49 protein-coding genes (1 of these 49 running past the window's edge) are annotated in these 57,671 nt (G+C 58.9%); 20 read left to right on the top strand and 29 right to left on the bottom strand.

Annotation, left to right across the window (positions count from 1 at the left end; translation table 11 throughout):
- The 7 genes from xdhB to AXW11_RS05705 all read left to right on the top strand — a co-directional run.
- A protein-coding gene (gene xdhB / locus AXW11_RS05735) for a xanthine dehydrogenase molybdopterin binding subunit (RefSeq protein ID WP_091643367.1) crosses the window boundary here: on the top strand, positions 1-2,112 show its 3' portion. It extends 255 nt beyond the left edge of the window; only the last 2,112 of its 2,367 coding nucleotides appear in the window; its start codon lies beyond the left edge, outside the window; its stop codon occupies positions 2,110-2,112.
- The gene (gene xdhC, locus AXW11_RS05730) at positions 2,097-2,975 is read left to right on the top strand and encodes a xanthine dehydrogenase accessory protein XdhC (RefSeq protein WP_075195343.1); all 879 of its coding nucleotides are present in this window, start codon (positions 2,097-2,099) and stop codon (positions 2,973-2,975) included. The genes xdhB and xdhC overlap by 16 nt, the downstream gene beginning before the upstream one ends.
- A 171-nt stretch (positions 2,976-3,146) precedes the next feature.
- Entirely contained in the window at positions 3,147-4,502 is a 1,356-nt protein-coding gene (locus AXW11_RS05725) for an 8-oxoguanine deaminase (RefSeq protein WP_091643364.1), read from the top strand.
- A gap of 70 nt (positions 4,503-4,572) precedes the next feature.
- Complete coding sequence (locus AXW11_RS05720) at positions 4,573-5,970, top strand: uracil-xanthine permease family protein (protein ID WP_091643362.1); 1,398 nt, start codon at positions 4,573-4,575, stop codon at positions 5,968-5,970.
- 61 nt (positions 5,971-6,031) lie between these two features.
- Positions 6,032-6,451, top strand: coding sequence for a GlcG/HbpS family heme-binding protein (locus tag AXW11_RS05715; RefSeq protein WP_075195345.1), 420 nt, complete (start codon positions 6,032-6,034; stop codon positions 6,449-6,451).
- Between the two features lie 48 nt (positions 6,452-6,499).
- On the top strand, positions 6,500-8,422 hold the full coding sequence (locus tag AXW11_RS05710; protein WP_091643359.1) for a methyl-accepting chemotaxis protein: 1,923 nt from the start codon (positions 6,500-6,502) through the stop codon (positions 8,420-8,422).
- Between the two features lie 67 nt (positions 8,423-8,489).
- Positions 8,490-9,302 (top strand): substrate-binding periplasmic protein, encoded by an 813-nt coding sequence (locus AXW11_RS05705; RefSeq protein ID WP_091643356.1) that lies wholly within the window; start codon positions 8,490-8,492, stop codon positions 9,300-9,302.
- 41 nt (positions 9,303-9,343) lie between these two features.
- On the opposite strand, the gene AXW11_RS05700 is transcribed toward AXW11_RS05705, so the two are convergent.
- The 3 genes from AXW11_RS05700 to AXW11_RS05690 all read right to left on the bottom strand — a co-directional run bounded on the left by AXW11_RS05700 (position 9,344) and on the right by AXW11_RS05690 (position 12,388).
- Positions 9,344-9,946 carry a hypothetical protein gene (locus AXW11_RS05700; RefSeq protein WP_091643354.1) on the bottom strand — a complete coding sequence of 201 codons (603 nt, stop codon included), beginning with the start codon at positions 9,944-9,946 and terminating at the stop codon, positions 9,344-9,346.
- 80 nt (positions 9,947-10,026) lie between these two features.
- A complete protein-coding gene (locus tag AXW11_RS05695) occupies positions 10,027-11,334 on the bottom strand; it encodes a methyl-accepting chemotaxis protein (RefSeq protein WP_091643352.1) in 1,308 nt (435 codons plus the stop codon).
- Positions 11,335-11,497: 163 nt separating this feature from the next.
- Positions 11,498-12,388 carry a LysR family transcriptional regulator gene (locus AXW11_RS05690; protein WP_075195350.1) on the bottom strand — a complete coding sequence of 297 codons (891 nt, stop codon included), beginning with the start codon at positions 12,386-12,388 and terminating at the stop codon, positions 11,498-11,500.
- Between the two features lie 116 nt (positions 12,389-12,504).
- On the opposite strand from AXW11_RS05690, the gene AXW11_RS05685 reads away from it, so the two are divergent.
- The gene (locus tag AXW11_RS05685) at positions 12,505-12,849 is read left to right on the top strand and encodes a DUF1127 domain-containing protein (protein ID WP_085681784.1); all 345 of its coding nucleotides are present in this window, start codon (positions 12,505-12,507) and stop codon (positions 12,847-12,849) included.
- Here the strand turns inward: AXW11_RS05685 and AXW11_RS05680 are convergent.
- The 6 genes from AXW11_RS05680 to AXW11_RS05655 are packed head-to-tail and all read right to left on the bottom strand — an operon-like array spanning position 12,835 to position 19,458.
- Positions 12,835-14,637: an AMP-dependent synthetase/ligase gene (locus tag AXW11_RS05680; RefSeq protein WP_085681785.1), complete on the bottom strand. Its 1,803-nt coding sequence runs from the start codon at positions 14,635-14,637 to the stop codon at positions 12,835-12,837. The two genes, AXW11_RS05685 and AXW11_RS05680, sit on opposite strands and share 15 nt — an antisense overlap.
- On the bottom strand, positions 14,634-15,443 hold the full coding sequence (locus AXW11_RS05675) for an ABC transporter ATP-binding protein (protein ID WP_036202733.1): 810 nt from the start codon (positions 15,441-15,443) through the stop codon (positions 14,634-14,636). Before AXW11_RS05675 ends, AXW11_RS05680 begins: the two co-directional genes overlap by 4 nt.
- 8 nt (positions 15,444-15,451) lie before the next feature.
- A complete protein-coding gene (locus tag AXW11_RS05670; protein ID WP_085681786.1) occupies positions 15,452-16,660 on the bottom strand; it encodes an ABC transporter substrate-binding protein in 1,209 nt (402 codons plus the stop codon).
- A gap of 59 nt (positions 16,661-16,719) precedes the next feature.
- The gene (locus AXW11_RS05665; RefSeq protein WP_041334440.1) at positions 16,720-17,763 is read right to left on the bottom strand and encodes a branched-chain amino acid ABC transporter permease; all 1,044 of its coding nucleotides are present in this window, start codon (positions 17,761-17,763) and stop codon (positions 16,720-16,722) included.
- Position 17,764: 1 nt separating this feature from the next.
- Positions 17,765-18,643: a branched-chain amino acid ABC transporter permease gene (locus AXW11_RS05660; RefSeq protein ID WP_091643349.1), complete on the bottom strand. Its 879-nt coding sequence runs from the start codon at positions 18,641-18,643 to the stop codon at positions 17,765-17,767.
- Positions 18,643-19,458 (bottom strand): ABC transporter ATP-binding protein, encoded by an 816-nt coding sequence (locus tag AXW11_RS05655; RefSeq protein ID WP_091643347.1) that lies wholly within the window; start codon positions 19,456-19,458, stop codon positions 18,643-18,645. The genes AXW11_RS05660 and AXW11_RS05655 overlap by 1 nt, the downstream gene beginning before the upstream one ends.
- Positions 19,459-19,706: 248 nt before the next feature.
- Here AXW11_RS05655 and AXW11_RS05650 point away from each other — a divergent pair, with 248 nt between their 5' ends.
- Complete coding sequence (locus AXW11_RS05650; protein ID WP_091643344.1) at positions 19,707-20,501, top strand: enoyl-CoA hydratase/isomerase family protein; 795 nt, start codon at positions 19,707-19,709, stop codon at positions 20,499-20,501.
- Between the two features lie 3 nt (positions 20,502-20,504).
- Here the strand turns inward: AXW11_RS05650 and AXW11_RS05645 are convergent, their stop codons facing one another.
- Together AXW11_RS05645 and AXW11_RS05640 are read right to left on the bottom strand one after the other, a co-directional pair.
- Positions 20,505-21,191, bottom strand: a complete 687-nt coding sequence (locus tag AXW11_RS05645) for an NAD-dependent epimerase/dehydratase family protein (protein ID WP_091643341.1) — start codon at positions 21,189-21,191, stop codon at positions 20,505-20,507.
- Positions 21,188-22,030: an Nmad3 family putative nucleotide modification protein gene (locus AXW11_RS05640; protein ID WP_258955215.1), complete on the bottom strand. Its 843-nt coding sequence runs from the start codon at positions 22,028-22,030 to the stop codon at positions 21,188-21,190. The genes AXW11_RS05645 and AXW11_RS05640 overlap by 4 nt, the downstream gene beginning before the upstream one ends.
- A 112-nt stretch (positions 22,031-22,142) precedes the next feature.
- Here AXW11_RS05640 and AXW11_RS05635 point away from each other — a divergent pair, with 112 nt between their 5' ends.
- On the top strand, positions 22,143-23,216 hold the full coding sequence (locus tag AXW11_RS05635; protein WP_091643336.1) for a mechanosensitive ion channel family protein: 1,074 nt from the start codon (positions 22,143-22,145) through the stop codon (positions 23,214-23,216).
- A 3-nt stretch (positions 23,217-23,219) separates the two neighbouring features.
- On the opposite strand, the gene AXW11_RS05630 is transcribed toward AXW11_RS05635, so the two are convergent.
- Positions 23,220-24,107: a chemotaxis protein gene (locus tag AXW11_RS05630; protein ID WP_091643333.1), complete on the bottom strand. Its 888-nt coding sequence runs from the start codon at positions 24,105-24,107 to the stop codon at positions 23,220-23,222.
- A gap of 173 nt (positions 24,108-24,280) precedes the next feature.
- Between AXW11_RS05630 and AXW11_RS05625 the strand changes: the two genes are divergently transcribed.
- Positions 24,281-24,700: a DUF4864 domain-containing protein gene (locus AXW11_RS05625; RefSeq protein ID WP_041334429.1), complete on the top strand. Its 420-nt coding sequence runs from the start codon at positions 24,281-24,283 to the stop codon at positions 24,698-24,700.
- A 103-nt stretch (positions 24,701-24,803) separates the two neighbouring features.
- Entirely contained in the window at positions 24,804-25,808 is a 1,005-nt protein-coding gene (locus AXW11_RS05620) for an AraC family transcriptional regulator (RefSeq protein WP_041334426.1), read from the top strand.
- Between the two features lie 15 nt (positions 25,809-25,823).
- On the opposite strand, the gene AXW11_RS05615 is transcribed toward AXW11_RS05620, so the two are convergent.
- The 17 genes from AXW11_RS05615 to AXW11_RS05535 all read right to left on the bottom strand — a co-directional run bounded on the left by AXW11_RS05615 (position 25,824) and on the right by AXW11_RS05535 (position 48,970).
- Entirely contained in the window at positions 25,824-27,005 is a 1,182-nt protein-coding gene (locus tag AXW11_RS05615) for a thiolase family protein (RefSeq protein ID WP_036202703.1), read from the bottom strand.
- Between the two features lie 16 nt (positions 27,006-27,021).
- Positions 27,022-28,173 carry an acyl-CoA dehydrogenase family protein gene (locus AXW11_RS05610; protein ID WP_036202699.1) on the bottom strand — a complete coding sequence of 384 codons (1,152 nt, stop codon included), beginning with the start codon at positions 28,171-28,173 and terminating at the stop codon, positions 27,022-27,024.
- A gap of 158 nt (positions 28,174-28,331) precedes the next feature.
- Positions 28,332-29,960, bottom strand: a complete 1,629-nt coding sequence (locus AXW11_RS05605) for an acyl-CoA synthetase (protein ID WP_091643330.1) — start codon at positions 29,958-29,960, stop codon at positions 28,332-28,334.
- A gap of 54 nt (positions 29,961-30,014) precedes the next feature.
- A complete protein-coding gene (locus AXW11_RS05600; protein WP_041334423.1) occupies positions 30,015-31,400 on the bottom strand; it encodes a phosphohexomutase domain-containing protein in 1,386 nt (461 codons plus the stop codon).
- An 84-nt stretch (positions 31,401-31,484) separates the two neighbouring features.
- Positions 31,485-32,948: a mannose-1-phosphate guanylyltransferase/mannose-6-phosphate isomerase gene (locus AXW11_RS05595; protein ID WP_091643327.1), complete on the bottom strand. Its 1,464-nt coding sequence runs from the start codon at positions 32,946-32,948 to the stop codon at positions 31,485-31,487.
- 81 nt (positions 32,949-33,029) lie between these two features.
- Complete coding sequence (locus tag AXW11_RS05590; RefSeq protein ID WP_157665625.1) at positions 33,030-34,214, bottom strand: alginate lyase family protein; 1,185 nt, start codon at positions 34,212-34,214, stop codon at positions 33,030-33,032.
- A gap of 33 nt (positions 34,215-34,247) precedes the next feature.
- On the bottom strand, positions 34,248-35,672 hold the full coding sequence (locus AXW11_RS05585; protein WP_075195358.1) for an alginate O-acetyltransferase AlgX-related protein: 1,425 nt from the start codon (positions 35,670-35,672) through the stop codon (positions 34,248-34,250).
- The gene (locus AXW11_RS05580) at positions 35,669-36,322 is read right to left on the bottom strand and encodes an alginate O-acetyltransferase AlgF (RefSeq protein WP_041334419.1); all 654 of its coding nucleotides are present in this window, start codon (positions 36,320-36,322) and stop codon (positions 35,669-35,671) included. Before AXW11_RS05580 ends, AXW11_RS05585 begins: the two co-directional genes overlap by 4 nt.
- A gap of 11 nt (positions 36,323-36,333) precedes the next feature.
- A complete protein-coding gene (locus tag AXW11_RS05575; RefSeq protein ID WP_051946519.1) occupies positions 36,334-37,485 on the bottom strand; it encodes an alginate O-acetyltransferase in 1,152 nt (383 codons plus the stop codon).
- Between the two features lie 11 nt (positions 37,486-37,496).
- Complete coding sequence (locus tag AXW11_RS05570) at positions 37,497-38,915, bottom strand: MBOAT family O-acyltransferase (protein WP_091643325.1); 1,419 nt, start codon at positions 38,913-38,915, stop codon at positions 37,497-37,499.
- Between the two features lies 1 nt (position 38,916).
- Positions 38,917-40,509, bottom strand: coding sequence for a right-handed parallel beta-helix repeat-containing protein (locus tag AXW11_RS05565; RefSeq protein ID WP_091643322.1), 1,593 nt, complete (start codon positions 40,507-40,509; stop codon positions 38,917-38,919).
- Between the two features lie 9 nt (positions 40,510-40,518).
- Entirely contained in the window at positions 40,519-41,958 is a 1,440-nt protein-coding gene (locus AXW11_RS05560; RefSeq protein ID WP_041334413.1) for an alginate export family protein, read from the bottom strand.
- Positions 41,959-41,963: 5 nt separating this feature from the next.
- Complete coding sequence (locus AXW11_RS05555; protein ID WP_091643320.1) at positions 41,964-43,340, bottom strand: tetratricopeptide repeat protein; 1,377 nt, start codon at positions 43,338-43,340, stop codon at positions 41,964-41,966.
- A gap of 14 nt (positions 43,341-43,354) precedes the next feature.
- Positions 43,355-44,536, bottom strand: coding sequence for a PilZ domain-containing protein (locus AXW11_RS05550; RefSeq protein ID WP_051946516.1), 1,182 nt, complete (start codon positions 44,534-44,536; stop codon positions 43,355-43,357).
- A 63-nt stretch (positions 44,537-44,599) separates the two neighbouring features.
- Positions 44,600-46,084, bottom strand: coding sequence for a glycosyltransferase family 2 protein (locus tag AXW11_RS05545; RefSeq protein WP_041334401.1), 1,485 nt, complete (start codon positions 46,082-46,084; stop codon positions 44,600-44,602).
- 93 nt (positions 46,085-46,177) lie between these two features.
- Positions 46,178-47,488, bottom strand: a complete 1,311-nt coding sequence (locus tag AXW11_RS05540; protein WP_036202667.1) for a nucleotide sugar dehydrogenase — start codon at positions 47,486-47,488, stop codon at positions 46,178-46,180.
- A 720-nt stretch (positions 47,489-48,208) separates the two neighbouring features.
- Positions 48,209-48,970, bottom strand: a complete 762-nt coding sequence (locus tag AXW11_RS05535; RefSeq protein WP_007153315.1) for an SDR family NAD(P)-dependent oxidoreductase — start codon at positions 48,968-48,970, stop codon at positions 48,209-48,211.
- A gap of 102 nt (positions 48,971-49,072) precedes the next feature.
- On the opposite strand from AXW11_RS05535, the gene AXW11_RS05530 reads away from it, so the two are divergent.
- The 8 genes from AXW11_RS05530 to AXW11_RS05495 all read left to right on the top strand — a co-directional run.
- Complete coding sequence (locus tag AXW11_RS05530; protein WP_041334396.1) at positions 49,073-49,519, top strand: MerR family transcriptional regulator; 447 nt, start codon at positions 49,073-49,075, stop codon at positions 49,517-49,519.
- A gap of 25 nt (positions 49,520-49,544) precedes the next feature.
- Positions 49,545-50,711, top strand: coding sequence for an isovaleryl-CoA dehydrogenase (locus AXW11_RS05525; protein ID WP_075195364.1), 1,167 nt, complete (start codon positions 49,545-49,547; stop codon positions 50,709-50,711).
- 177 nt (positions 50,712-50,888) lie between these two features.
- A complete protein-coding gene (locus tag AXW11_RS05520; RefSeq protein ID WP_041334394.1) occupies positions 50,889-52,496 on the top strand; it encodes a carboxyl transferase domain-containing protein in 1,608 nt (535 codons plus the stop codon).
- A gap of 14 nt (positions 52,497-52,510) precedes the next feature.
- Positions 52,511-53,317, top strand: a complete 807-nt coding sequence (locus tag AXW11_RS05515; protein ID WP_041334392.1) for an enoyl-CoA hydratase-related protein — start codon at positions 52,511-52,513, stop codon at positions 53,315-53,317.
- Positions 53,318-53,319: 2 nt separating this feature from the next.
- Positions 53,320-55,317 carry an acetyl/propionyl/methylcrotonyl-CoA carboxylase subunit alpha gene (locus AXW11_RS05510; protein WP_091643317.1) on the top strand — a complete coding sequence of 666 codons (1,998 nt, stop codon included), beginning with the start codon at positions 53,320-53,322 and terminating at the stop codon, positions 55,315-55,317.
- Positions 55,317-56,222 (top strand): hydroxymethylglutaryl-CoA lyase, encoded by a 906-nt coding sequence (locus AXW11_RS05505; protein WP_041334390.1) that lies wholly within the window; start codon positions 55,317-55,319, stop codon positions 56,220-56,222. The genes AXW11_RS05510 and AXW11_RS05505 overlap by 1 nt, the downstream gene beginning before the upstream one ends.
- Positions 56,222-56,800, top strand: coding sequence for a peroxidase-related enzyme (locus tag AXW11_RS05500; RefSeq protein ID WP_041334388.1), 579 nt, complete (start codon positions 56,222-56,224; stop codon positions 56,798-56,800). The genes AXW11_RS05505 and AXW11_RS05500 overlap by 1 nt, the downstream gene beginning before the upstream one ends.
- Before the next feature lie 51 nt (positions 56,801-56,851).
- On the top strand, positions 56,852-57,671 hold an 820-nt coding region (locus AXW11_RS05495), incomplete at its 3' end, for an AMP-binding protein (protein ID WP_286791977.1).

The following is a 57,671-nucleotide window of genomic DNA, read 5'->3' as shown; positions in this document are numbered from 1 at the left end:
GTGCCCGGCCATACCGACATCGGGCCGGTCTTTCCCGGCGATCCGGTTCTGGCCGGAGATGTGGTCGAACATGTGGGCCAGCCGCTGTTTGCCGTTGCGGCAACGAGTCATCGCGCGGCCCGCCAGGCGGCCCGACTTGCGAAAGTCAGCTATGAGCCCCTTCCTGCCGCGTTGACCGCGGAGGCAGCGCTTGATCAGCAGTTGTTCGTGCGCCCCAGTCATACCCAGCTGAGGGGCGACCCGGATAAAGCGCTTGCCGAAGCGCCGAATCGCCTACAGGCCCAGATGCATGTTGGCGGACAGGAGCATTTCTACCTGGAAGGACAGGCGTGCCTGGTAGAGCCTACCGAAGACGCGGGCGTGTTTGTTCATACCTCCAGCCAGCACCCCTCCGAGGTGCAAAAGCTGGTGGCCGAAGTCCTTGACCTCCCCATTCATGAAGTCCAGGTGGAAGTACGGCGCATGGGTGGCGGCTTCGGCGGCAAGGAAACCCAGGCCGCACCGCTGGCCTGTATCTCGGCCCTGCTTGCCCGACGCACCGGGCGGCCCGTTAAATACCGGATGGCGCGCTACGACGACATGGTACAAACGGGCAAGCGACACGACTTTTTCAACACCTATGACATTGGGTTCGACAACGAGGGTGTGCTGCGGGGGGCCGACATCATGGTGGCTGGACGCTGTGGCTTTTCGCCCGACCTGTCCGATGCCATCGTCGACCGCGCCATGTTTCATTCCGACAACGCCTATAGCCTGGGGCAGGCGCGTGTTGTTGGCCACCGCTGCAAAACCCATACGGTTTCCAATACCGCCTTCCGAGGCTTCGGTGGCCCCCAGGGCATGATGATCATTGAGCGGGCAATGGACGATATCGCCCGCCATCTCGGCATGGACCCGCTGGATGTGCGCAAGCGCAACCTGTACGGACCTGGCCGCGATGTAACCCACTATGGTCAAATCGTCGAGCAGCACGTTTTACCGGACCTGATCGACACGCTCGAGGCCAGCTCGGACTACCGTCAGCGTCGTACCGAGATTTCCAGGTTCAACAAAGAAAACTCAATCCTGAAACGGGGTTTGGCCCTGACACCGGTGAAGTTCGGCATTTCATTCACGGCCAAACACCTCAACCAGGCCGGTGCACTGGTGCACGTTTACACCGATGGCAGCATTCACCTCAATCACGGCGGCACCGAAATGGGCCAGGGGCTTTACATCAAGGTAGCCCAGGTCGTAGCCGCAGCCTTCCAGGTAGACCTGGACCGGGTAAAAGTGTCCGCGACCCGGACCGACAAGGTACCCAACACCTCACCAACGGCTGCCTCCTCGGGCACTGACCTGAACGGCATGGCTGCCCTGGATGCCTGCGAGAAAATCAAGCAGCGCCTGGTCGAGTTTGCCGCCGAAACCTACGGCGTGAGCGCGGACTCGGTACGGTTTGAAAACAACCAGGTCAATGTCGGTGAGCAGCAGTTCGGCTGGGCGGAGTTCGTGCAGCAGGCTTACATGGCGCGGGTTTCGCTGTCTTCCAACGGGTTCTACAGTACACCCAAGATTCACTATGACCGAGAAACCGGTCAAGGCCGGCCCTTCCTGTATTACGCCAACGGGGCTGCCTGCGCAGAGGTGGTGGTTGATACCCTCACCGGAGAGTACAAGACCATGCGGGTGGACATCCTTCACGACGTGGGGCAGTCGCTGAATCCGGCCGTGGACATTGGCCAGATTGAAGGCGGCTTTGTTCAGGGCATGGGCTGGCTCACCACCGAAGAGTTGGTATACAGCGACGAAGGCCGACTGTTGTCCAACGGCCCGGCGACCTACAAAATCCCGGCTGTGTCAGACGCGCCACCGGATTTCCGGGTGGCCCTGCTGCCTCACAGCCCCAACCGGGAAGCCACCGTATTCCGTTCAAAGGCTGTGGGCGAACCGCCACTCATGCTGGGCATGGCAGTATGGTCTGCCCTGCGTGACGCTGTTTCGAGCGTGTCGGACTATCGCTACAGCCCGCCCCTGGACACGCCTGCGACACCAGAGCGGGTGCTCCAGGCTGTCACAGCAACCGAGCGCTGGGTAGCAGCGCAGGGGGAACCGTCATGCAAGAACGCCTGACCTGGATCCAAGCCGTTGCTGACTGCGAACGTCGCGGTCAGCCCTATGTTTTGGTCACGGTACTGGGCGTAACAGGCTCGGTACCACGGGAGCCGGCCAGTAAGATGGTCGTCACCCGGGAACACAGCTACGACACCATCGGCGGCGGCCACCTGGAATACCGGGTGATCGCCCGCGCCCGCGAGCGCCTGGCAAACCACGAATACAGCTACGAGCTGGCGCACTTCCCTCTGGGTGCCAGCCTTGGACAATGCTGTGGTGGTAGCGTGGCGGTCCTGCTGGAGGCCCAGTCCGGAGGCGATGCCCGCCTTGTGGTCTTTGGTGCGGGTCACGTCAGCCATGCCCTGATGCGTATCGTGGGTGATTTGCCCTGGCAGATCACCTGGGTCGACTCCCGGCAGGAATGTTTTCCGGACAGGACGCCCGACAACACCACGGTTCATTGCACCGACGACCCAGTTGGGGACGTCCCCGAACTGTGCAGCAACGCCCATGTACTGATTCTGACCCACAACCACGCACTGGATTATGACCTCTGCCAGGCGCTGCTGAAACGGGACGATGTGCGCACGATCGGCCTGATCGGTTCGCAAACCAAGGCGGAGCGTTTTCGCCAACGCCTTGCTCACCGCGGGTATACCGAAGCCGATATCGACCGCATCCGGTGCCCCGTCGGGCGCAGTGACATCCCGGGTAAGCGGCCCATGGAAGTCGCGGTGTCCATTTCCGCCGAGCTTCTTAGCCTGGTCGCTTCCGACACGGCCGAGAAACCATCAAAACGAGGCCTCTCCTGGGGGGCTCTCAAAGCGCTTACGAAAGAAGTTAAGCCTAACGAGGTTGAAGTCGCGGGCCAGAAAACGTAACCCAGCAGACAACCTACATCGCTGCCAACCCCGGGCTGGCGCCCGCCTGAGCGCCGGCCCGGCCAAATACCCTGTCATTAAAAGTTCAATTTGATCACAATTTTTCTTGACAAGTAATACATATTTGTACGAAGTTATCGGTCATAATGTATACAACAAAGAGCTGTAGGAATGACCGAAACAGACCACAGATTATGGATTCGCAATCCGCTTGCCTGCTCTGACCCAGGCGCAGCCGGCGGTATTGTCGTCACGGGAACAAGAATTGTGGAAAAAGTGGCCGGGGGGCAGCAACCTCACCAGCCCGTTAACGAGACCTTTGATGCTTCCGGGCATGTCCTGTTACCCGGCTTGGTAAATACCCACCATCACTTCTACCAAACTCTGACCCGAGCCTATTCCCCCGCGCTCAATAAAGAGTTATTTCCCTGGCTGACCACGCTTTACGATGTCTGGGCCAATCTCAACGACAGCCAGATGGCCCTGGCCAGCGAGTTGGCGATGGTCGAGCTGCTGATGTCGGGATGCACCACCGTAGCGGACCATCATTACGTCTTTTCCGGTGCCTTGGTAAACGCGATTGACTGCCAGGTCGAAACCGCCCAGCGCCTCGGCGTTCGAGCGGCACTGACTCGCGGGTCCATGAGCGTCGGGCGCGACGATGGCGGTCTGCCGCCACAGACCGTGGTGCAGGACGAGCAAACCATTGTCGATGACAGCCAGCGTCTTATCGACCGTTACCACCAGCGTGCTGAAGGGGCCATGACCACCATCGCCCTGGCGCCTTGTTCACCGTTTTCAGTCAGCCGGGCATTGATGCGCGAGAGCGCGCGGCTTGCAGAGAACAACGACGTTCGCCTCCACACCCATCTTGCCGAAACCGAAGATGAGACCGCTTACTGCCAGAAGCTGTTTGGCATGCGCCCGCTGGATTATCTCGAGGACAGTGGCTGGCTCACCGATCGCACGTGGCTGGCCCATGGCATTCATTTCAATGACGACGAGATTCAGCGCCTTGGCCGTGCAGGCACAGGCATCGCTCACTGTCCCTCGTCAAACATGGTTCTGGGCTCAGGGCTGTGCCGGACCCTGGAACTCGAAGCGGCGGGCTCACCGGTCGGATTGGCGGTCGATGGATCAGCATCGAGCGACCACTCTAACCTTGCTTCAGAAATGCGTCAGGCACTGCTTCTGGGCCGCCTGCGTTACTCGCCAAGCCAGGTAACACACGAAGCCGTCATCCGCTGGGCAACGCAAGGCTCGGCCCGTTGCCTGGGACGAACCGATATCGGCGGACTGGAGCCAGGCCAGCAGGCTGACCTGGCACTGTTCAAACTTGATGAGCCGCGTTTCTCAGGCGCGGAGAATCCACTGGCGGCGTTGCTGCTGTGTGGTGCACAACGCGCTGACCGGGTCATGGTCGCCGGGCGCTGGAGAGTGACCGGCGGCCTGCCCTGCGACGTCGATCTTGACGCGTTGATGGCACGCCATGATGAAGCAGCCCGCCAACTAAGGAGCGCTATTTAGACGATCTTTGTAGAGCTATTGGTAGTCAACAGTCAGGCATTCCTACAAAAACAACACCTAGGAGAGACTCATGACAACAAGTACATCCGAACGGCCAGATACCGGTCCAGGTGACCGTTATAGCACCCGCGACGTTAATTCCATGCCGCCCTTGCGCCGCGCGATACCGCTGGGCATTCAACATGTTCTGGCGATGTTCGTTAGCAACGTGACCGTGCCAATCATCATCGCCGGGGCGGCGAACCTGCCTCCCGATCAGACGGCTTTTATGGTTCAGGCCGCGATGTTTGTCGCAGGCATTGCTACTCTGTTGCAGTCCCTGGGCCTGGGGCCCATCGGTGCTCGCCTTCCTATTGTTATGGGGACCAGCTTCGGATTCGTACCGGTCCTGATTCCCATAGCCATCGGCATGGGGTTGCCCGCCGCCCTTGGAGCGGCGTTGTGCGGTGGCGTCGCGATGGCGCTAATGGGGTTGTTTCTTCCCTGGTTCCGGTTTTTGTTCCCGCCAGTGGTGACTGGAACCTTTGTCGTGATGCTGGGCATTCTGTTGATGCCCGTTGGTCTTGCCTACGCCGGTGGTGGTTTCGGCGTGTCGGATTTCGGCGCCCCCCATCACATCGGACTGGCCTCGCTTGTTCTCGTCGTCACCGTGGGGCTTCACCAGTTCGGCCGAGGTATCTGGAGTGAAGTTGCCCCACTGGCCGGTTTGCTGGTTGGCTTCGTTGCTGCCGCGGCTTTTGGCTATGTCGATTTCTCCAAGGTGGGCGATGCCGACTGGGTGACGTTCCCCACCCCGCTGGGCATTGGTATTGAGTTCCATATGGCCGCCATCATCCCCGTGGTGGTGCTGTCTCTGGTCACCGTGGCCGAATCCATCGGCGATATAGTGGGCACCACCGCAGGCGGGCTGAACCGTGAACCCACCAAGAAGGAACTCTCCGGCGGCGTTATGGCCGATGGCATCGCGAGCGTATTTGCTGCTGTTTTCAATGCGTTCCCCCAGATCAGTTTCAGCCAGAACGTAGGCATGGTTGCATTGACAGGCGTCGTTAGCCGCTATGTGGTGGCGATTGGCGGCGGATTCTTGGTGTTGGCCGGCCTGCTGCCAAAGCTCGGTGGTCTCGTTTCCAGTATTCCCAACGCGGTGCTCGGCGGTGCGGTACTGCTGATGTTCGGTATGATCGCCAGTGCCGGCATTAAGATGCTCAGCCAGGTGCCGTTCGACAAGCGCAACATGCTGATCATTGGCACCTCTCTGACCATCGCGGTGGGTTTGCCGGCACAAGAAGGGCTCTATGCCAATCTGTCCGAAAACCTGCAAGCGATGATCGAATCCGGTTTGATCCCCGGGGCCATTACCGCCATCGCGTTGAACCTTATTCTTCCCAAAATCCCAAACCCGGTGCCCGATAGCTCTGAATGCCCTGAAAGCTCCAAGAGCACGGCAATGAGGCCGGACTCACTTTGAATATCTGGGTGATTGAGGGCCGAACGGCCATGTTTCCCAGCGATAAACCAAGGATAACTCGATGAAAACAAAACCAGTGCTAGGCTTAACAGACGTCAATCTGATTCTCGACGCGGCTCAGAAAGAGGCCGACGCCAACGGCTGGCCGGTGACCATCGCGGTAGCGGACGATGGCGGCCATGTCCTGGGGCTGCGTCGGCTGGACGCAACGGCGCCATTCACCGCGCATGTCGCCATGGAAAAGGCCCGTAGCGCCGCCATGGGTCGAAAAGAGACACAGATTTTCGAAGACATGATCAACAATGGGCGACATGCTTTTCTTTCAGCACCGCTCCAGGGGCTTCTCGCCGGCGGCGTGCCGGTGATCCTGGACGATCAGGTGGCCGGAAGCGTGGGAGTCTCCGGCGTCAAACCCGATCAGGATGTGCGGATAGCCAAGGCTGGCATTGAGGCGATCACCTCATCCGTGAATCGCCTTTGAAAAGTGGATTGCCCCATTAACCACTGAAGCCATCGCACTGGAGTATCCATGAGCATTCGCCTAAAGCTAATCATCGGAATGGGGGCAGCACTGCTTGCCAGCACGTTGCTGTTGGTTTCCCTTAATATCGTCCAGATGCGAGGGCTTCTTGATCGATACCTGCTCAACTCCGCCCTGCCATCCAGTCTGGAAGCGATAGCAAACTCCGTTGAGCGCGACCTCCAGGCGCCTATTACAGCGTCACGGCTGATTGCGGGGAACAGCTACCTCAAAGAGTGGATCGGTGACAACGAACCACAGCAGGGGCTCGACCCCGCCACCCGATATCTGGAGGGAGTCAGGCGCAGCCAGGAAGCCGCCTCCGCCCATTTCGTGTCGGTAAATACTGGCAACTACTACACCCATCAGGGCATCGACAGGGTGGTGACTCCCCAGGCGGACCGCTGGTTCTATAATTTCCTGGAAAGCGGCGAGACCATGGAGCTATCGCTGGACGTGGACAAAGCAACGGGTAAACCTACCCTCTTCATCAATGCCCGCATGGAGGATGGCGGCGAGGCTATCGCAGTAACCGGCGTCGGAATCGGGCTTGATCAGATGGCGGAGCGAATCAGGGAATTCCGCTTTGGTGAAACCGGTATCGTTTACCTGGTGTCTGAAACCGGCCAGGTCAACATTCATCCTGACCTGCAGCAAACAGATCAGCCCCTATCGAAGGTTATTTCTCCAACGGCCGCCGCCGAACTGTTGAAAGACCCGACATACCATCTGACCGAGTTTGATCGTGATGGCCGTCGCTTCATCGCCGCCAGCTTGCCTCTGTCGATCACAGACTGGCGTGTCGTTGTAGAGGTTCCGTCTACCGAGATCTACGGCGAAGCCAGCCGGGCCAACCAGACCTCCTTGCTCGTCGGCGTCCTCGTGGCTCTTGTTTTCCTCGGCATCATAGCTTTGGTCGCCACTCGCATGACGAAGCCACTGACGAAAATCACTCGGGCGTTGACCGAAATTGCCAAGGGTGGCGGCGATCTCACCCAGGAACTGGCGGTTGAACGCAAAGACGAGCTGGGCCAATTGGCGACCGGGTTTAACCAGTTTGTCGGGGCACAACGCGAGATGGTTCGGGGTCTTTTGGAGACGGCAATCCGGCTCAAGGCCTTTGTCGATCAAACCTCCACCGTGATGACGGCCAACACCGACCGGGCCAAGGAACAAAGCAGCCTGACGGACTCCGTCGCCACGGCGGTGTGCGAGATGGAAGCCACGGTTCAGGAGATTGCCAAAAGCGCCACGGAAACGGCAAACCAGCTGGAGCAGGTCGGCAACAGCGCCAGTGACATTCGTGAAGGCATGTCGCGTTCCATCGCCCAGGTCGAGGGAATGGCGAATAACATCCGCGAATCGGCCTCGGCGATCCAGCAGTTGGCTACCGAAGCGCGGGATATTGGCCAGGTGATCGAAGTGATCAATGCCATATCCGATCAGACCAATCTACTGGCTTTGAACGCAGCGATCGAAGCAGCCCGGGCCGGCGAACATGGGCGCGGGTTCTCGGTGGTTGCTGACGAAGTTCGCAGCCTTGCACAGAAGACGCAATCATCTACCAAGCAAATTCGAACCATTATCGAGCGTTTGCAGGAGGGCTCCGAGCATGCGGTCGAGACGATGGCCACAAGCGAGAAAGCCACCGAAGAAACCGTCAGTACCTCCGCCAGCATGGGCAAAGCCCTGGATGGAATCGGCGAGAACGTGGACCGGATTGTAGAGATGAGCCACCAGGTGGCTGCAGCAACCGAAGAACAGAGCTCCGTCACTGAGGAGATCAGCTCAAACGTTCAGGACATCTCTCATCTCAGTGCACGTTCGAGTGAGGACATGACGGCAGCCAGCCGTGAAATTGAAGAATTACGTGCGATGGCGGAAAAGCTTGAAGCTCAAATGAAAGCGTTCCGGCTCGACCGTGAAGACTGACTTAATGAAGAAAAGATTCGGGCGCTATACAGCTCATCCAACAACGACTAACTAGAGGGAGCCATCAGTGAAACAGATATTCGCCGCCTGCCTGCTGTTTGCCTGGACCGCCCAGGCAACTGCGCAGACATACGTGGTTGGGGTAGAACAGGGAAACTTCCTGCCCCATTACGGGGTTGACGAACAAGGCCAATACAATGGCTTCGCCCGTGAACTACTGGACCTTTTCGCCGAACATGCCGGCGTAACCTTCATCTATAAACCCTTGCCGGTCGATGAATTGATGCCGGCCCTCGTTGAAGGCGAGGTGGACTTCAAGTACCCGGATCATCCCGACTGGGCCCGTTCGGCAAAAACCGAGGACAGGATCAGCTACAGCCGCCCCATCGTGGAATATGTTGACGGCGTTCTGGTGTCTCCGCGGCGACTCGGCCTGGATGGGGACCACCTCAAACGCATCGGCCTTGTCGATGGCTGGACGGCCCGGGGATACGAGGAAAAGATCGAAGCCTCACAGATACTTCCGGTGCCCAGCGACAGCCTGCCCGAAATGATTCACCAGGCGTTGCTGAAGAACAGCGACGGCGCTTACTACAACGTGGTGGTCGCCCTGCACCACATCAACAATGTTCGGGTAAGACCGGGCGTTCTCGTGTTCGACCCCAACCTCCCGCATACCCGAAGCTCCTACCGGCTTTCAACGATCAGGCATGGGGATTTGCTGCCACGCTTCGACAGTTTTCTTGATGAGCGCCACGAACAGGTCGCGGCGATCAAGGCCAAGCATCGGGTAGAGGCCAACATTGGCACCGAGTACTTTGGCATGGAGCAATGGAAAGTGGACTTTCTCAAACGGCAAAAGGCGAGAAACGCTCAGTGACACTGCCCCTCTCGCCGTATTCTGGCCCGAACTGATCAAGGCTACTGAGGGCACAGCTCCGTTTCCAGCCAGCGGCGCACTTCATGCCGGTGACGCCTGCGGTTGAGCTGTTCACTGTGGATATCGCGGGGGAAAATTTCCGATGCACCGTCATGTCTTAGCCAGAAACGCCGGCGTACACCCACGGCATAGCGGCTGGGGCCGTGAACCACTGCGGCCCGAATTTCTACAGCAGTAACATCCTCGAACAGGTAGTCGCTGTCCCTGTCGCTATCGTCACTTCGGCGGCCCAGGATAATGTTGCGAAACGAACCCAACACCAGATACCCGCCGGGCTGCAACGGCCCCTGCCGCAATACCTGGTGTACATTGCTGTCATCTGCCCCAACCCGGCGATACTCGGTAACGGTCAGGGTTCTCTCCTCACCACTCAGGGTTTGCAGCACCACCTGCACACACTGCACATGGATGGTTTCCTTACCCATATTCACCAGCAGACACAGGGCGTCCGGGTTCTCGTTCTGGGCATGGTGAATAACCATATAGGGGCGGTTATTACGCTGATACTGGATCAGGAACAACTGAAAATAGACGATCCAGATAACCGCCATGACGGCGCTGCTGATGGGGCTTATGTATTCCATTTGCTCTCCTGGTTCAGCCGACTTATGCGCTTACACGTTCTGTCGATACACCAGGATTTCAACCCCATCTCCGAAACAGATCACCCCTCGCTACTTAACCGCGCCACCACAGCCGCCAGATCCGTCATACCCTTCTCCACCTGCTGAATGCCGGTAGCAATACCCGATATTTCATCCGAACTGCGACGTGACAGCGTCGATACCCCGTCCATGTTCGCGCGCAGGGACTCGATCAAGTGGCTGTTCTTGCCCACTACCGTGGAAATTTCTTCCAGGGATTCAGCGGTCTTTGCAGCCAGTTTACGTACCTCGTCGGCTACCACTGCGAACCCCCGCCCCATTTCGCCGGCACGGGCGGCTTCGATGGCAGCGTTCAGGGCCAACAGGTTGGTCTGCTCAGCCACAGAGCGAATGGTGCTGACAATACTGCCAATCTGCTCGGCCTGGGTTTCCAGATCCCGGCTTACCTCCGTGGCGCTGGCCACCTCAGCCAGAGCCGACGCCGAGGTTTCCACCGCAAGGTTGAGGGCACGGGTAGCTTCAGCCGCAATCTGTGAGGTCTCCTCGGAAGTGGCGGCAGCCACGTCGGCTGCCTCGCGGGCGTTGTTCACCCGCGCGGTAATGTCCGAGGCGAATTTGATCACCTTGTATACCTGCCCGCCAGCATCCAGCACAGGGCTGTAGGTGGCTTCCAGCCAGATACTCTTGCCGTTCCTGTCCCTGCGCTCAAACTGCCCTGAAAAACTCTCACCACGGGCCAACCGCTTCCAGAAGTCAGGGTTATCGCGATAGAAATCATCAAAGCAGAACATCCTGTGGTGCTGATGGATGATCTCGTCCTTGGCGTAGCCGGTGGTGGCCAGGAAGTTCTCGTTGGCCTCCAGTATCGTGCCGTCGGGCGTGAACTTGATGACGGCCATGTAGCGGTCGAGGGCATCAAGCATGGCGGTATCATCCGCCACTTTGTCCTGGGCAGCAGTCGCGTCTGTTGCCAGTTTGATGACCTTGAAGACTTTCCCGTCCTCATCGGTGACGGGGAAATAGGTGGCCTCCAGCCAGACACGCCGACCATCCTTGGCAAAGCGGGGGAATGTGCCCTGTTTCTTGATACCGCGCCCGAGATCCTCCCAGAAGTGCTGGTATTCCAACGACGCCGTATAGCTTGAGTCACACAGCGCCCGGTGGTGCTTGCCAATGACCTCCTGGCGCTCGTACCCGACAATGGATAGCAGGATATCATTGGCAGACTCTACAATTCCCGAAGGGCTGAACTCGATATACCCGATCTGGGAGGCAATGGCATTCAGGGTTTGCTGAATCCTCTCCTGTTCGCCCCTGGAGACCGTTAACTGATCCGTCAATTCCGCAATACGATGGCGCCCAAACATGACATTCTCTCCCTGATGGATGAAGCAGCACATTGCTCAATATATGCTCAACCCATCGGGGAAATAAGTAGCTTAAGGTACAGTTAAGGCAACGAACTGTAAGAAACAATTACATTACATGTTTAGCGATATGACCATCTTGAGACCAAGAGATCTCCGGAGATCACCTCCAATCCAGAAACGCATCCTTCACATGCCCCGCCAGCGCATCGTTGACCGGATTGCTGCCACTTCGCACGAGTGCGATCTGATACTCCGCCAGCGCCGGCAGCCCTTCCCTGTCGAGTTTTCGTAGCGGCGGGCGCACCAGGCTGACGGGGAACGGTGCAACCGCCAGGTCCGACAACATCGCCGCTTCCTGGCCGAAGCAATTATCGCAGGTGTAGGCAACCCGATAGGAAATATGGGCGTCATCCAGGGCCGTCAGCGCTGCCCGGCGCCATACGCAACCATGGCTGGCAAGCGCCACCGGCAGGGGTGACCGGTTGGCAGCGACACCCCCTTCGCGGCCGGCCCACACCAACGGTTCGGTGTGTACAACTTCACCGCGTCGCTCCTGCCCCTCATTGCCAATGGTGACCAGCACCATATCCAGCTCTCCCGCATCGAGCCGGTCCAGGTTCTGCTGACTGGAGCCAACCACCACATCCACCTGAACCGCCGGATACGAGCGCGCGAACTGCGCCAGTACGCCCGGCAGGATACGGCTGCCCACATCGTCTGAAGTGCCCAAACTGACCCGGCCTTCCAAAACGGGAGAGAGGAACTGCCGGATAGCCTCCTCGTTCAATCGCAGCAGTCGCCGGCCATACCCCAGCAACACTTCTCCCTCGGGCGTCAGCCGGACGCGACGGGCTTCGCGCACAAAGAGGACATGACCGAGAATTTCCTCAAGCCGTTTGATCTGCATGCTCAGGGCCGAAGGAGTGCGAAAAACCTGCTTCGCGGCCCGGGTGAAACTTCCACTCTCGGCAATGGCCACGAAGGTTCTCAATACGTCGGTATCCAGTAGCGGGCCAACCTCGCGGTTGGGCGCAAGTTCGGTACTGTTCATAAGCCACCTTTCAATTTTTCTTAACCCAGATGTTAAATCTTTTCGTTTGTTTGATCAAAGGTGACGTTGCATGCTGATAACCATGCCCCCGCAAACACGCGAGGGCACCCATACTGATGACTGAACTGGAGATTGAAACGATGAGCCATTATCAGGATTTTCGCCGCCCCCAGCTTCGTCCAGACGCCCCCGCCAAGCCCCCGGAGCTGGAGCTTTACATGCCGGCCACCCCGCCACTGGCGTTCATGGCAACGGTTGAGTTCTGGGTCAGAATCTTCCGGCGCAGGCACCATTTTCGTCGCCTGTTCCTGCCTTTGCTGAAGGAAGATGACGAGATGCTGGCGGACATCGGCTTCGAGAGGACGGATATTCAGTGGGCGCTCAATCTCCCACTGAAAATCGACGCCCTCAAGGCGCTGGAGGCATGTCGCAGAGCGCGGGTTTGTTCAAACGTAAAGTGACTCGATCACATCCGTATACTTCTCATAGATGTTGCTTCTGCGCACCTTCATGGTGGCTGTCACTTCATCGTCGTCATGGTCGAGCTCTTTGGTGAGCAGGTGGAAACGCTTGATCTGTGCCACTTGGGGTAACTGATCATTACCCCTGCTCACCTCGGCCTGGATCAGTTCGTTCACCCGCTGCTGTTCTGTCAGGCTGCGGAAGGTGGTATAGGCAATCCGTTGCTGTTCGGCCCACTTGGCCACCGTGTCAAAATCGATCTGTATCAGGGCGGAAACGTATTTCCGGGCCTCACCGATCACAATGCATTCCTTGATATAGGGGCTGGCCTTGATGGTGTTCTCAATCTCCGTCGGCGACAGGTTCTTGCCGCCGGCGGTGATCATGATGTCTTTCAGCCGGTCGACAATCTTGAGCTGGCCATTCCGCCACTCGCCTACGTCGCCGGTATGCAGCCAGCCGTCTTTCAGGGTAGAAGCAGTCGCCGCGTCGCTCTTGTAGTAGCCCTTGAACATGCTGCCACCGCGCATAATGATCTCGTTCTGATCACCGAGTTTGACCTCAACGCCGGCGATCGCGACACCCACGGTTCCCAGCTTCACGTCATCCACCGGCTGTGCGGTTGCCACGCCGGTACTTTCCGTCTGGCCATAGACTTCCAGCAGCGGAACACCAATGGTCCGGAAGAATTCCAGAATCCCGGTGGAAATGGGGGCCGCTCCGGTCATCGCGATGGTACATCGGCGCAGGCCAATGAAATTCTGCAGGGCCCGGAACACCAGCCAGTAACTGAGGCTGTACAGGCCTTTTTCTTTCAGGCTCCACTGCGCCCGGGATTTGGTCGCCATAGGCGAACACGCGCGGATGGCCCAATCGAACAATGCCCGGCGGAAACGCCCTGTTTCCTGGACCTTGATATAGATGGCGGAGTGCAGCTTCTCCCAGATTCTGGGCACGCCCAGGAAAAAGGTCGGCGCAATTTCCCGCAAATCCTCCTGAACGGTCCGCAGGCTCTCGCCAAAGCTGACGGAGCTGCCTGCGTAAACCGGCGCAATGTTGGTTACCGCCTGCTCCGCCACATGGCACAGAGGCAGGTAGGAAAGGCTAGAACCGCGATCGTCCGCCTGCAGCAATTCAATAAGACCGGGAGCGGCAGCGTGAAGATTGCCCCAACTGATCATCGCGCCCTTCGGCCGTCCGGTGGAACCGGAGGTGTAGATCATCAGTGCGGTGTCATCCATCCGCTGGCCATCCAGCAATTCATCCACCAGTCCGGGATGGTCTTTTTCATACTCCCGGCCTCTGGCCTCAATGTCCTCGAACGCCGCCGGGGGCTCTGGATAGTAGCGAAGGCCTTTCATATCAATGGCAATGGTGTGCTTCAATTGGGGCAGTTGGGGCCAGGCTTCCAGCACCTTGTCGGTCTGCTCCTGATCCTCACACACCACAATGCTTGCATCGCTGTGTTCGAGAACGTAGGCCACTTCATTCCAGGGACTGGTCGGGTACACCCCAACACAGATGCCCCGAACCATGCCAATACCCATCTGGGCAATCACCCACTCCACCCGATTTTCCGAGATGATGGCCACATGGCCGCCCTCCTCCAACCCCATGGCGCGGAGGCCAAGACCAAAATGCCGGGCGCGATTGTAGTAGTCCCGCCAGGAATAAGCCTGCCAGATACCGAAGTCTTTCTGACGCAGGGCCAGGGCATCCGGCCGCTCTTGAGCATGGGCCCGCAGCATCTGGGTCAGGGTCAGATCAGGTAGGGAAGGTGTTGTCATGACAGCCACCGTTTACGGCGTTTATAGTGCTTGATATCACGGTAACTGCGGGCTTCACCTTCCTTGCCACCCACACCCAGGTAGAACTCCTGAACGTCCTCGTTCGCCGTGAGCTTGTCTGCCGGCCCGTCGATCACGATTTTGCCGTTCTCCATGATGTAACCGTATGAGGCAATCGCCAGAGACACGGCCGCATTCTGCTCCACCAGAAGAATCGCGGTGCCCTGTTCACGGTTGATCCGCGCCACGATGGTAAAAATCTCTTCCACCAGCAGCGGTGCCAGGCCCAGGGAGGGCTCATCAAGCATGATCAGGTCCGGCTGGGCAATCAGCGCCCGGCCCAGAGCCAGCATCTGCTGTTCGCCACCGGAGAGGTAACCCGCCAACTGCTTGCGGCGTTCCCTCAGGCGCGGGAAATAGTCATAGACCAACTCGTAGCTGTCACTCAACGAGGGCTTGCTGCCACTGAGTGCGTAGGTGGCGGCAACCAGGTTCTCCTCCACCGTGAGGTCTTCAAAGACACGGCGGCCTTCCATGACATGGAAGAGTCCGTTACGCACCAGTTTTTCGGGAGGCGTACCCTTTACATCCCTGCCCCGGAAACGTACTTCCCCGGCGGTCACCTCCCCGTCTTCCAGGGTCAGCAGGCCGGAGACGCTCTTCAGCGTGGTGGATTTGCCCGCACCATTGGAACCGAGGAGCGCCACAATGGCGCCCTCCGGCACCCGCAGCGACAGGCCCCGAAGAACCTGTACCGACTTGTTGTAGACCACCTCGATATTATCGATTTCCAGTAAGGCTTCCATACAGCCCCTCAGTCGAGGTGAATCCAGTCCGATACCGGCTCATAACGGCCTTCTTCAGCATTCACCCGCCAGATACGGCCGACCGGGAAGGACATGTTCCGCACGGTGACCGGAATGCCGATGATGCCGCCAGTATCCCAGTCCTCAATAGAGGCAAGAGATTCCGCCATGTTGTCTCCGGTCAGTTCTTTCCCCGCATCGAGCGTGCGCTTGACCACTTCTGTCCAGACCATGGCATTGAACCACCCCTGCATGTAGCCGGTAGGACGGTAGCCCGCTTCCGGATCGCTCTTCTCCGCCTGGGCACGGAGGGCATCAAGCATGGGCCCGCTTTCCTCGCTGTCGTAATAGTTGTAGGGCATTACGCCCATGTAGCCATCGGCATCCGCTCCCATCTTGTCGATGATCAGTTTGTCCGAGGACCAGAAGGTGCCCATGAACTGGGTATCGAGACCCATCTGGCGCATCTGCACCATGAACTCGTTGATCGGCGACAGTACGTAGCCATGAAACACCACAAAGTCCGGTCGCACCCGGCGAAGCTTCAAAACCTCGGCGGACACATCCACACTGCCGGGCTTGGTCACAATTTCCTCGACAACCTCGATGCCCAGCTCGCCCGCGCGGGCTTTGCCGTTTTCGATGGGGTCCTTACCGAATTCGGTATCACTGTAGACAAAGGCCACGGTAGGCATATCACCGCCTTCACCCTGGGTGGCGATGTACTCCAGAATGATGCCGAACATCTGACTATAGTTCGGGCCGGGAATGAACTGGTAAGGGTATTGCTCGTTATCCGTCAGCGCGGTCGCGAACGACGCCCCGCTCATCAGAGTATTGCCCTGGCTATTGAGCTCAGAGGCGATGGCTTTCATGAAACCGGTGCTGTCGCCGTAATAGGTAGCCGGGGAACTGCTACCGGAAATTTTCTTGAAGGCCGCCACCGAACGATCCACCTCATAGGCGGTGTCTTCCATCACATACTCGACCGGGTGGCCATTGATGCCCCCCTGGCTGTTGATCCAGTTGGTGTAGTCGGTCAGACCGGCGTGGATGTGAATACCGGCAAACGCGAACACGCCGGAGAGCGGTATGGAGCCGCCAAACACGACGGGCTCCTTGTCCTGTGACATCACCGGCGCGGCGACTGTCAGCGCAGCAACCAGGCTACCAAGCCCGGCAAGCCGGCGACCTTTTTTGAGGATGTTTCTGAACATGTTCATTCTCCTTGCGGCTTCTTGTTGTTGGTGTTGCACGGGTTCCCGTGAGAGAACCATTAATTCCGGAACGGCCAGAGGCGGAAAAAGCGACGGATACGGTGCCAGATTTCCGCAAGCCCATGAGGTTCAAAAATCAGGAAGCCCACGATCAGGGCGCCAAAGATGATTTCCAGCATCGGCGACATGAACACGGGCGCGTTGGGGTAGAACGGAGTCAGGGCCGCCGTCAGCAGTTTCAGCGCTTCCGGCACCAGGGTCATGAAAGCAGCACCGAGGATGCCCCCCAACAGATTGCCCATGCCCCCCACGATCACCGCCGCCAGATAGAAAATGGACATGGAAAGCGGAAAGCTCTCCGGGGTAACCACACGGTAGAAATAGGCAAACAGGCCACCGGCCACGCCGGCGTAGAACGAGCTGAGCGCGAACGACATCAGTTTGTAGCGCAGAAGGTTAATGCCGAGAATCTCGGCGGAAATATCCCGGTCTCGAATGGCAATAAAGGCCCTGCCGATTCGTGTCCGGAACACATTCCGGGCCGCCAGCACCATCAGCACCGCCAGCGGCACGATGATGAAATACATCATGAAATCACTCTGGAACGTCAGCCCGAACAGGTGCGCTGGCTCCAGGCTCAGGCCACCCATGCCACCGGTGACGGATTCCCACTCGGCAAAAATGAAGTGCAGGAACACGCTCGCGGCCAGGGTGGCGATGGCCAGATACAGGCCTTTGACCCGCAGTGAGGGCAGGCCCACCAGAATCCCGACGGCAGCAGCCATAAGCCCGGCCAGCACCAGAGTGACCGGGAACGGCAGGCCGGTGTTGATGGACAGCCAGGCCACCGTGTAGGCGCCAACGCCCATGAACCCCGCCTGCCCCAGGGAAATCAGCCCGGTAAAGCCGGTCAGGATGTTCAGGCCGGTGGTGCTGATTACGGCAATGCCAACCAGGCAGCCCAGGTACAGCAGGTAAGAGTCGACGGCAAACGGGAACACCACAAGAATCAGCAGGAAAAGACCCAGCCACAGCTTCTGGGTCTGGCTGGTCCAGATTGCCTCATCGGCCTCGTAACTCTGTTTCGCGTCACCGATGCGCATCTTACACTCGCTCTATTTCGTGGGTGCCAAAAAGGCCGTAGGGACGGATCACCAGGATCACCGCCAGCACCAGGAATGTTGCCGGCATACGGTACTCGCCCCCGAGGTAGGCACCGGCAACCGTTTCCAGCCAGCCAATGAACACGCCAGCCACCAGGGCACCCAGAATGCTGTCCAGCCCGCCAACGATCACCACCACCAGCACACTCAGACCAATGATCCCGAACTGCGGACTGAGGCCGCCGGTGGCGGCCACCAACACACCGGCCAACGATGCCGCAAGAGAGCCAAACACCCAGGCCATGTTGAATACCCGGCGCACGTTAATGCCCATGGAATAGGCCGCCGCCTGATCCGAGGCCGTTGCCCTCAGGGCCACGCCACCCCGGGAGAAGCGGAAATAAAGCAGATAAATAATGAGCAGGACCGAACCGATCAGAAAGCCGTAGGCAATTTTTGGAGCGAGGTAGAGTGGGCCGATAAACACCGGCTCCCGTGGCAGAAAACGGGGCAACAACTGCGGGTCGGCGGTCCAGATGAACTCCACCAGGCCCACCAGGATACTGCCAATGCCGATGGTGACCATCACCACCGAGATGGGGGACTCGCCCAGCATGGGCCGGATCATGGTCTTCTCGATCACACCGCCCAGAATACTGCCGCCGATCACCGCCAGCGGCAGGGCAATCCATGGTGATAACTCCATGCCGCCAGCAAAGGCCAGGAACAGATAGGCGGCAAACATCATGATCTCGCCAATGGCAAAATTGATCACCCGGGTGGCCTTGTAGATGATCACAAACCCCAGCGCGATAAGGGCGTAAAGCCCGCCCATGGCCAAACCGGCGAGGCTGATTTCACCAAAGAACAACCAATCCATCAGGCAACCTCCCCTTCTGGATTGAGCTTTCTTCGCAAACTGTCGATGTCACTGTTGCCCAGATAAGCCTTGATCACCTCGGGGTTGTTCTGAACATCCGCCGGCACGCCTTCGGTAATAACCTGGCCGAAATTCAGCACCGCGATATGGTCTGATATGTCCATCACCATGCCCATGTCGTGCTCTACCATCAGCACGGTAATGCCCCACTCTTCCCGGATATCCAGAATAAATCGGGCCATGTCCTCTTTCTCTTCCCGGTTCATGCCGGCCACCGGTTCATCCAGCATCAGCACCTTTGGTTGCATGGCTAGGGCCCGGGCAAGCTCAACCCGTTTTTGAAGCCCGTAAGAGAGGCTGGCCACCGGCTGGCGTCGTATATGATCGATTTCCAGGAAGTCGATAATCCGCTCTTCCACTTCCCTGCGAACAGCCATTTCCTCCCGGCGGGCCGGCCCGAAATAAACCAGCGCACTGAGCAGTCCGCTCTTCATGTGCACATGGGCGCCAAGCTTGATGTTGTCGAGTACGGTCATACCCCGAAACAGGGCTATGTTCTGGAAGGTTCGGGCAAGGCCAAGTGCGGCTCGCCTCGGCGGCTTGATACTGCCTGGCAACTCTTGGCCATGGTAGCGAATGGTGCCCTGCTGCGGTTTGTAAAAGCCGGAGATGCAGTTAAAAAGCGAGGTCTTGCCCGCACCGTTCGGGCCGATAATGGTCGTGACGGTGTTTTCAGGCACCTGGAAACTGACATCCTGCAGCGCCTTGACGCCACCAAATGAGAGAGACAGGTTACTGATCTCAAGGATGCTCACATTACCTCCCGGCACCCCTGGCGCCGGGCAGACAGGCTCGCGAACACGCCCTGCTGGTACCCATCTCACGCCCGAAGATGATTGTCGTTGTTGTTTTTTCTTGTCATCGGGAGATCCCCGATCCAGATTAAAAGTAGTCCATTCAGGCAACATTGGGCAAACCCTTCTACCCTGTTACCTGTCAGACACCGAAGGGCGCTGAACAAATAATGAAACCATGGCCCACTACGATGAGAGAAACATCCACCATGTCAGACTCATTGGTAACCACCGAATTCGACGCCGATACGGGCATTGCAACGATGACTTTCAACCGGCCAGCAGCCCTGAACGCAATCAGTGTGCCCATGGCAGAAGCCTTTCTCGCGGAGGCTCAGGCACTGAAAGACCGGTCAGGCCTTCGATGCATCGTTCTGACCGGCTCCGGGCGCGCTTTTATGGCGGGCGGGGATATCGCCAGTATGACCGGCTCTCCCGAACAGGCGGGCAAAGCCGTCAGCGCCATCCTGGGTGCGGTCAACCCGGCCATCCTCCTGTTACGCAGCATGGACGCCCCGGTGATCGCGGTGGTCAAGGGGGTTGCCGCTGGTGCCGGGCTGAGCCTGGCACTGATGGCGGACCTTGTCATTGCTCAGGAAGACACCAAGTTTTTGCTGGCCTACAACGGCATTGGCGCCATTCCTGACTGTGGTGGTAGCTGGTTCCTGGCCCACAAGATCGGCGCTGGGCGGGCAGCCGAGTTAATGCTGCTGGGCCGAACCCTGAGTGCGACCGAAGCCAGGAACTGGGGCATGATCACCGAGTCTGTTACGGAAGCCGACTTTGAAAAACGAGTGACCGAGATAACGAGAAACGTCGCGAATGGCCCCACCCGAGCCTTCGGTGCCTTCCGACGGCTTACGGACGGAGCCTGTGGAGATCAGTTGGCTGCCCAACTGGAAGCCGAAAAGGAAGCGTTCCTGGAACTGACCCGGACCGGGGATTTCGCAGAAGGCGTCGCCGCGTTCCTGGCCAAGCGCCCCCCTGAATTTCACGGATCCTGACTGTCAGGATGCTACATCCTGGGCAGCCAACGCCTTGATGTCCGGGTACTCGTGTACCCGAACCTCCGATTGCGCGGGCGCCTGCTGAGCAAGCGCCGACACCTCATTGACCATTGCCCTGGCCACGGTGACCGCCTCAATACCGCGAAACTTTTCCAGTGGGCCGATCAACGCCCGGTTGATGAGGGGCATGGCTTTTATGCCCAGTGCTTCGGCGGTGCGCTGCTCGTTGCGTTCGCCCAGCAGCAGACTGGGTTGGTAGATGGACAGGCAGGGATAGCCCAGCGACTTTATGCCGTCTTCCAGTTCACCCTTCACCCGATTGTAGAAAACGGTGGAAGACGATGAGGAGGCAATGGCAGACATCAGCACGAATACCTGTGCACCGTTTGCCCGGCCAAGCTCCGCCGCTTTCATCGGGTAACCGTAGTCCACTTTACGGAACTGCTCGCGAGAGCCGGCCTTCTTGATGGTGGTGCCCAGGCAACAGACGATGGCATCCACCGCGAACAGATCACTGTGTTCATCCAGGCGGTCGAAATCCACTTCCTGCTGATGCAGTTTTTCATGGTTCAGCGGTAGCGTTCGACGCATGGGCGCAACCACCGACGACACGTCTTCCCGCGCCAACAAACCTTCGAGCACTTTGCCGCCCGTCAAGCCGCTGGCACCCAATAGCATCACTTTCATAAAATTTCCCTCAGCCACGAAACAACACCCGGATATTCGATCGTATCCAACACAAACTCCTGCCCCCGCGAGGCACTTTTCAGAGTGCAATAATCCCCGTCCCGGGACCAGCGGGCGAGGTTACCGTGAAAACTCATCGCGGTGTCCGCCGAATCCGGATAGAAACACCCGGGTAATCGCCATTGCGTGGTCGAAGCGGCATCCGGTGCCGTCAGGCGTTGACGCTCATCCAGGCCTCCAAACACCCCGGCACCCGGCAGGCCGGTTGATCGCCCCTCAAGCTGCAGGGCATCGGAGGCCACATAGAGCGTATTGCCGCCATCTGGCTGACCATGGAAGTGCGGATGGTAGCGGGCCCACCGAAGGTCACGATCCGACAACTCATCAATGCGGTAAACATCGCCAATCTGGAGCCAGCCCCACAGCCCGTGAAACGGGCGGGCCTGTTTTACAAACTGCCAGCGCCTGCCCTGCTTTTCCACGTTCCGAAACAGACCGAAAAACAGGAACAGATCCCCCACCCCCACCTGCTGTTTACGGAGGTGCCCCTGTGCAGAGCCGGTTTGCCCCAGGCAGGGCCGCCAGCCGGTTTCCCGGGGATAGGCGTCAGCGATCAGGTCCGGGTCGAGGTGAGCCCTTCGGGCGCCACCACGCCGGTTGCCGGTCAGGTCCGCCACCAGCTTGCCAACATTCAGACCATCGTGATGGATATCACGGTAGGTGATCCGGGAACGCGAGTCGGGGATCGGCAGGGTATAGAAAGACCTGTCAGGGAACACCGGGCTGGGACAGCCGCCTGCGGAGGAATCAAAGCCTTTACGGCTGAGGATTAGTTTCATAAACGCATTTTGGAGCAAGGAACGAAGCGCAACCATATCACGCCATTGAAAAGCAGTTTAAACTGACGACAACAACAGACTGGCCCACCCGCTGATTCAATGCCGATCGCCCATGACTGATTTTGAAACCCTGAACACGCTGAAGGCAGGCCTTGAAGCCTGGTGGCGCCCGGGCGTTACCGTCCTGCTCTCAATGGCTATCACCTTTCTTGTGTACAAGGGTGTGCTGGCAACGGTTCAACGCTTAACCCGCAGCAAGACAGTTCCCCGCCTGTTTCTGGATGCGTCCTCAACCGCTCTGGGTGTTGCCATTACCCTGGTGGTACTCAACGCTATCCTGGAAGCGGCGTCCCAGGACCTGCCACTGATCAATCACTTCCGTCACGCCGCCACGCTGCTGCTGATTGTGGCGGTCACCTGGGCGCTGGTGCGCTGCACATCGGCCATCGGCGACGTCATCGTCTCCCTGAATCCCGTCCTGGAAGGCCAGTGGAAACGCGCCCGCAAGGTGGAAACGCAAACGCGCTTCCTGGTGAGGGTGCTGAACATTCTCATCGTCATCGTAGGCCTGGGCGCCGCACTGGTCACGTTCGAGCCGGTTCGTCATCTTGGCAGCAGCCTGCTGGCCTCGGCGGGCATTGGCGGCATTATTCTCGGCTTCGCCGCCAAACCGGTGTTGGGCAACCTGTTGGCGGGCATGCAGATTGCCCTCACCCAACCGTTCCGCATTGATGACGTACTGCATGTACAGGGCGAATGGTGCTGGGTGGAGGAAGTCACCGCCACCTACGTGGTGCTGAGGGTCTGGGATTTGCGGCGGCTGGTAGTGCCGCTGCAATGGTTTATCGAAAACCCGTTCCAGAACTGGTCGAGAAACGACACTGAAATGATGGGAACGGTGTTCATCACCGTCGATTATTCCATGCCCATCGAACCACTACGAACCGAGTTTGAGAGGCTTCTGGAACAGGCGCCGGACTGGGACGGGAAGACCAGGATCGTGCAGGTGACCGAAGCCGGCGAGGCCAATATCGAGGTGCGCTTCCTGCTCAGTGCCAGGGACTCAAGCTCACTCTGGAATCTCCGCTGCGCCATCCGCGAGGGGTTGATCACCTTTATACAGGCGCAGTTTCCGGCGCATCTACCAAGGGTTCGTGCCAGGCTGGTGGAAACGCCCGACCAGTAACCCTCACCCCTGCTCTGCCCCGCGCAGCATGGCGTGCAGCAGCTCTTCGGCATCGAATTTGGTCAATGCCTCGTCTGCCCCCACCTGTTTGGCGTAACTCACGCTCATTTCACTGTTCAGGGAGGTATGCAGAATGATGTACGGCTGCTTCAGGGCGTTGCCGCTGTCCCTCACATTGAAGGTCAACTCGTAGCCGTCCAGGCCGGGCATTTCGATGTCGCTCACCAGGATGTTGATGGGTTTTCCATCGCGGTTGGCGTTCAGCATCAGGTCCAGTGCATCCTGCCCGTTGGTGGTGACAAAATAGCTCACATCCTTGCTGTCCAGGGCGTCCGAGAGCTGTTTGCGAGCCACCTGGGAGTCGTCCACCAGCAGGATATTCAGGCCTTTCAGAGTTTCCCGTTGAACGTCTGTCAGCGTGACTTCCCGGGGGTTTACGGACTCCGGGTACACCCGTGCCAGCAACAGCTCCACGTCCAGCAACTGCACGATCTGATCATCGATATTCACCAGGCCGGTAATGAAGGCACGGTCGCCAAGACTCTTCGGCGGGGGCATCACCTTCTTCCACTCGGTTTCCACGATTTTGCGCACACTGCGCACAAGGAACCCGATTTCCTGGCGCTGAACATCGGTCACGATGATCGAAGCGGTCTTGCGTTCTTCCGCCGTCAACGGCTGGTAACCCACGGCAGCAGCCATGTCGATCACCGGCACGGCGGAGCCACGAAAACTCATGGTGCCGATCACCGCCGAATGGCTGTGTGGTAGCTTGGTCAGCGGAACAAAGGGCATGATTTCCCGAATTTTCAGGGTGCCCAGGCCGAATGGCCTCTGATTGGTCAGATAAAACAACAGCAGTTTCTGGGGGTGTTTGGTACCCTCGGCCATAACCTCAAACCTGTCAGGAGCTTTGGAAAAAGTATAACAGGCGAAAGATAACATGCCGCCCAAACCGACATTGTAAGATTTTGCAGCCCTTCGGAGGTCGCATCGGCTGCCAGTGAATCCAGCGCTTCCTCTCCCGCGTATCACCTATACTGTTGTCATCGGGAGGCTATTCGATGAAACGCGCCTTTGCACTAATATCGGTATTCCTGTTCTTCGCCGTCTTGGCCGTGGGTGGTCATGCCGACGACGACAATATCGATGACGCCATCCAGAACACGATCCTGTCGCAGATTGAAGCCTTCGCCAATGACGACAGGCAAGCTGCCTGGGACCATGCCTCGGAAGGCATCAAGCAGCAATCCGGCTCGATAGAGTCGTTCTACGATATGGTGAAGCTATCCTATGCGCCCGTCCACCGGGCCTCGTCCATTGAGTTCATGGAGCGCATACCCCACCCCGGTTTCCAGATTCAGGTGGTACGGTTGTTGGGGCCGGAGGGCAAACGCTGGATCGCCCACTACCATATGGTCAAGAATGGTGATGACTGGAAAATCGGCGGCGTCGGACTCAAAGAGGGACCAAGCTCTATATAGCCGATGACCGGCTATAGGTTTCTGACGCCTATGTCATTCAGCTTTGTCCGTCCGTAAGATACAGTCCATGAACCTGATTGCCGGCAGAGCCTGAACACCACCTATGAAGAACCTGACCTTCTCCTCTCATTACGCCAGGGCCGTTCTTTATGGCCTGGAGAAGGCCGGTGGCTATTCCGACGAACTGCTTCGCAATAATGGCATCGACCCAGAGTTCATCCACTCGCCACGGGCACGGGTGCCCACGGAACAGTTTATCCGCCTGTTCCGGCTGGTGTGGGGCAAACTGGATGACGAGTTCATGGGCCGTACCACACAGCCCTGCCGCGTGGGGCACTTTCACCTGATGGGATCGTTGGTGGTACACAGCAGCAACCTGGAAGAGGTGATCCGCCAGAGCATTCGCTGCTACCGGCTGTTCTCCGATGACATGGTGATTGAGCTTGACACCCGCGGCGATGAAGTGGAGCTGAGCATCACCCACCGCCATCCGGAACTGGACCCGGACAACTTCCTGGTGGAATGGCTACTGATGGTGTGGCACCGATTAATCGGCTGGCTGATCGGACGCAAGATCGTACTCAGCCACGCCACCTTCCAGCATGATTTGCCCGGACACTTTGACGAGTACCGGTTTGTTTTCCCCTGCCAGTGTTTCTTTAACCGCGACCGCAACAGCCTGTTTTTCAGCCACAATTATCTGGACATGCCGGTGACGCGAACACCGGAGGAACTGGATGGTTTTATTGAGAAGTCGCCGCGCAACCTGCTGATCTGGACCGATGAGGACGACAGCCTGACAACCCAGGTTCGGCAGATTCTGGAAAACGTGGACGATGATCGCCTGCCCACGCTGGAACAGATCGCCGGGCAGCTGCATATGACCGCCTACACCCTGTCGCGCAAACTGAAGGCGGAGGGCAGTTCCTACCAGAAGATCAAGGACAACCTGCGGCGGGACCAGGCCGTGATTATGCTCACGCGGCAGAACCTGACGGTGTCGGAGATCTCATCACAGCTGGGATTTACCGAGCCCGGCGCTTTTTCCCGTGCCTTCAAGCACTGGACCGGGCTCAGCCCACTGGCCTACCGCAAGCAGGACCAGTAGTTCTTCTTTCTCCGCTTACAGCAGTTCGATCGCGACAGCGGTACCTTCCCCGCCCCCGATACACAGGGACGCCACACCGCGCTTGAGACCACGCTGCTTCAGGGCGTTGATCAGGGTGACCATGATCCGCGACCCTGAGGAGCCGATGGGGTGACCCAGGGCGCAGGCGCCGCCATGGACGTTGACCTTGTCGGCATCGAGCCCAAGCTCATTGATGGCGGCCAGGGTAACCACGGCAAACGCTTCGTTGATTTCGAACAGGTCGACGTCGTCGCGGTTCCAGCCGGCTTTCTTCAGTACCTTTTCGATGGCACCGATGGGCGCAAGGGTGAACTCGGCCGGCAGGCGGGCATGTGTCGCGTGGGCGACGATGCGGGCCTGGGGAGTGAGGCCGCGCTTTTCGGCTTCTTCGCGGGTGGCCAGTACCATCGCGGAGGCGCCGTCGCTGATGGAGCTGGCGTTGGCGGCGGTGACAGAGCCGTCTTTGGCAAAGGCCGGTTTGAGGTGGGGAATTTTCTCGGGTTTGGCTTTGCCGGGCTGTTCGTCGGTATCCACCACGGTGTCGCCGCCACGGCCGGAGACGGTCACGGGGGTGATTTCGTCGGAGAATCCGCCGTTCTTGATGGCCGACAGGGAGCGCTCGAGGGAGGCGATGGCGAAGTTGTCCATGGCCTCGCGGCTGATGTCGTATTTGTCGGCGGTGCGCTGGGCGAAAACGCCCATGAGGCCGCCTTCGTAGGCGTCTTCAAGGCCGTCGAGGAACATGGAATCCATGACCTGCCCGTGGCCCATGCGCATGCCGGCTCGGGCTTTTGGCAGCAGGTAAGGTGCCTGGCTCATATTTTCCATGCCGCCGGCGATCATGATGCTGTTGGTGCCGGCTTTGATCTGGTCGTGGGCCATGATGACGGCTTGCATGCCGGAGCCGCACATTTTGTTGACGGTGGTGCAGCCGCTGGAGTCGGGGATGCCGGAGGCGCGGGAGGCCTGGCGTGCGGGTGCCTGGCCGAGGCCACCGGGCAGTACGCAGCCCATGATGACTTCCTGGATGTCGGCGGGTTGCAGGCCGCTTCTTTCGATGGCGGCCTTGATGGAGATGGCGCCGAGATCCGGGGAACGCACGGAGCTGAGATCGCCCATCATGCCGCCCATGGGAGTTCTTGCTGATCCTGCGATGACTACATCGTTGCTATTCATGTCTTCAATCCTCTGATTAAGCCTTACCTAAAACCGACCGTGCGATGATTTCTTTCATCACTTCCGAAGTGCCGCCGTAAATTCTCTGCACTCTGGCGTCGATAAACGCTCTCGAAATCGGGTACTCGCTGGTGTAACCGTAACCGCCGAACAACTGCAAACAACCGTCGGCCACCCGGCACTGCATTTCCGTGGCGCTGTACTTGGCCATGGAAGCTGTGGGCGCGTCGAGTTCGCCTTTTTCGTACAACGCAATGCACTCGTCGACGAAGGCGCGGTTAACGCGGCAGTCGGTTTCCATGCGGGCGATTTCGAAGCGGGTGTTTTGCAGTTGGGCCAGCTTTTGGCCGAACAGTTCCCGTTCCTGGGCGTAGTTGATGGTCAGGTCCAGGGCGCCGCGTGCTGCGGCAACACCGAGGGCGCCGATGACGAGGCGCTCGCGGGGAAGTTCGCGCATCAGGTACATGAAGCCCTGGCCTTCTTCGCCCAGCAGCGCGGAGGCGGGGATGCGCATGTCGGAGAAGAAGAGTTCCGAGGTGTCGCCGGAGTGCTGGCCGATTTTGTCGAGGTTGCGGCCTTTGCTGTAACCGGGCAACGAGGTGTCGACCAGGAACAGGCTGATGCCACGTGCGCCGGCCTTGGGGTCGGTTTTGGCGGCAACGATGACCATGTCGGCGTGTTGGCCGTTGGTGATGAAGGTTTTGGAGCCGTTGAGGATGTAGTCGTCCCCGTCTTTCACCGCGCTGGTGCGGATGGCCTGGAGATCGCTGCCGGCGCCGGGTTCGGTCATGGCGATGGCGCCCACCGCTTCGCCGGAGACCATTTTCGGCAACCAGTACTGGCGCTGTTCTTCGTTGCCGATATGGCTGAGGTACGGGGCGACGATGTCGGAGTGCACCATGACGTTGGTGGACAGGGCGCCGAAGCCCATGCGGGCCATTTCTTCGCCCACGACGACGGAGTACAGGAAGGGCGCACCGCAGCCGCCCCAATCTTCAGGTACGTCCACGCACAGCATGCCGGCGTTGCCCAGGGTGTTCCAGAGTTCCCGGGGCACGATGCCGGAGTGTTCCCATTCTTCGTAGTGGGGGGTTACTTCGGTTTCCAGGGCCTTGATGACGGACTCCCGGAACATGTCGAGTTCTTCTTTATCAACAGCGCTGGTCATGGGTGTCTCCCGTCGGTGATTAGTGTGGCCTTGATTGGATAACGGTCAGTCTGTCGCAGTCACGGTCTGAGCGCCATGACATAACCGGGCAGGAAATTTGATAAAAAATAGCACCCCGGGGCTGCATCGCTGGCAGCTCCGGGGTTTATAACGCGCGGTCAGAGGTTTTTGGCGTCGTCCCGCAGCACGAACTTCTGGATCTTGCCGGTGGAGGTTTTCGGCAGTTCGCTGAACACAATGGTCTTGGGCACTTTGAACTTCGCCAGTCGCTCCCGGCAGAAGGCGATGATGTCGTCTTCGCTGACGTCCCCTGCTTCGGGCTTGAGGGTGACGAAGGCGCAGGGTGTTTCGCCCCACTTTTCGTCCGGCCTTGCCACCACGGCGGCCTCGAGGATGTCGGGATGGCGGTAGAGTATGTCCTCCACCTCAATGGTGGAGATGTTCTCGCCGCCGGAAATGATGATGTCTTTCAGGCGGTCCTTGATCTCCGCGTAGCCATCCTCATGCCAGACGGCCAGGTCCCCGGTGTGGAACCAGCCGCCGCGGAATGCCTCTTCGGTGGCTTTGGGGTTTTTCAGGTAACCCTTCATTACTGTGTTGCCGCGCAGGAAAATCTCGCCAATGGTGGTGCCGTCTTTCGGCACTGCTTCCATGGTTTCCGGGTCACCCACCATCATGCCGGCCAGGGTATGGTAGCGAACGCCCTGCCGTGCCTTGATTCTGGCCCGGTCTTCCACCGGCAGGTCATCCCATTCGGATTTCCAGGCGCATACCGTGACCGGTCCGTACACCTCGGTAAGCCCGTAAACGTGGGTCACGCGAAAGCCCATGTTTTCGATGGCTTCGATGACTTTTGCCGGGGGTGCCGCACCTGCGGTCATTGCCTGAACCGTATGGCTGAAGCTGGATTTTGCGGCGTCCGAAGCGCCCAGCAAGGTGTTCAATACAATAGGCGCACCGCACATGTGGCTGACTTTGTGTTCGCTGATCAGCTGCAGGATTTTCTCCGGCTCTACCTTACGCAGGCACACATGGGTACCCGCAAAGGCGGTGATGGTCCAGGGGAAACACCAGCCATTGCAGTGGAACATCGGCAGTGTCCACAGGTACACCGGATGCATACCCATGGACCACACCGCCTGGTTGCCCATGGCGTTCTCATAGGCACCGCGATGGTGATACACCACGCCTTTCGGGTTACCAGTGGTGCCGGAGGTATAGCACAGCGAAATCGCATCCCACTCATCCGCCGGCATTTGCCAGTCAAAGGCCGGGTCGCCGCTGGCCACGAAAGCGTCGTAATCCAGATCGCTCACCTGGGTTCCGGCACCACTGAATTCGGGGTCGTTGACGTCAATCACCTGTGGCGGGTTGTCGAGCATGCCGACGGCTTCGTTGATGACGTCGCCAAACTCCCGATCGGCAATCAGCACTTTCGCCTCGCCGTGCTCCAGCATGAAGGCGATGGCTTTGGCATCCAGGCGGGTGTTCAGGGCATTGAGTACTGCCCCCAACATGGGGATGCCAAAATGACACTCCAGCATGGGCGGAATGTTTGGCAGCATGGCCGCCACGGTGTCGCCCTTGCCGACACCTTTGTCAGCCAGCGCGGACGCCAGGCGGCGACAACGCTCGTAGGTCTGCTGCCAGTTGCGGCGTGTGGCACCATGAATCACCGCCGGGTATTCCGGGTACACGCTGGCCGTGCGGGCCAGGAAATCCAGCGGTGTCAGTGTGGCGTTATTGGCGTCGGTTGGCTCTAATCCCTTGTCGAAGATGGAGTTCATACTGGTCTCCTGGTGTTGTTATCCAACACCTGACTATAGGGCACAGCCGACGTTTCAGCGAGCCCCCGCAGCCGTTCGACGGGTATCCGGCTGATCCAGCCGCGCCATTTCCGCCAGCAGCTCCGAGGTCTTTTCCTTCATCAGGGCAATGTCCCCTCGTGACTCCACATTCAGCCGCACCAGCGGCTCCGTGTTCGACATCCGGAGATTGAACCGCCAGCGTTCAAACTCAACACTCAGGCCATCAACGTGTCCCACAGATACCGCATCGGCACCATAGATCTCCTCGATCACCGCAAGCAACCGGGCCGGATCATCCACCGTGCGGTTAATCTCCCCACTGGCGGGGAAAGCGTCAATGCGGGCGTCGATCAGCGACGATAACGGCTGCCCAGTCTGGCACAGGCGTTCGGCAACCAGCAGCCATGGAATCATGCCGCTGTCGCAGTAGGCGAAGTCCCGGAAGTAGTGGTGGGCACTCATTTCACCCCCATACAGGGCATCTTCCTCGCGCATGCGCTGTTTGATGAACGCGTGTCCGGTTTTGCTTTCGATAGGTGTTCCGCCAGCCTTTCGAACCAACTCCTGGGTGTTCCAGGTCAGCCGCGGGTCGTGAATGATCTTGCCGCCGTCTACCTTCTGCAGGAACTGGTCCGCCAACAGGCCCACGATGTAATAGCCTTCGATAAACCGGCCATTTTCGTCAAAGAAAAAACAGCGGTCGTAGTCGCCGTCCCAGGCGATCCCCATGTCGGCCCCTTCGCGCAGAACCGCCTCAGCCGTTACCGCCCGGTTTTCCTCCAGCAGGGGATTGGGAACCCCGTTCGGGAAGTGCCCGTCGGGTTCGTGATGCAGTTGTACGAAATCAAAGGGCAGCCATCGTGACAACGCGTCGATGACCGGGCCCGCACCGCCATTGCCCGCGTTAACCACCACCTTCAGAGGACCAATCGTGGTGCCGTCGATGTATCCCAGCAAGTGATGGATATAGTCGGCCTCCACTGACAGGCTTTCCAGGCGCCCGGGGATGGCGGCATCCATAAACGGCTGGGAGACTCTGTCACGGATGGTGTTCAGGCCGTTATCCGAGCTGATGGGGCGCGATTCGCGGCCAACCAGCTTCATACCATTGTGATCCTTGGGGTTGTGGCTGGCCGTCACCATAATGCCGCCATCCATACTGTAATGACTGGTGGCAAAGTAGATCTGCTCGGTACCGCAAAGACCGATGTCATAGACATCTGCCCCCGCCGCCCTGAGCCCGATGGTCAACGCTTCTGCAATCTCCGGGCTCGATAACCGGATGTCATACCCCACCACAACCCGGCGGGCACTTGTCAGCTCCACGTAAGCACGCCCGATTCGCTCTGCCAGTTCAGGATTCAACTGGTCGGGAACCCGGCCGCGCAGGTCATAAGCCTTAAAACAGGACACGTCCATAGCTGTTTCTCCGTCTAACCTTCGATCAATGGCGCGGCCCACCCTGCTGCCCCTGGCGGTTTTGCAAAGCGGGCCGCGTTGGCCCTATACCTTTTCCGACATCACCGGAATCTGCTCTTCCTCCACGTCCGGGGTGGGCGCCGCGCGACCGTACCGGTCGTCCAGGCGTTCAATGTCATCCTCGCCAAGGTAGGCGCCGGACTGGACTTCAATCAGCTCCAGGGGAATGCGGCCGGGATTGAACAGCCGGTGTACCGCGCCGATCGGTATGTAGGTGGACTGGTTCTCGGACAGCAGGAACGTTTCCTCGTCACGGGTCACTTCGGCAGTACCCTTGACGATGATCCAGTGCTCAGCCCGGTGATGGTGCTTCTGCAACGACAGCTTCTCGCCCGGCTTGACGCTTATGCGCTTCACCTGAAAACGGTTGCCCATGTCGATGCTGTCGTAGCTGCCCCACGGGCGATACACCTGCCTGTGCGTGCGGGTTTCCGAGCGCTGGTCACCGTTCAGCCGCTTCACCAGTTTCTTGACGTCCTGCACCTTGTCCTTGTGGGCAACCATCAACGCATCTTTGGTGTCGACCACCACCAGGTCTTTCACGCCCAACATGGCCACCAGCTTGTCCGAGGTGTACACCAGGCAGTTGTTACTGTCTTCCAGGCAGGCATCACCCAGGATGGCATTGGCGTTCTCGTCCTTGTCGGTCACATCCCAGATCGTGGACCAGGAGCCAACGTCGCTCCAGCCTGCATCCATCGGCACCAACAAGGCTTTCGATGTTTTCTCCATCACTGCGTAGTCAATGGAATCGTCCGGGCAATGCTCGAATATCTCGGCGGGAATACGGGTGAAATCCATGTCGCGCTCGAGGCTTCGGGCGGCCAGAAGACAGGTGTCGTAAATGTCCGGGCTGTGTTTCTTCAGCTCCGCCAGGTAGCTGTCGGCCCGGAACATGAACATGCCGCTGTTCCAGTAGTAACCACCGGCAGACAGCAGCGCGGCGGCTTTTTCGGCGTCCGGCTTCTCGATAAAGCGGGACACCGGCCGGGCAGCGCCGGGCGCCTCTCCGGACTGGCCGGCAGCGATATAGCCGTAGCCAGTCTCCGGCCGGGTTGGCGTAATACCAAACAGCACCAACCCTCCGGACCTGGCGGCTTCCTGCCCCTGGGCAACAGCCCGCTGGAACGCCTCGACATTTTCAATGGCATGATCCGCGGGCAACACCAGCATGATGGCTTTGGGATCTTTTCGCGCCACTTCGATAGCGGCCATCGCGACCGCCGGGGCGGTGTTGCGGCCAAACGGCTCCAGCAGTATCGACAACGGTTGACGGCCTATGGCCTCCAACTGCTCTTTGACAATAAAGCGGTGCTCATCGTTGGCCACCACAACCGGCGACTCGGCGTCGTCGACCGGCAGCCGGCACAGAGTTTCCTGCAACATACTTTGTTCCCCCACCAATGGGAGGAACTGCTTGGGATAGGCCTGGCGCGAGAGGGGCCAAAGCCGTGAACCGTTACCACCTGAGAGTATGACTGGAATCATCGTTCTGCTCCTTTGCTCTACAAAGACGTACCACAGGGACGTCCGTTGGCGTATTAATCTGGACCCTTGAACCAGGGCCCGTTAGAACCGTTTACTTAGGGTGATGTTGCTGGGTGGATCCGGCTGCGCGCCCTCGGGCCACAGCGGGTTAATGCCGTACAGATAGGAAATATCGCCACCCAGACGGGTGGATTTCATCGGCCGAAGTTCATCCAGAAAGGCGGGCATTCCCTCAACAGGTCCCCAGGCGGCCTGCCAGGGTTCCATCCAGGCCAGGGACCAGGCCTTATAAAGCCCGTCGACAATCTGCTCGTCTCCGGTGATGTCTTCAATTCGTTCCGGATCATCCAGCCCCGCGACGACATTTCCGGCCATTTTCGTAAACTGATCCTGGTAACGCTCATAAACAGAGTTGCCATTGACCTCGGCAAACAGCGCGATCATGGTCAGGGGCTGCATGGCGTAGTTCATGTATTCCAAGGCCCGGGTTTCCCGGCTGAGTTCCTTGGGCAGGTAACCGTCCTCATTGATCTGCCCCATGGCTTCATCGAACTTGGCCAGCGACCAGTTCCAGTCGTCGCAGTCCTGGGTTGCCACCGATGCCGACATCACGGCCCAGGCGGCCCAGTAATCATGGTTGTTGACCTTCTTGGCTTTTCGATCCGTGTAGTAATCGCGGACCCCATCACTCAAGCGCAGAAACCAGTCTTCAATTCGGCGCGCCCGCTCCAGATCCATGGCGGCCTCCGGCGCCGACGTCCACATCCTGAGATAGGCGTTCGCAGCGGCTGCCAGTGCCCATTTGCGTACCGCCTGACCGACGTGATTGATGTCATCCGTCAACAGGGCATCCGATGACGCCCACGCGTCGAGGTTGTCCAATACGCAATCCAGCGCTTCGGGGCCATCGCCATCAACCTGGTAGTCATCGGCGGCAGCGATAACAGCCTTCTCGAAATCACGCACGTTGCTGGTGGCCTTCTTGTACTCTTCATAGGCCTGCTTGTTCAGATTGTTGCGAGCGCTGTCACTGCCCTTGTACTTACTGGTCAGCGACAGCGAGCCGACGTGCGGCTCCACCCGCTCGCAGTCGTAGTCACCGCCATCCTTGTCTTCCGGCGTCTGGTAATAGCCCACCGGAGCACGCAGTTGTCCGTTCAGGCACTGCCCGGCGTGAACGCTACTCACACCAAAGACGGCGGTTATCGCCGCAGACAGCAGCACCCGGCCCCATTGTCGATGTTCAGAGCGTTGTTGGATTCGCATAACCATCCTCTCTATGCGTTGGATGAATGTGCGTCAGATGTCCTGACGGCGACAGATTTTCGTGGTTACCGTTAAGCCTTCCGAGACCTGCTCCGGTTTCAGCGCGAGGTCCAGCGACATGAACATTTCATCGTTCCAGTTCGGCCCTTCCGGGAGCTCGAAGACAAACCGGCCAGGGGTCTCAACCCGATCGCCGTACTCCATATCCACGCGGTCCTTGCGCCCGAACACGTACCAGATGAAGGCATCAACCTCTTTCACCCCCGGGTCACTGAACTGCAGGTCGACGACGTATTCGTTGCTCGGCATTTCGATGAACTGCCCGCCGCCGTTATAGAGCACTTCGGTGGTGCCGGCCTTGACCGGCGTGGTTTTCTGCAGCACCGGCTCCTGGCTCTCACAGGCACCACTGATCATCGGTGTGACCTGCCGATAGAACTCCGCACTGTCGAGGTTGTGGTAACCGGGCACCTCCCAGATCATGATCTTGGGTGGCGACTCCCGGAAGTTGTCGGAAAGCAGGTATTCGAACATGGAGCCGTCGTAGCTACCGCCGGCAACCGCCACGTTGAGCACCTCGACACCCAGAAACTCCTGCAGCGCCCCGACAAAGTTGTAGTCCTGGGCACCCTTACTGTTACTGGTGCCCACCAGGGTGATGGGGGGCAAGTCCTGGTCGCCAAACAGGGCGCTGGCTTCAGCGGATTGGCCGGTACCGGAGGACTCGGTGCGAAACTCGTCCACGTACTGCGAGCCGTACTCGAAACCGCATATCCGTTTAACCGCGTCCTGAAGCGACCCGTCCTTTCGGATCAACCCGGACCGACGAGTCACGAATTCCTGCTGCGACAGCGACTGATAGGCCGGCATGTCCTTGATTCGCTCCGCCACGACCTCTGCGGTCCGCCGGGCACCATAAGGTGTCCAGTGGTGATCCCGCTTAAAGAAGAAGGCGTCTTCACGTGTCTCTTCGTCCAGAAGGGGCGTCAGGTCTGGAACCACCAGCCCTGCCTGGCGAAAACGCATCAACGCGTCAGCGTAATTTTTACGGGCCACGTTCCAGCTGAACGGCACCGGCGATGTCGCGGGCAGATGATTGGGATGAACCAGGCCTTTTGTCGGCTGGAACACCATCACCAATTCGGTACCGGTGGTTTGCTTCAGGTGCCTGGCAAAGCGCTTCAGGTGTTTCAGGCCTTCCAGGTTCGGCCCGAACTGCTCAACCAGTTCCGCTTCCGAACGGAACAGCCAGCCGTCTTTGCCCTGAACCAGCATCTTGAAGTTCTTCAGATAACCGGTGTCGTAGCTGGATGGGTATGCCGTGAGTGGGCACAGGTCACAACAGCGTTCGATGTTGTACTCGGGCAGTTCGGCGGCGCTGGCCTTTACACCCGCGACGCTGAGCAGCCCGAGCGCAACCAGCGCCCATAATCCACGGCCTCTGAACACCTGCTTCATACCGATGTATCCACTCGGTTTTCAGCGACAACCAGCCTCGGCTCGCCACCAACGTCGATGGCAAATACGCTGAATACCTTGCCGCGCTGCAGATTGACTTCACTGGTGGTTGCCAGCGCCTTGTTGCTTTGGAAAGCGCCCAGCGCAATGCTGACGGCGTTGATTTCGCGATTGGCCACATCAAGGGAGCCCACTGCATCAATCACGGCTACCTTGCCGTCGGACGTTTTCAGAGTGACCCCGCTATTGCTGGTCAGGTTGTAGAATGAAAGCAGTGCCTTGCGAGGGTTGTCGAAGGCGACATCCTTCATCACTTTCATCTCACCGGAATCCAGTACAACCACGGTGTAGAACTCGTTCTTTTTCATGTTGACGGACGTCTTCTGACCGGCAACGTCCACCTGATAGTTACCCTCAGAGAGGTAAATGTAGGGGCTCGCCTCCAACGGCGATACTTCCTTGATCACCTTGTCGCCCACAGAGGCGCGAGCGATGGCGCCGCTGGCATCCGCGTTCACCACGCGAATGAAGGCCGCCCCGTCCGGCGCCTCCGCGGCATAAAGCGCGTCCTCGCCGGCCTGGGCCATGTTCATGGAGACCAGCAAACTGCTGATCAGGGCAAAAAAAGCGGTATGCATCAGTGCTCTCATTTTCATCATCCTCAGGGGTTGGTTTCAGAACGGCTATCCGCTTGCGCGGTCAGCGTGTTATCAGCCCGGCGGAACCAAGCCTGGGCCTGTTCGGACTCCAGTGGCTGTGCCAGGTAACGCTCGGGAAATTCCCAGATCACCAATTGCGGCGGTTGATCCCGGAAATCGGAAGAGTTCAGGTAATCGATCATTGGTACGATAGGGCCGTCGCCTTCTTCGGCCACGTTGATCAGGTCCTGCCCCAGGTGCTTTCGCAAGGCGCCGGGGAAATCCCACTGTTCATTGGCGCTGTAACTTGTGCCAACCAGAACGGTGTTGGTGACGTCATCGCCAAACAGGGCGCTGGCGTTCGCATGGCCGTCGTTCTGGGCGCGCGTCGTTCTCGGTTCCAGTTGGTCAGGTGCAGGACCGAAGTCGGTAAACGCTGGCTCCACTGGAATGTAATTGAGCAGGTCACCACGGTGCTGGACCGGTTGGCCAATGGATGTCACAAAGCTCTGCTCGCCCCAGGACAGGCCATTGAAGCGATCGCGGATGAACTCGGCAGCGCCTTTCGCGTAGAGGTTTGCGCCGTTCGGCGACCAGTGGGTGTCAGTTCTCAGGAACACCGATTCTCCATGACGTGTCGCCTGCTCCAACAACGGTTTCAGCTCCGGCGCGGGAATGCCCGCTGTCGCCAGTGACTGCTGGAACCGGTCGTACAGTGACATCATCGTCGGTTCGGGCTTCGTACTGCCCAGCATGTCCGAATGGATTCGGGCCTTGGCGGGCACCACCAGCACAACCAGCGGAACGCCCTCGGCCAACAGATAGTCGGCGACGCGCTGTACACGACTCAGGTTGCGATCGACCACCTCGCCGTCACGGCTGGCCGGGTAGATTTCCTCATCGGTAAACAGCCACTCGTCTTGTCCCACGACAACGCCTTTCCGGCCCTCGTCAAAGAGCGTGTAGTTGATCGCGGCCCAGAGATTGGTTCCCAGATCCTTCGCCGGGAACTGATCGTCGTAATGGCTCTCCAGGTTGCGGGCCAACTCACCGTTGACCGGGCTCAGCCCCGTTTCAGCCTGATAGCCCAGCAAGGGCCGCAAGGACAGCACACCCAGCCCCAGAACCAGCGCGATGAAGAGAACAGCTGTGATTCGTGCAGACGTTTTAGTCATCAAATCCACCCTCAGAACTGGAAGTACAGGAACGGTGAGAAACTCTCAGCGGACAGTTTCAACACGGCGAGCGCAAACACCGGAACCAGCAACGGCGCAGCGGCGGACCGCCAGCCGGACAGGATGGGGCCAACGTCGCGATGCCCGAGCCGATCCTTCAGCCCCATCATCGCGATCACTGCGAAAGCCACGACCAGGATCGCCAGGTTCAGGTCCCGGATGCCCTGGACAAAGACATCACTCAGGCCGGCACCGTCGAAGCTGAACATGGCACCGTAGAAGCCGAAGGCCTCGGTGAGTGTGCTGGCCCTGAAGGTGACCCAACCGAGCATCACGAACAGGAAGGTCAGCGCCCACCGGAAGAACCGGAATCCGGACGGACTGCCCGACACACCCAGCGCCCTTTCCACCGACAACAACAGACCGTGCCAGGCACCCCACAACAGGAACGTCCAGTTGGCGCCATGCCAGAGGCCGCCGAGCAACATGGTGAGTAGCAGGTTGCGATAAGTTTTGACGGTACTGTTGCGGTTGCCGCCCAGGGGGATGTACAGGTAATCCCGCAGCCAGGTGGACAGGCTGATATGCCAACGACGCCAGAACTCGGTAATGCTCTGGCTGATGTAGGGCTGGTTGAAGTTCTCATTAAACCGGAAGCCCATCATCAGACCCAGGCCGATGGCCATATCGGAGTAGCCGGAAAAGTCGAAGTACAACTGCGCGGTGTACGCCAGGATGCCCAGCCAGGCATCCGCCGTACTGGGGTCAGACAACGCAAAGGCACTGTCCGCCAGCGGCGCTATCGAGTCGGCGATAAAGACTTTCTTGATGAAGCCCTGCATGAACCTGAACGCGCCCTCACCGAACTTTTCCATGGTATGGGTGCGGTAGGTGAACTGATCCGCCAGGTCCTTGTAACGCAGCACCGGCCCGGCAATAAGCTGGGGGAACAACGCAATGAAAGCCGCGAAATCAATAAACCGCCGGGTCGGTTCCGTATCCCCTCGATAGACATCCACCACGTAGGAAATGGCCTGGAAGATGTAGAAGGAAATGCCGATGGGCAGGATGATATTCGCCAGTTCCAGCGGCTGACTGCCGGCGCTGACCAGCAGGTTGTTCAGGCTGTCGACACCAAAGTTGGCGTACTTGAAGTAGCCGAGCGTCGCCAGGTCACCACCAACACCGATGGCAACCCACTTGCGGGCACTCGCGGTGCCAACACCGGCGCGGTGTATTGCCAGGCCGATGAAATAGTTCCAGAAGGTCACGGCCACGAACAGCAACAGGAAATCCACCCGCCACCAAGCATAGAAGGCGTAGCTGCCGATCAGGATAACCAGTGAGCGGTGCCTGAACGGTGTCAGGTAATACAGCCCCAGGAAGGCGGGCAGGAACAGAAACAGGAAGATATTGGATGAAAAAACCATGTCAGTTCTCCGCCTGCGTAACCTGGCCCGACACCACAGCCGTGGGCTCTATGAATACTGCACGCCCCTGGTTCCGTAGTGCGTCAAATATCTGCATCTGGTATTTGCCAAGCACACCCTCGAAGTGGATCCCCACGTCTGACCTGGGGAATCGCATTCCAACGTCATAAATTGCGATGTAAGCAGGGTTGTCGGTCGACAGGGGGCCGCTGGCGTTGGAGGCTAGTTCGCCGCCCACCACGTTCATCGACACCTCGTAGGAGTAGAAGTCTTCTTTGAAATTACGGTCGGTGGCGGACAGGTCTTTCAACTGACCATAAATACCCCAGGTGCCGTTGAGCACCGCAACGTTGTGGTAGACATTCACATTGCTGCTGTTTCTGACCCGGATGCCATTGCGCAAATTGTTCATCAACCGGTTGCCCCAGAGCAGGTTGTCCGGCGACTCGTAGAGCCCGATACCGTCACCCTGGTTGTCATAGGAAACGTTATTGGCCACCACGTTGTTGGAGCTCTGACGGTCCAGAACGATGCCGGATAGCCCGTTGTCGTAGCTACGGTTGCCAACAATCCAGCTGTTATTTACCTCGCGGGAGATGATGATGCCGTGCTTCTCACGGGTGCCATAAACCTCGTTGTTGGCAATCAGCAGTCGGCTGGAGTAGTCATGGGGGTCGATGCCATACACGATGTTGTCTCGGTAGACGTTATCGACGATGGCAACGTCTTCCGCCTCATAGCAGTAAAACCCGTAGTAGAGATCCTCGAAGGTGGATTCCACCAGCCAGGCATGGGGCGCGCTGCGCTGCAGACGGGCGTTGTCGTACTCAGAGTACTGGGCCACGGTAAACCCATAGGATTTACTCTGGAGATAACCCAGATTTGCCATGGTGGTGCCGAGAATAAAGTTCTCGCTACCGCCCCAGCCCACATAGAACGGGCGGAAGTTGCCTTTCTTCTGGAACGTGGCCGGGCCATTGGCCTCCTCGCGCCACCCAATAATCTTGCTGTCAATGGCAAACAACCAGCCGTCGTTGGCAATAAACGAACCACGCTCCTCCGACAGCCGCAGAGTCTCGTCGCGCAGAACCAGGGTGGCCTCTTGTTTGACCGCCAGCGGCAAACGAATGATGTAAGTACCATCGCCGACCTGTTCCATGTAGCGACGATCATTCACCTGCCGATAGACATCCTCCAGCGTCACCTTCCCGCTGTTAACCATAATCGCCTGGGGGTGTGAAAACTGACGGATCACCCACTCGCGCGCCCGCCCTTCGTCCACGAAATCCCCCAGTGCACTGACCCCGCCCATACGTTCCACCGTTACATTCGGCGCGGAATCCTGCCGACCGGCAAGCTTTGCCTCGATGGCGTCACGGCTATAGCCGGACACATCAGGGACCTCAGGCTCAGGCAAATACAGCTCCTCGCCAGACTTTATCTCGATGCCATAGTCTTCCTCCAAGGGCGCAATCGCCGGCGGCGCATTTACCACATTGCCATCGTCGGCGCTGGCTGCAGCCAACGCATTCAGCGGCAATATGAGCACCGTGGTAAGAAGGCAAAAAGCCCATCGGGTTTCCAGGATTTTCATGAGTTCTCCTCAGAACCGCTTCGACACGTCTACAACTACCCGATGCCTGGCGTCATCTGCGTCCTCGCCGTAGGCATCCCCTGGCATGAAAACGCCACCACGCAAACGGACATCAAACGCCGCCCAGGAGGTTGAAGCGCTATCGCCGTAGTAGCCCAATACCAGATCCACAGATTGGCCCAGGTCATCACTGCTGCCGGTAAAGCCTGGCTCGACCAGGTCGGAACGCACGGCGCCGTTCTCATCACTCAGCCAGTAACGGTGGTACAGCAGGTTGGCGTCCCAGGTATCGCGGTCAGACAATGCGGTGTAGAAGGTCAAGACCCGGATATTGCTCCACTCCGGTTGAATGGCTTCACCAAACCGCGGCACCTGGGAGCGGGTTCCCGTAAACCTTGAGCGGTTGCTTTCCAGGCTGGTTTGCTGAAAGGCATCACTTTCGCCAGGCTCACCACCACCGGACGCAACGGCACCGTGAGCGCCGACAACCCAGCGGGGCGTATCCAGCAATTGGGCACGCGCGCCCAGGTCTGCCGCCCAACCGGAGACATCGCGTTCACGATCGCTGAAGCCATTGGGCGCACTGGGGTCTGTGCCGACCACAGTGTCCGTACCATTCACTGCCGCAACCGACGCGAAATACTGGAACGTATCGTGGGAGTGCCAATCGAAATAGCTCCGATCCGCCTGGAGGGCCGTCCAGGTCAGCGAGTCCGTGAAACCTTCATCCAGCGTCTGGCCTCGCAATGCGTATTCTTCAGCCTGATCTCCGTAGCCCTGGCCATGGGTCACCAGGAAGCCCAGGTAGTGACCTTTCCGCCACTGCCAGCGTGTATGGGCAAAAAATCGAGCAATGTCCTGCTCTTCGTCCTGGAGTTCGTTGTTGTCAGTCCGCAACTCGGCGAACTTCTGGGCGACACCCACGGTGGTGTCCAGCAGCGACGTGTTGAAGATCCAGCGCGTGAGGGTAATATCGTCGTCCCACCACATACCGCTGTTTTCCTTCAGACGCTCACGGCCAAAGCGAATCGACTCCCCGGGATAGTCGCTCAGGCCGTTGTAATCCAGCCAAGCCTCCCTGAGCGCAAGAAAGCCGTCGGTGGTGGTCGTGCCGCCGATTTCGTCGCTAACATCCACCTGACCGGTTGCGCCAAACGCCTGCAGGCGCAGTTTTGAGCGCCAGTGAGGTGACAATTGCCAGACCCACTCGGGCTTGATGTCGAGGCCAGCTTCGTTGGATTTGGTCTCGCCATTGGAGCCCAGTCCAAGGCGCCGGTCGCCTTCGCTGATAAAACTGAGCTTGGACTTTATGTTCTGTTCAACCAGCCGCGGATAACTCTGGTTCGCCTCGTCTGTAGACTGCGCTACGGCGGGCGTTACGCCGAGTGATGCCAGGCAACTGACAGAGAGTGCGAGGCGAGTTAATCGATAGTTCGTTATAAGCTGCATTGAGCTTATCCTCCTTGTTTTGTGGTCGTTGCCGGGCCTGAAGTGCCTCCGGCGATCATCTGTCGCCGCGCGGCACGTTCCTGCCGGTACAGGGCCTCAGCTCTCTTTTCGGTGTGTTCGGGTAGCGACAGAACCATATCCACCATCAGTTCTTTGGCACGCTCAACGCCGCCCTCCACTGCCAGCAACGCGAAACTCCAGGCATAAACACGGTTCACCTCGATGCCTTTTGCTTCCCAGTAAAGCTCGGCAAGGGCGTAATCCGCCTTTGGAAAGCCTCGGCGTGCCGCCGTCAGAAGATGCTGCTTGGCCTTTTCGGGATCTGGCTCCCCGAGATAGCCACGCTTGTAGATGCGCCCGAGCAGGTATTCCGCCGAGGGGTATTTTTCACGCGCTTCCATGGCGTACTCGATCGCCTTCTTCGGATCGGTCGGCACAATGCGGCCTCGCTCATAGGCCCGGGCCAGTGACAGCGACGCCTTCAGGTCACCATTGGCTCGCGCCTCCCGAAGCATCTCGATAACGACCTCCGGTTCAGCGAGGTAGTTGTTCTCCATGATCAACTTGGCGCGCGCCGTCAGGGCGGGCACGTAGTCGGGCGTCAACATCTGGTAGAGTTCGTTGGTGGCAGCCACCTGTTTTTGCGGGGTTTCGTCGTCCGACAACCACCGCGCGAACAGGTACAGATCGCGATCTTCAATACTGCCCTGCTCCCAGGCCTGCTTGGCCCGGTCAACAAGTGCCTTCAGATCCTCACTCCGGCCATCAACCAGATACACTCTGGCGAGCAGTTGGAAGCATTCGGGCTGGGCCTCGGCAATGGGCGCGCACAGCTCTTCAATTTCATCCGTGTGGCTTTCGAACTGGTCCGTCAGCAGGTAGTAGCGAGCCAGAGCCACGTCACCTTTGGGATCGCCGGCTTCCCGCGCCTGCTGAATCAGCTCAAGCGGTTTGCCGTTGGGGAACTCCCGGGGGAAATGGATGTACAGGTTGATCAACGGGATCAACGCCGTCTTATCACCTTCCGCAAGCGCTTTGCGCAGGTAACGGGCGCCATTGGCCCGCTGCTCCGGGGTTTCCCCTTCCCGCGCATTCATCTTGCCTATCCTGATAGCAGCTCGTTCACTACCCTGCTCCGCGGCCTTCCTGTACCAATCCAGCGCCTTCTGGCGTGCTTCCGGTGTGTCCTGCGCACCATAAAGATCCCCCAGCTCCACCTGGGCGTCCGCCAGGCCAAACTTCGCCAGCTTTTCCAACTGCGCCCGGGCCTCCTGAACGTCACCTTCGGCAGCAGCCTTCTCAGCCCGCTGAATGTCGGGCAGGTTGCCGCAACCAGACAGCACCAGAGTGAACAGACCGGCAATGCACGCTACTCGCTTCATGCTCCGCAACTCCCTCAACCTTCCGAAAACCGTTCAACAACCTTCTGCAGGCTCGGCATCCGGAACTGGTCGACCGTGACACCAATGGGGCGTCCGATTGCTTCAATCGGCAGCGGTTCGGCGGATTCGATAGACGCACTGATTACGTCAACCAGTCCGCCCTGAGCCTGGGAGTTCACATACAGCGACGTAATGTGCCCGGTCTGTTCCTTGCCGTTGGGGAGCCGCAGTATCACCTGCTGCCCTTCTTCGAGCTTTTCACCCTGGTTAAACGGGAAGTTGGCAACAACGTGGGCGGACGAGTCCATCGGCGCCATAACCGCAAGCTGCTCACCCTTGCTCATGTACTGGTCTTCAGCCGGCCTCATGTTCACCACCTTGCAGTCACAGGGGCTGGTGATCGTTCCCCGAACCCGCTGGTCCAACAGCTCTTCGATCTGGCCGACGCTGTAGTTGCCCTCTCCAACCAGGTCATTCACATAAGACATCATGGGCGCGTCAAAAGTAGCGATAGCCTCGCCCGCCTTAACCTCCTGCCCAGGCTTGACCAGCGTTGTGACCTTTGCGTCTTTGGGAATCCGCAGGGGAATCTGCTCCGACGCCACCATGGCGGACTCCGCCTTGGTTACGAAGTAGATGTCCCACAGCTCGGAGACCACAAAGCTGATCGCAAACAGACCTATCAACATCACGATCAGGCTTCCGACCATGGCGCGAAGCTTGCCGAAGAATCCAAGGTCATTGCTGCCCTTGCCTTTGCGGGCCTTGGTGAAGTTTTCGCGGGACAGCGTGTTGAGCACATCGCCGGCGGAAACCACTTCACCGCTGAGGAATGCGGTAATGAGGTATCTCAGGGCGGAAACCTCCCGGGCTCCCAGATCCTGAAACTCACACCCACAGCGATCATTCATCGAATCGAAACTGCGCGGGACAAAGTTCACGTCAATGGCAAGATCAAAGCCGTCAACCTTGAACACCAGGCGACCCTTGTAGACCCGGCCCTGACGAAACGACTCCAGGCCCGTGTTGACACTGAACCCACCGGCCGAAAGATCGGCCACCGGAAAGTTGTGGGTTGAGCCACCAAGGTTTACAAACAGCTTGGCCGGAATTCTTACCCGGGCATACTGTCGCTGTGCCTCGGATTCATGGACAAACTGCGGTTCAATATCTGCCCTACTTGCTGCCATATTCATTGCTTTGATCCTTGTGTGTTGTCCCAACGATGATTGGTGTACATAAGAAAAACTCCCCTTGCGCTATACCAGCTTCATCACCACCGCCAGAAAGACACTGCCTGCGGATATCGTCATCACTCTTGACGACCAACGGTTCATGCGTTGTTGGAAAGACGCGTTGTTCGCGCTGAACCGGGTTTTCTGGCGTGTCCACGACTGTCGGTCGAGCCGGAAAAAGACATAGATTTTCACCAGAGAGCCGAAGATCTGGTTGAAATAGAGAATGCACGGATAGGCTGGCCCGACCGAGTGTCCGGTAGTGATAAGCAGCAACGTCAGCACCAAACGGGTAAGCCCGATCCAAAGCAGGTAGGCCACCAGCACAATACCGGAGTACTTGATGGACGCGACGATAGCCGCAGTCAGCCCCAGGATGCTGGTCCACATTGAAATGCGCTGGTCATAAAGCACGTACCAGGTAAACCATCCAAGGCGCCGGGGGCCAAGCTTGGTAGCCCGTGAATTCTGCCGCAGGGAGTTGCCATACCAGCGAAACATCAGCTGACGGGCAGAACGGATAAAGCTGGGATCAGGTGGATGCTCCACTGTGCGAATCGTGGCGTCCGGCACATAGAAGGTGTCGTACCCCAGGCGCATCATGCTGAACCAGCTGGACTTGTCATCGCCGGTCAGAAAGCGGAATTCGCCCAGCCGCCAGTGCTTCAGGGAGTCATACTCCACGTCGCTGATGAACTCCGGGCGCGTAACCACGCTGGCCCGGAATACCGACATGCGACCGGTGAGCGTCAAAACCCGATACGACAGCCCCATCGAGCACATATTCATGTGGCGCTGGGCGAACCTCAGCTTGTGCCATTCAGACATCAGATAGCTGCCGCGCACCTCGCAAAACTCGTTGGTAGTCAGCGCGCCGATGTTCGGCATCAACCGGAAGTAAGGGGCGGTTTTACGTACCACTCCGGGTTCCAGCACGGTATCGCCGTCCACCACGGCCACCACGGCATTCTCGTCAGGCAGATCCCGTGAAATGGCACGAAAGCCGTACGCCAGACCATCCCGCTTACCGGTCCCCGGAATGCGCACAATCTTGAGCCTGATGTGGCTGGGTGGGTCAAGCTTCCGCCACATTGCCCGCATGAGCATTTCATCGGAAAGCTCCACCACCGATGCCACCACCGTTGTCGGCCAACCACACTCAACCGCTTCGCGGATAATAGAGTTGTAAACCATGGCCGTGGTGTCGGCATCGATACGGAAACTGGTCACCATCAGATAGACATGGGACGGAGCGGCGTCTTCGCCCAACGCCTTTGCCCGGCGCCGAATCTTGGGGAATGCCCATTTAAGGAAATACATCGCACGCAAAAAGTGGATAAACCCAACGGAGTACCGCCAGATACCAATCACCCCGATGACCAGGAGGAAGTGGGCGCCGCCCCTCACCGTATAGGTAGTGGGCAAAGAGATCGCCAACGCCCCGAGTACGGAGAGAAAAAGCAGCCAACCGCCTGTTCTGGACACTATGTTGTCTGAGATATAAGACATGCCGTCCGTTCCTGAAATAACATTCCGTGCGTTTTCTGAGCGTGACGCCCCGCCCCAGCAGGGCACCAGGACGTCACGCATGGGGGTGAAGACTTACCAGCAGATGCCTTCCAGCACCTCGGTACTTGTGGTCTTCATGAAGCCCACAAGGTCAATCACCCGCTTGCCCTCAGGCACTTCCGAAATCACCGTTTCGAACAGCTCGTCGTTGTTGCCGACCACGATCACGTCCGCGTGATCAATCACGCCACGCAGGTCGCTGTGCATCAGGTTCGAGAGGTGCGGAATCTTCTGGTTGATGTATTCACGGTTGGCGCCGTGGGTGCGGGCGTAATCCACATTGCGGTCGAAGATCTGCAGGTCATACCCCTTGCCAATCAGCATCTCGGCCAGCTCCACCAGTGGGCTTTCCCGCAGATCGTCGGTGTTGGACTTGAAGCTCAGGCCGAGCATGCTCACCTTGCGACAGCCGTAGCCGGTGAGGATCTTGAAGGCATGAGCAACCTGCTCATTGTTACTGCTCATGATCGAGCTCAGCAGCGGGTGCTTCACGTCCATCTGATTGGCCCGGTAAGTCAGTGCGCGCACGTCTTTGGGCAGACAGGAACCGCCGAAGGCGAAGCCCGGGCGCATGTAATAGCGGGAAATGTTCAGCTTCTTGTCCTGGCAGACAACGTCCATGACATCGCGGCCGTCCACGCCCATCGACTTGGCAATATTGCCGATCTCGTTGGCGAAGCTGACTTTGGTCGCGTGCCAGATGTTGCAGGTGTACTTGATCATCTCAGCCACTTCGATGGGCTTACGGATGATGGGGGCATCAAGGTCCTGGTATATCCGCGCCAGGAACTCGCCGGAGCGTTCGTCGAGCTCACCAATGACCGTCATCGGAGGGTGGTCATAATCCTTGATCGCCGTGCTTTCCCGCAGGAATTCCGGGTTCACACACACACCGAAATCAACGCCGGCGCGTTTCCCGGACGCTTTCTCCAAAGCCGGGATGACCACCTCACGAACCGTTCCGGGCAGCACCGTGCTACGCACCGCTACCAGGTGCCAGTCACCCTTGTCCTTCAGGGCATTACCGATATCGCTACACACTTTCTCGACAAACTGCAGATCAAGATCGCCATTTGGCTTGCTGGGCGTGCCCACGCAGATCATCGACAGCTCACTCTCCTGAACCGCGATGTGCCCGTCGGTAACGCCGTTGATGAATCCGTTCTCGCGCCCGCTCCGGAGCAGCTCCTCCAGCCCCGGCTCCACAATGGGAGACCTGCCGCTGTTGATCAGATCAATTTTGATGGGCGACACATCCACACCGACCACGTGATGCCCCCGCTGGGCCAGACTGGCGGTACACACCGCCCCGACATAACCCAAACCAAAAATACTGACTCGCATATCCTTTACTCCCCTGACTGTCATCCAGCGACTCCCACCCGGGAGCCGCCATGAATCCAACGACTGACTACTGGTTGACTGATGACACTCAAAAGGCTCGGTACAGCGACCCCGAAATCGGAAAGAGGTTCTTTTTTGAACTTTTCCCCGCGACCGGTGTCTGATTACGAACAGGCACGCTCAACAGAAAACGTTGCCCTGATGCGCCTTTTGAGTATCCAGTTTGAGTTGGGGGAACACGAAGACGGACAAATCACCGGCAAGCGATCTACGTCGTCCACAGCGTTCCAACAGCCAGAAAACTATCGTAACGAAACGTTAAATGCCTGTTACGAAAAGATAATTTCAACTATAGGCAAGGGATACATGTCTTGATTTTTGGTGTGCACAATTGGAATACAGGAAAGACCTAGTCGCCTGACAACGCAGAAGAAATGAAAAAGGAAATCATCAGAGCATGCACCGATAAGGTACATATGAGAGAAAGGAGTGCGCTTTTCTATTTCGTAATCGCAAAAAAATAAAAATCGATATTATAAAATCGAATCAAACGCGATTTTTTCGTATGGAACCCATTTGAATCTTTCGTCGTTATACAGGGTCGTATCGAGAAAAATACCGCTCAAAGACAGTGAAACCCAGCCGATCACCGACTGAGTTCCACAGCTGAACCTCACCAACTCACCAAAGAGACGAGATTCGTGTTAACGCGCTGCTGCTTTATTTAGGCGCCATGCGCAGTGCACAGTCCAGGCGGATAACCTCACCGTTGAGGATCGGGTTGCGCACCATCTGATCCACCAACATGCCAAACTCTTCAGCCTTGCCCAATCGCTTGGGGAAAGGCAGCGTGGCCGCGAGACTGTCCTGCACTTCCTGTGGCATGCCCGCCATCATTGGCGTCATAAAGATTCCCGGAGCAATAGTGTTGACCCGAATACCTTCCCGGGCAAGCTCGCGGGCGGCCTGAAGTGTCAGCGATACCACGCCACCCTTTGACGCACTGTAGGCTGCCTGGCCAATCTGGCCCTCGTAAGCCGCCACAGACGCCGTGTTGATAATCACACCCCGCTCGCCATCCGCGTTGGGCTCCCGCTGGGCCATATCGGCCGCGGCGAGACGCAGAATGTTAAAGGACCCAATCAGGTTGACCTGAACCACCTTGCTGAATGCCTCAAGCGGCATCACACCATCCCGGCCCAGGATCTTTGCGGCCGGAGCAATACCCGCGCAGCTGACCGCCACGCCACAGGGGCCATGCGCCTTACGGGCTTCGCTGAATGCAGCTTCCGCACTCTCAGAAGACGTCACGTCGCAGTAAATAAAGACGCCCCCAATGTCTTCCGCCACTTTTCTACCCTGCTCCTCCTGAACATCCAGAATCGCCACACGGCACCCAGCTGCCGCCAGGGCACGCGCTGAGCCCTCGCCCAAGCCTGATGCACCGCCTGTTACAATCGCTGCCACATTTTTGAATTCCATCATTCACTCCTGTTTCACATATCTGTTGGTTGAAATCGGGCCTTAAAAATACTTTACGTTTACGTAAACTTTATCTAACCTAAGTCTAAAAAGGAAATCTCTATGGACATCAAGAAAACTTACAGCATCAGCGAGCTGGCCAAAGAGTTCGACGTGACGACACGAAGCGTACGCTTCTACGAAGATCAGGGTCTACTGCACCCCACCCGGCGCGGCCAAACCCGGATCTTCAGCTCGAAGGACCGGGTGCGGCTGAAGCTGATCCTCCGGGGCAAACGCATGGGCTTTTCCCTGGCGGAAACCAAGGAGCTTTTTGACCTGTGGGACGAAACCCTCAGCGGCAACGAAAAACAGCTCCTGCTGATGCTGGACACCCTGGCCCGCAAACGGGCGCAACTGGAGCAACAGAAAAACGACATTGCCCAGGCAGAAATGGAAATGGACACCGCAGAAGCAAGATGCCGCGAGGCGCTTGCTGACCTGCAACAACGAAAGCGTAAACAGACAAAGGCCACCACCAAAGAGCCTGAGTCCACCGAGCAGAAATAACAGCAAGATCAAAAGGTAGCCAACCATGAAATCACAATACTCAGAGTTCAACTTCGGCCTCGGCGAGACCCTGGACATGCTGCGCGAGCAGATCAACGGCTTTGCCGCCAGTGAAATCGCCCCCCGCGCCGAAGCCATCGACCATGACAACCTGTTCCCCAACGACCTGTGGAAAAAGTTCGGTGACATGGGCCTGCTGGGTATTACCGTTGACGAAGCCTACGGCGGCTCCGGCATGGGCTACCTCGCACACGTCATCGCCATGGAGGAAATCAGCCGTGCCTCTGCATCCGTGGGACTCTCTTACGGCGCGCACTCCAACCTGTGCGTTAACCAGATCAACCGCAACGGCTCCGACGAGCAGAAAGAAAAGTATCTGCCCAAGCTCATCAGCGGTGAACACATCGGCGCCCTGGCCATGTCCGAACCCAACGCCGGTTCCGACGTCGTCTCCATGAAACTCAGCGCCAAAGACGCCGGCGACCACTATGTGCTCAACGGCAGCAAAATGTGGATCACCAACGGCCCCGACGCCCACGTCTATGTGATCTACGCCAAGACCGACCCGTCAGCCGGCCCACGCGGCATCACCGCCTTCATTGTGGAACGCGACACCCCGGGATTCAGCCAGGCCCAGAAGCTCGACAAACTCGGCATGCGCGGCTCCAACACCTGTGAGCTGGTGTTCGAAGACGCCAAGGTACCCAAGGAAAACGTCATGGGCGGCGAAGGCAACGGCGCCAAAGTCCTCATGAGCGGCCTCGACTACGAACGCCTCGTCCTCTCCGGCGGCCCGCTGGGCATCATGCAAGCCGCCATGGACGTGGTGGTTCCCTACATCCGCGAGCGCAAACAGTTCGGCCAGGCCATCGGTGAATTCGAGCTGGTCCAGGGCAAAGTGGCTGACATGTACACCTGGATGAACACCGCCAAATCCTACGTCTACATGGTCGCCATGTCCGCCGACCGCGGCAACACCACCCGCAAAGACGCCGCCGGCGCGATCCTCTACTCCGCCGAAATGGCCACCAAACTGGCCCTCGACGCCATCCAGTTGCTGGGCGGTAACGGCTACATCAATGAGTACCCGACAGGCCGTTTGCTGCGGGACGCCAAGCTCTACGAAATCGGCGCTGGCACGTCCGAAATCCGCCGGATGCTGATCGGGCGTGAGCTGTACCTGAACAATTAAAGGCAGTGGCATCGCAAGGCCAGCACCCAAGAACGACGAGGGTTTGGTGGCATGGCGCTCCGGGACCGTAAAAAACAGGGATGTTTTTTACGAGCCTACAGGGACGTATTCACGGCGTGTCCCGGAGCGCCATGCCATCAGACCCGACGCACGGACTAAAAAACGGACTAACAAGCCATGACCATACTCCAAAGCAAAGTGAACCCAAGGTCCGAAGAATTCCAGGCGAACCAGGCATCCATGGCCAAGGCCGTGGCCGACCTGCGGGACAAAGTGACCACCATCCAGCAAGGCGGCGGCCCCTCTTATCAGGAACGCCACATCGCCCGCGGCAAACTGCTCCCAAGGGAACGCATCAACCGCCTCCTGGACGACGGCTCCCCCTTCCTGGAAGTCGGCCAGTTCGCCGCCTACAACGTCTATGACGAAGAAGTCCCGGCCGCAGGCGTCGTCGCCGGCGTCGGCCGCGTCTCCGGCACCGAATGCATGATCATCGCCAACGACGCCACCGTGAAAGGCGGCAGCTACTACCCGTTGACGGTCAAGAAACACCTGCGCGCCCAGGAAATCGCCCTGCAGAACCGCCTGCCCTGCATCTACCTGGTCGACTCCGGCGGCGCCAACCTGCCCCGGCAGGACGACGTCTTCCCGGACCGCGACCACTTCGGCCGCATCTTCTACAACCAGGCCCGCATGTCCGCCGACGACATTCCCCAGATCGCCGTCGTCATGGGCCTGTGCACCGCCGGCGGTGCCTACGTACCCGCCATGGCCGACGAATCCATCATCGTGCGCAACCAGGGCACCATCTTCCTGGCCGGCCCGCCGCTGGTAAAAGCCGCCACCGGTGAAGTCGTCAGCGCCGAAGACCTGGGCGGTGCCGACGTGCACTGCAAAGTCTCCGGTGTGGCCGATCATTACGCCGAGAACGACGCCCACGCCCTGGAAATCGCCCGGCGCTGCATCTCCAACCTCAACCGCCGCAAACCGGCCGACGTGGAGATCCGCAAACCCAAGGCACCGCTGTACAACGCCGAAGAAATCTACGGCATTGTCGGCACCGACCTGCGCAAACAGTTCGACGTGCGCGACGTCATTGCCCGCATCGTCGACGGCTCCGAATTTGACGAATTCAAACGCTACTACGGCCAGACCCTCGTCACCGGCTTCGCCCATATCCACGGCTACCCGGTGGGCATCATCGCCAACAACGGCATCCTGTTCAGCGAGTCCGCCCAGAAAGGCGCGCACTTTATTGAACTGTGCTGCCAGCGCAACATCCCGCTGCTGTTCCTTCAGAACATCACCGGCTTCATGGTGGGCCAGAAGCACGAATCCGAAGGCATTGCCAAGCACGGTGCAAAAATGGTCATGGCCGTGGCCTGTGCCGAAGTGCCCAAGATCACCGTACTGATCGGCGGCAGCTTTGGCGCCGGCAACTACGGCATGTGCGGCCGCGCCTATAGCCCCGACTTCCTGTGGATGTGGCCCAACGCCCGCATCTCCGTAATGGGCGGCGAACAGGCCGCCGGCGTACTCGCCACCGTCAAGCGCGAAGGCATGGAGCGCAAAGGCCAGGAGTGGAGTGCCGATGAAGAGGCCGAGTTCAAGAAGCCCATCGTCGACTCCTACGAACACCAGGGCCACCCCTACTACGCCAGCGCGCGGCTGTGGGACGACGGCGTGATCGACCCGGCCCAGACCCGGGAAGTGGTCGCCCTCAGCCTGTCCGCCACCCTTAACCGCCCGGCCAAGCCAACACGCTTCGGCGTGTTCCGGATGTAATCGGGGAGACTGACATGACAGACAACGAATCCGCAGTCCTGCTCAGACACCGGTCCGACGGCATTGCCGAGGTGGTTCTCAACCGCCCGGACAAACGCAACGCCTTCGACGACGTGATCATCCAGCAGCTGATTACCGCGCTTGAGAACGTCGACGCTGACAACAACGTGAAGGTCGTCATCCTGCGCTCCGAAGGCAAACACTTCTCCGCCGGGGCGGACCTGGGCTGGATGCGCCGCATGGCGGACAACAGCCGCCAGGAAAACCTGGACGACTCGCGGGAACTGGCGCGGCTGATGAACGTGCTTAACCACCTGTCCAAGCCGGTGATCGGCCTGGTGCAGGGTGCTGCCTTCGGCGGAGCCGTCGGCCTGGCCGCCTGCTGCGACATCGTGCTGGCCACCGACAAGGCCAGCTTCTGCCTGAGCGAAGTCAAACTCGGCCTGATCCCCGCTGTGATCAGCCCTTACGTGGTACGCGCCATTGGCGAGCGCCAGGCCCGCCGTTACTTCCTGTCCGCCGAAGTGTTTACCGCAACGCAGGCGCAGGAATACGGCCTGGTGCACATCGTCTGTGACGATGTTGAGGCCATGGACGCACGCTGTAACGAGATGCTGCAGCAACTGGCCATCAACGGCCCAGAAGCCATGAAAGCGGCGAAAGACCTGGTGTTTGCCGTCAGCCACAAGCCGATCAGCGCCGATGTGATCGACGATACCGCACAACGCATTGCCGACATCCGGGTGGGTGCCGAAGGGCAGGAGGGACTTGGTGCCTTCCTGAACAAACGCAAGGCCAACTGGGTTCCGGAGGAAGAATAACCATGTTCAGCAAAATCCTGATCGCCAACCGGGGCGAAATCGCCTGCCGGATCATACAGACCGCCCACCGCATGGGCATTCGCGTGGTCGCTGTCTATTCCGACGCCGACGCCGACGCGCGCCATGTCGCCATGGCTGACGAAGCCTTCAACATCGGCCCTGCCGCCAGCTCCGAGAGCTACCTGAAAGCCGACAAGATCATTGAGGTAGCGAAAGAAAGCGGCGCCCAGGCCGTTCACCCGGGCTACGGGTTCCTCTCCGAGAACACCCAGTTCGCCGAAGCCTGCGAAGCCAACAACATCGTGTTCATCGGCCCGCCCTCCTCCGCTATCGCGGCCATGGGGTCCAAGTCCGCCGCCAAGGCCATTATGGAAAAAGCCGGCGTGCCCCTGGTGCCGGGCTACCACGGTGACGACCAGTCGCCGGAGACCCTGCGCAAGGAAGCCGAGAAGTGCGGCTTCCCGCTGCTGCTGAAAGCCGTCGCCGGCGGTGGTGGTAAAGGCATGCGCGTGGTCGAGCGGATGGAAGACTTTGACGATGCCCTGGCGGCTGCCAAACGGGAATCGAAGAACGCCTTCGGCAACCCGGACATGCTCATCGAACGCTACCTGACCCAGCCACGCCACGTGGAAATTCAGGTGTTCTGCGACAAGAGCGGCAAAGGCGTCTACCTGGCCGAACGCGACTGTTCGGTTCAGCGCCGCCATCAGAAAGTATTGGAAGAAGCCCCTGCCCCGGGCCTGAGCGAAGACACCCGCAAAGCCATGGGCGAAGCGGCCGTCAAAGCCGCCCAGGCCATCAACTACGTCGGCGCCGGCACCGTGGAATTCCTCTACGACGTGGACGGCTCCTTCTTCTTTATGGAAATGAACACCCGCCTGCAGGTAGAGCACCCGGTCACCGAAATGGTCACCGGCCAGGACCTGGTGGAATGGCAGTTGAAAGTCGCCTGGGGCGATGCGCTGCCGCTGGAACAGTCCCAAGTGAAAACCCGGGGCCACGCCCTGGAAGCACGTATTTACGCCGAAGACCCGGACCAGGATTTCCTGCCCGCCACCGGCAACCTGCGCTACCTGAGCACGCCCGATGAAAGCGCCCACGTGCGGGTGGATACTGGCGTCACCGAAGGCGACGACATCAGCATCCACTACGACCCGATGATCGCCAAGCTCATCGTGTGGGACGAAACCCGGGACCAGGCCATCAACCGTATGGTGCAGGCTCTGGAGCACTACCGCATCGCCGGCGTGAAAACTAACATCCGTTTCCTCCACGCCCTGGCCGACGCCCAGCCGTTCCGGGAAGCGGATCTGACCACCGGCTTTATCGAGGACCATCGCGAACTGCTGTTCCCGAAATCCCGGCTCGACACCCACAAGGCCCTGGTGCTGGCCGCCGGCTTCGTGCTGGAACAGCGCAAGTCCCGGGAAGTGATCAGCACCGACCCCTGGTCGCCTTTTGGCCGCCAGAACAGCTGGCGCATGAACTCTGAATACGCCCAGCCCCTGCAACTGCAGGTGGGTGAGGACATCCACGAACTGAAAGTGCTGGAACGGGACGACCGCTATCAGGTGTTTGTGGGTGACAGTGTCTACAACCTGACGGCGAAGCTGGACGACGACTACCTGCAGGCGGTCATCAACGGCCACCGCATCAGCGTTCACGGCAACCTGCACAACGATCAGCTGGTGCTCTTCTACGAAGGCGACACCTTCCAGTGCATCCTCTACCGGGAAACCTACGGCTTCGAGGAAATGGCCGGTGAAGGCAGCCTGGCCGCGCCCATGAACGGCGCCATCGTGGCGGTACAGACCAAGGTAGGCGACACCGTGACCGCCGGCCAGAGCCTGGTAATCATGGAAGCCATGAAAATGGAGCATGCCATCAAGGCCCCGGCCGACGGTGTGGTGACCGACATCTTCTTCGCCGAAGGCGATCAGGTGTCCGAAGGCGCCGAACTGATCGCCATCGAAGTCACCGACGACGAGGAGGCAGGCTAATGGCCTTTCCGACGCAGGTAAGACTGGTTGAAATGAGCCCCCGGGACGGCCTTCAGAACGAACCCGGCCCGGTGATCAACACCGCCATCAAGACCGGCCTGATCGACCGGCTGGCCGACTGCGGCCTCAACCACATCGAGTCCGCCAGCTTCGTGTCCCCGAAATGGGTGCCCCAGATGGGCGACGCCGCGGATGTGATGGCCGGCATCAAGCGTAAAGCCGGTGTGCGCTACTCCGTGCTCACCCCCAACCTCAGGGGCTTCGAAAACGCCCTGGCGGCCGGGGTGGATGAAGTCGCCGTGTTCGGCGCTGCGTCGGAATCGTTCAGCCAGAAAAACATCAACTGCTCCATCGCCGAAAGCCTGGAACGCTTCCTGCCGGTGATGGAAGCGGCCAAACAGCACCACATCCCGGTACGCGGCTACGTCTCCACCGTGCTCGGCTGCCCCTACGAGGGCGACATCGCCCCCGAGCAGGTCGCCAAAGTCGCCAAGGCCCTGGCCGAACTCGGCTGCTACGAAATCTCCCTGGGCGACACCATCGGCGTGGGCACCCCGTTGAAAGCCAAGCGCATGCTCGAAGCCGTTGCCGCCGCAGTACCCATCGAAAAACTGGCCGCCCACTTCCACGACACCTACGGCCAGGCATTGGCCAATCTGTACGCGGTGCTGGAAGAAGGCATTTCGGTGATTGATGCCTCCGTCGCCGGCCTCGGCGGCTGCCCTTACGCCAAGGGCGCCTCCGGCAACGTCGCCACGGAAGACGTGCTATACCTTCTGAACGGATTGGGCATCAAAACCGGCGTCGACCTGAACAAACTGGTCACCACTGGCGAATGGATCAGCGAACAACTCAAACGCCATAACGGCTCAAAAGTCGGCCAAGCTCTCGGAGGAAACTGTTAATGAGCCATCCTAAAAACGTCGTCGCCCTGGATCTCCCAATCCCAGAGATCAAGGACATGCCGGAAGACACCCAGAAGTACTTCCAGATCTGCCAGGAAAAACTCGGCATGATCCCCAACGTGCTGACCGCGTACAGCCAGAATTTGAAGCAGCTTGAGGGCTTTACCCGGCTCTACAACGAACTGATGCTCGGCGAAGGCGAACTCAGCAAACTGGAACGCGAGATGGTCGCTGTTGTGGTGTCCTCCGAAAACAAGTGCTTCTATTGCCTGGTGGCCCACGGTGCTGCCGTGCGGGTGCTGAGTGGCGACCCCGTGCTGGGCGAACACATGGTGATGAACTACCGCAGCGCCAAACTCGACAAGCGCCAGCGTGCCATGCTCGATTTCACATCGCACCTCACCCGCTCCCCGGCGACCGTTACCGAAGAGCACACCCAGGCCCTGCGGGACGCTGGCCTCAGCGACAGTGCCATCTGGGACCTGAGCAACCTGATCGGTTTCTACAACATGTCCAATCGAGTGGCCATCGCCAGCGATATGCAACCGAACCCTGAGTATCACAGCCAGAGTCGCTAGCAGATTTCACACTGCTTGCCCTCGACGACAAAAACAATGGAGGCAGACACCATGAGCATGACTCTTCCCAGCTACACCAGCGGTACCTCCGAAGTACCCCTGCTGGGCATGACCATCGGCGCAATGCTCGACCGCACCGCCGAGAAATACCCGGACACCGAGGCCCTGGTCGCCCTGCACCAGGACATCCGTTGGACCTATAAAGAGTTCGTGGCAAAGGTCAACGAAGCCGCCCGCGCCTTCATGGCCATCGGCGTCAAACGCGGCGACCGCGTAGGCATCTGGTCCCCCAACCGCTACGAGTGGACCGTCACCCAGTTCGCCACCGCCAAGGTGGGCGCCATCCTGGTCAACATCAACCCGGCCTACGGCGTGCACGAACTGGATTACGCCATGAACCTGGCCGGCATCTCCGTACTGGTCACGGCAGACAGTTTCAAAGCCTCTGACTACCGCAAGATGGTCTACGACCTGGCCCCCGAACTGAAAGCCGCCACCCCCGGCAAGCTCAAAGCCCAGAAAGTGCCCGAGCTGCGCGCCGTGATCAACCTGGACAAAGACAAGCACGACGGCATGTGGACCTGGGCCGAGTTTGTCGGCTTCGCCAGCGACGTCAGCCAGGAAGAACTGGACAAGGTACAGGGCCAACTGCAGTTCGATGACCCCATCAACATCCAGTTCACCTCCGGCACCACCGGTAACCCCAAGGGCGCCACCCTCACCCACCACAACATCCTCAACAACGGATACTTTGTGGCGGAGAGCCAACTGCTCACCGAGAAAGACCGCCTGGTAATTCCCGTGCCCCTGTACCACTGCTTCGGCATGGTGATGGGCAACCTGGGCTGCATCACCCATGGCGCCACCATGA

Origin of the sequence: Marinobacter sp. Hex_13, assembly GCF_001566815.1 — a bacterium.
Taxonomy (GTDB): Bacteria; Pseudomonadota; Gammaproteobacteria; order Pseudomonadales; family Oleiphilaceae; genus Marinobacter; species Marinobacter salarius.
The sequence above is the reverse complement of the archived record's forward strand: the minus strand, read 5'-3'. Positions and strand labels throughout refer to the sequence as shown.

Excerpts from the sequence above, each read along its gene's own strand:
- xdhC (WP_075195343.1), top strand. The coding sequence starts at position 2,097 with ATGCAAGAACGCCTGACCTGGATCCAAGCCGTTGCTGACTGCGAACGT.
- AXW11_RS05725 (WP_091643364.1), top strand. The coding sequence starts at position 3,147 with ATGACCGAAACAGACCACAGATTATGGATTCGCAATCCGCTTGCCTGC.
- AXW11_RS05720 (WP_091643362.1), top strand. The coding sequence starts at position 4,573 with ATGACAACAAGTACATCCGAACGGCCAGATACCGGTCCAGGTGACCGT.
- AXW11_RS05715 (WP_075195345.1), top strand. The coding sequence starts at position 6,032 with ATGAAAACAAAACCAGTGCTAGGCTTAACAGACGTCAATCTGATTCTC.
- AXW11_RS05710 (WP_091643359.1), top strand. The coding sequence starts at position 6,500 with ATGAGCATTCGCCTAAAGCTAATCATCGGAATGGGGGCAGCACTGCTT.
- AXW11_RS05700 (WP_091643354.1), bottom strand. The coding sequence starts at position 9,946 with ATGGAATACATAAGCCCCATCAGCAGCGCCGTCATGGCGGTTATCTGG.
- AXW11_RS05695 (WP_091643352.1), bottom strand. The coding sequence starts at position 11,334 with ATGTTTGGGCGCCATCGTATTGCGGAATTGACGGATCAGTTAACGGTC.
- AXW11_RS05690 (WP_075195350.1), bottom strand. The coding sequence starts at position 12,388 with ATGAACAGTACCGAACTTGCGCCCAACCGCGAGGTTGGCCCGCTACTG.
- AXW11_RS05685 (WP_085681784.1), top strand. The coding sequence starts at position 12,505 with ATGACTGAACTGGAGATTGAAACGATGAGCCATTATCAGGATTTTCGC.
- AXW11_RS05680 (WP_085681785.1), bottom strand. The coding sequence starts at position 14,637 with ATGACAACACCTTCCCTACCTGATCTGACCCTGACCCAGATGCTGCGG.
- AXW11_RS05675 (WP_036202733.1), bottom strand. The coding sequence starts at position 15,443 with ATGGAAGCCTTACTGGAAATCGATAATATCGAGGTGGTCTACAACAAG.
- AXW11_RS05670 (WP_085681786.1), bottom strand. The coding sequence starts at position 16,660 with ATGTTCAGAAACATCCTCAAAAAAGGTCGCCGGCTTGCCGGGCTTGGT.
- AXW11_RS05665 (WP_041334440.1), bottom strand. The coding sequence starts at position 17,763 with ATGCGCATCGGTGACGCGAAACAGAGTTACGAGGCCGATGAGGCAATC.
- AXW11_RS05660 (WP_091643349.1), bottom strand. The coding sequence starts at position 18,643 with ATGGATTGGTTGTTCTTTGGTGAAATCAGCCTCGCCGGTTTGGCCATG.
- AXW11_RS05650 (WP_091643344.1), top strand. The coding sequence starts at position 19,707 with ATGTCAGACTCATTGGTAACCACCGAATTCGACGCCGATACGGGCATT.
- AXW11_RS05645 (WP_091643341.1), bottom strand. The coding sequence starts at position 21,191 with ATGAAAGTGATGCTATTGGGTGCCAGCGGCTTGACGGGCGGCAAAGTG.
- AXW11_RS05640 (WP_258955215.1), bottom strand. The coding sequence starts at position 22,030 with ATGAAACTAATCCTCAGCCGTAAAGGCTTTGATTCCTCCGCAGGCGGC.
- AXW11_RS05635 (WP_091643336.1), top strand. The coding sequence starts at position 22,143 with ATGACTGATTTTGAAACCCTGAACACGCTGAAGGCAGGCCTTGAAGCC.
- AXW11_RS05630 (WP_091643333.1), bottom strand. The coding sequence starts at position 24,107 with ATGGCCGAGGGTACCAAACACCCCCAGAAACTGCTGTTGTTTTATCTG.
- AXW11_RS05625 (WP_041334429.1), top strand. The coding sequence starts at position 24,281 with ATGAAACGCGCCTTTGCACTAATATCGGTATTCCTGTTCTTCGCCGTC.
- AXW11_RS05620 (WP_041334426.1), top strand. The coding sequence starts at position 24,804 with ATGAAGAACCTGACCTTCTCCTCTCATTACGCCAGGGCCGTTCTTTAT.
- AXW11_RS05615 (WP_036202703.1), bottom strand. The coding sequence starts at position 27,005 with ATGAATAGCAACGATGTAGTCATCGCAGGATCAGCAAGAACTCCCATG.
- AXW11_RS05610 (WP_036202699.1), bottom strand. The coding sequence starts at position 28,173 with ATGACCAGCGCTGTTGATAAAGAAGAACTCGACATGTTCCGGGAGTCC.
- AXW11_RS05605 (WP_091643330.1), bottom strand. The coding sequence starts at position 29,960 with ATGAACTCCATCTTCGACAAGGGATTAGAGCCAACCGACGCCAATAAC.
- AXW11_RS05600 (WP_041334423.1), bottom strand. The coding sequence starts at position 31,400 with ATGGACGTGTCCTGTTTTAAGGCTTATGACCTGCGCGGCCGGGTTCCC.
- AXW11_RS05595 (WP_091643327.1), bottom strand. The coding sequence starts at position 32,948 with ATGATTCCAGTCATACTCTCAGGTGGTAACGGTTCACGGCTTTGGCCC.
- AXW11_RS05590 (WP_157665625.1), bottom strand. The coding sequence starts at position 34,214 with ATGCGAATCCAACAACGCTCTGAACATCGACAATGGGGCCGGGTGCTG.
- AXW11_RS05585 (WP_075195358.1), bottom strand. The coding sequence starts at position 35,672 with ATGAAGCAGGTGTTCAGAGGCCGTGGATTATGGGCGCTGGTTGCGCTC.
- AXW11_RS05580 (WP_041334419.1), bottom strand. The coding sequence starts at position 36,322 with ATGAGAGCACTGATGCATACCGCTTTTTTTGCCCTGATCAGCAGTTTG.
- AXW11_RS05575 (WP_051946519.1), bottom strand. The coding sequence starts at position 37,485 with ATGACTAAAACGTCTGCACGAATCACAGCTGTTCTCTTCATCGCGCTG.
- AXW11_RS05570 (WP_091643325.1), bottom strand. The coding sequence starts at position 38,915 with ATGGTTTTTTCATCCAATATCTTCCTGTTTCTGTTCCTGCCCGCCTTC.
- AXW11_RS05565 (WP_091643322.1), bottom strand. The coding sequence starts at position 40,509 with ATGAAAATCCTGGAAACCCGATGGGCTTTTTGCCTTCTTACCACGGTG.
- AXW11_RS05560 (WP_041334413.1), bottom strand. The coding sequence starts at position 41,958 with ATGCAGCTTATAACGAACTATCGATTAACTCGCCTCGCACTCTCTGTC.
- AXW11_RS05555 (WP_091643320.1), bottom strand. The coding sequence starts at position 43,340 with ATGAAGCGAGTAGCGTGCATTGCCGGTCTGTTCACTCTGGTGCTGTCT.
- AXW11_RS05550 (WP_051946516.1), bottom strand. The coding sequence starts at position 44,536 with ATGAATATGGCAGCAAGTAGGGCAGATATTGAACCGCAGTTTGTCCAT.
- AXW11_RS05545 (WP_041334401.1), bottom strand. The coding sequence starts at position 46,084 with ATGTCTTATATCTCAGACAACATAGTGTCCAGAACAGGCGGTTGGCTG.
- AXW11_RS05540 (WP_036202667.1), bottom strand. The coding sequence starts at position 47,488 with ATGCGAGTCAGTATTTTTGGTTTGGGTTATGTCGGGGCGGTGTGTACC.
- AXW11_RS05535 (WP_007153315.1), bottom strand. The coding sequence starts at position 48,970 with ATGGAATTCAAAAATGTGGCAGCGATTGTAACAGGCGGTGCATCAGGC.
- AXW11_RS05530 (WP_041334396.1), top strand. The coding sequence starts at position 49,073 with ATGGACATCAAGAAAACTTACAGCATCAGCGAGCTGGCCAAAGAGTTC.
- AXW11_RS05525 (WP_075195364.1), top strand. The coding sequence starts at position 49,545 with ATGAAATCACAATACTCAGAGTTCAACTTCGGCCTCGGCGAGACCCTG.
- AXW11_RS05520 (WP_041334394.1), top strand. The coding sequence starts at position 50,889 with ATGACCATACTCCAAAGCAAAGTGAACCCAAGGTCCGAAGAATTCCAG.
- AXW11_RS05515 (WP_041334392.1), top strand. The coding sequence starts at position 52,511 with ATGACAGACAACGAATCCGCAGTCCTGCTCAGACACCGGTCCGACGGC.
- AXW11_RS05510 (WP_091643317.1), top strand. The coding sequence starts at position 53,320 with ATGTTCAGCAAAATCCTGATCGCCAACCGGGGCGAAATCGCCTGCCGG.
- AXW11_RS05505 (WP_041334390.1), top strand. The coding sequence starts at position 55,317 with ATGGCCTTTCCGACGCAGGTAAGACTGGTTGAAATGAGCCCCCGGGAC.
- AXW11_RS05500 (WP_041334388.1), top strand. The coding sequence starts at position 56,222 with ATGAGCCATCCTAAAAACGTCGTCGCCCTGGATCTCCCAATCCCAGAG.